Annotated in this window: 48 protein-coding genes, 2 pseudogenes and 1 CRISPR repeat array (1 of these 51 cut by a window edge); of the genes and pseudogenes, 44 read left to right on the forward strand and 6 right to left on the reverse strand. The window is 49.6% G+C overall.

Features of this window, described 5'->3' with window-relative positions; all coding sequences use genetic code 11:
- The 9 genes from U9M73_RS19125 to U9M73_RS19165 form a co-directional block, all read left to right on the forward strand.
- Window positions 1-1,004 carry the 3' portion of a sensor histidine kinase gene (locus U9M73_RS19125; RefSeq protein WP_323078582.1) on the forward strand. 457 nt of this gene lie to the left of the window's left edge, so 1,004 of the gene's 1,461 nt are visible here — the last part of the coding sequence; the start codon falls outside the window, past its left edge; it ends in the stop codon at window positions 1,002-1,004.
- Between the two features lie 389 nt (window positions 1,005-1,393).
- Entirely contained in the window at window positions 1,394-2,446 is a 1,053-nt protein-coding gene (locus tag U9M73_RS19130; protein ID WP_260071194.1) for a siderophore ABC transporter substrate-binding protein, read from the forward strand.
- Window positions 2,447-2,459: 13 nt separating this feature from the next.
- A complete protein-coding gene (locus tag U9M73_RS19135) occupies window positions 2,460-3,479 on the forward strand; it encodes an ABC transporter permease (RefSeq protein WP_009224926.1) in 1,020 nt (339 codons plus the stop codon).
- Window positions 3,479-4,543 (forward strand): iron chelate uptake ABC transporter family permease subunit, encoded by a 1,065-nt coding sequence (locus tag U9M73_RS19140; RefSeq protein ID WP_323078585.1) that lies wholly within the window; start codon window positions 3,479-3,481, stop codon window positions 4,541-4,543. The genes U9M73_RS19135 and U9M73_RS19140 overlap by 1 nt, the downstream gene beginning before the upstream one ends.
- A complete protein-coding gene (locus U9M73_RS19145) occupies window positions 4,540-5,292 on the forward strand; it encodes an iron ABC transporter ATP-binding protein (RefSeq protein ID WP_028538461.1) in 753 nt (250 codons plus the stop codon). Before U9M73_RS19140 ends, U9M73_RS19145 begins: the two co-directional genes overlap by 4 nt.
- 345 nt (window positions 5,293-5,637) lie before the next feature.
- Complete coding sequence (locus U9M73_RS19150; RefSeq protein WP_232282279.1) at window positions 5,638-5,763, forward strand: hypothetical protein; 126 nt, start codon at window positions 5,638-5,640, stop codon at window positions 5,761-5,763.
- Window positions 5,764-5,960: 197 nt separating this feature from the next.
- Window positions 5,961-7,115 (forward strand): DUF418 domain-containing protein, encoded by a 1,155-nt coding sequence (locus U9M73_RS19155; RefSeq protein WP_323078587.1) that lies wholly within the window; start codon window positions 5,961-5,963, stop codon window positions 7,113-7,115.
- Between the two features lie 27 nt (window positions 7,116-7,142).
- Complete coding sequence (locus U9M73_RS19160; RefSeq protein ID WP_009224922.1) at window positions 7,143-8,252, forward strand: sensor histidine kinase; 1,110 nt, start codon at window positions 7,143-7,145, stop codon at window positions 8,250-8,252.
- Between the two features lie 6 nt (window positions 8,253-8,258).
- Entirely contained in the window at window positions 8,259-8,864 is a 606-nt protein-coding gene (locus U9M73_RS19165) for a response regulator transcription factor (RefSeq protein ID WP_009224921.1), read from the forward strand.
- On the opposite strand, the gene U9M73_RS19170 is transcribed toward U9M73_RS19165, so the two are convergent.
- Window positions 8,861-9,679, reverse strand: a complete 819-nt coding sequence (locus tag U9M73_RS19170) for a WYL domain-containing protein (protein WP_323078588.1) — start codon at window positions 9,677-9,679, stop codon at window positions 8,861-8,863. The two genes, U9M73_RS19165 and U9M73_RS19170, sit on opposite strands and share 4 nt — an antisense overlap.
- A pseudogene (locus U9M73_RS19175) lies at window positions 9,666-9,953 on the reverse strand (WCX domain-containing protein); the annotation flags it as partial. The gene U9M73_RS19170 and the pseudogene U9M73_RS19175, both read right to left, overlap by 14 nt.
- Window positions 9,954-9,981: 28 nt before the next feature.
- Here U9M73_RS19175 and U9M73_RS19180 point away from each other — a divergent pair.
- From U9M73_RS19180 to U9M73_RS19205, 6 genes and pseudogenes are all read left to right on the forward strand, one after another.
- Window positions 9,982-10,488 (forward strand): annotated as a pseudogene (locus U9M73_RS19180) (slipin family protein); the annotation flags it as partial.
- A 190-nt stretch (window positions 10,489-10,678) separates the two neighbouring features.
- A complete protein-coding gene (locus U9M73_RS19185) occupies window positions 10,679-14,371 on the forward strand; it encodes a GH92 family glycosyl hydrolase (RefSeq protein WP_323078590.1) in 3,693 nt (1,230 codons plus the stop codon).
- An 86-nt stretch (window positions 14,372-14,457) separates the two neighbouring features.
- Window positions 14,458-15,600, forward strand: coding sequence for an enolase C-terminal domain-like protein (locus tag U9M73_RS19190; RefSeq protein ID WP_323078591.1), 1,143 nt, complete (start codon window positions 14,458-14,460; stop codon window positions 15,598-15,600).
- Between the two features lie 41 nt (window positions 15,601-15,641).
- Window positions 15,642-15,824 carry a hypothetical protein gene (locus U9M73_RS19195; protein WP_085169414.1) on the forward strand — a complete coding sequence of 61 codons (183 nt, stop codon included), beginning with the start codon at window positions 15,642-15,644 and terminating at the stop codon, window positions 15,822-15,824.
- Window positions 15,825-15,955: 131 nt separating this feature from the next.
- Complete coding sequence (locus tag U9M73_RS19200; protein WP_085169412.1) at window positions 15,956-16,750, forward strand: sensor domain-containing protein; 795 nt, start codon at window positions 15,956-15,958, stop codon at window positions 16,748-16,750.
- 247 nt (window positions 16,751-16,997) lie between these two features.
- Window positions 16,998-17,561, forward strand: a complete 564-nt coding sequence (locus tag U9M73_RS19205) for a tyrosine-type recombinase/integrase (protein WP_009224905.1) — start codon at window positions 16,998-17,000, stop codon at window positions 17,559-17,561.
- A gap of 93 nt (window positions 17,562-17,654) precedes the next feature.
- On the opposite strand, the gene U9M73_RS19210 is transcribed toward U9M73_RS19205, so the two are convergent.
- Window positions 17,655-18,341 (reverse strand): universal stress protein, encoded by a 687-nt coding sequence (locus tag U9M73_RS19210; protein WP_009224904.1) that lies wholly within the window; start codon window positions 18,339-18,341, stop codon window positions 17,655-17,657.
- Window positions 18,342-18,469: 128 nt separating this feature from the next.
- On the opposite strand from U9M73_RS19210, the gene U9M73_RS19215 reads away from it, so the two are divergent.
- From U9M73_RS19215 to U9M73_RS19295, 17 genes are all read left to right on the forward strand, one after another.
- A complete protein-coding gene (locus U9M73_RS19215) occupies window positions 18,470-20,881 on the forward strand; it encodes a Na+/H+ antiporter subunit A (RefSeq protein WP_323078594.1) in 2,412 nt (803 codons plus the stop codon).
- On the forward strand, window positions 20,868-21,290 hold the full coding sequence (locus U9M73_RS19220) for a Na(+)/H(+) antiporter subunit B (protein WP_323078596.1): 423 nt from the start codon (window positions 20,868-20,870) through the stop codon (window positions 21,288-21,290). Before U9M73_RS19215 ends, U9M73_RS19220 begins: the two co-directional genes overlap by 14 nt.
- A 2-nt stretch (window positions 21,291-21,292) precedes the next feature.
- Window positions 21,293-21,631: a Na(+)/H(+) antiporter subunit C gene (locus U9M73_RS19225; RefSeq protein WP_028538600.1), complete on the forward strand. Its 339-nt coding sequence runs from the start codon at window positions 21,293-21,295 to the stop codon at window positions 21,629-21,631.
- Entirely contained in the window at window positions 21,624-23,099 is a 1,476-nt protein-coding gene (locus U9M73_RS19230) for a Na+/H+ antiporter subunit D (protein ID WP_323078600.1), read from the forward strand. The genes U9M73_RS19225 and U9M73_RS19230 overlap by 8 nt, the downstream gene beginning before the upstream one ends.
- A gap of 13 nt (window positions 23,100-23,112) precedes the next feature.
- A complete protein-coding gene (locus U9M73_RS19235) occupies window positions 23,113-23,592 on the forward strand; it encodes a Na+/H+ antiporter subunit E (RefSeq protein WP_085169404.1) in 480 nt (159 codons plus the stop codon).
- Window positions 23,589-23,870 carry a Na(+)/H(+) antiporter subunit F1 gene (locus U9M73_RS19240; protein ID WP_323078603.1) on the forward strand — a complete coding sequence of 94 codons (282 nt, stop codon included), beginning with the start codon at window positions 23,589-23,591 and terminating at the stop codon, window positions 23,868-23,870. The genes U9M73_RS19235 and U9M73_RS19240 overlap by 4 nt, the downstream gene beginning before the upstream one ends.
- A complete protein-coding gene (gene mnhG / locus U9M73_RS19245; RefSeq protein WP_036625680.1) occupies window positions 23,854-24,267 on the forward strand; it encodes a monovalent cation/H(+) antiporter subunit G in 414 nt (137 codons plus the stop codon). Before U9M73_RS19240 ends, mnhG begins: the two co-directional genes overlap by 17 nt.
- Before the next feature lie 111 nt (window positions 24,268-24,378).
- Window positions 24,379-24,597: a hypothetical protein gene (locus tag U9M73_RS19250; protein WP_016313890.1), complete on the forward strand. Its 219-nt coding sequence runs from the start codon at window positions 24,379-24,381 to the stop codon at window positions 24,595-24,597.
- A gap of 125 nt (window positions 24,598-24,722) precedes the next feature.
- Complete coding sequence (locus U9M73_RS19255) at window positions 24,723-25,142, forward strand: HNH endonuclease (RefSeq protein ID WP_036699844.1); 420 nt, start codon at window positions 24,723-24,725, stop codon at window positions 25,140-25,142.
- Between the two features lie 242 nt (window positions 25,143-25,384).
- Window positions 25,385-25,948, forward strand: a complete 564-nt coding sequence (ahpC, locus tag U9M73_RS19260; protein WP_028538594.1) for an alkyl hydroperoxide reductase subunit C — start codon at window positions 25,385-25,387, stop codon at window positions 25,946-25,948.
- An 11-nt stretch (window positions 25,949-25,959) separates the two neighbouring features.
- Window positions 25,960-27,489: an alkyl hydroperoxide reductase subunit F gene (gene ahpF / locus U9M73_RS19265; protein WP_028538593.1), complete on the forward strand. Its 1,530-nt coding sequence runs from the start codon at window positions 25,960-25,962 to the stop codon at window positions 27,487-27,489.
- Window positions 27,490-27,659: 170 nt separating this feature from the next.
- Entirely contained in the window at window positions 27,660-28,604 is a 945-nt protein-coding gene (locus U9M73_RS19270; RefSeq protein ID WP_016313886.1) for an ABC transporter permease, read from the forward strand.
- Between the two features lie 12 nt (window positions 28,605-28,616).
- Window positions 28,617-29,546 (forward strand): carbohydrate ABC transporter permease, encoded by a 930-nt coding sequence (locus U9M73_RS19275; protein WP_016313885.1) that lies wholly within the window; start codon window positions 28,617-28,619, stop codon window positions 29,544-29,546.
- A gap of 61 nt (window positions 29,547-29,607) precedes the next feature.
- Entirely contained in the window at window positions 29,608-31,122 is a 1,515-nt protein-coding gene (locus tag U9M73_RS19280) for an ABC transporter substrate-binding protein (RefSeq protein WP_028538592.1), read from the forward strand.
- A gap of 134 nt (window positions 31,123-31,256) precedes the next feature.
- On the forward strand, window positions 31,257-32,984 hold the full coding sequence (locus tag U9M73_RS19285; RefSeq protein WP_085169396.1) for a sensor histidine kinase: 1,728 nt from the start codon (window positions 31,257-31,259) through the stop codon (window positions 32,982-32,984).
- 7 nt (window positions 32,985-32,991) lie between these two features.
- A complete protein-coding gene (locus U9M73_RS19290) occupies window positions 32,992-33,753 on the forward strand; it encodes a response regulator transcription factor (RefSeq protein ID WP_323078612.1) in 762 nt (253 codons plus the stop codon).
- Between the two features lie 27 nt (window positions 33,754-33,780).
- Complete coding sequence (locus U9M73_RS19295) at window positions 33,781-35,301, forward strand: ABC transporter substrate-binding protein (protein WP_260070126.1); 1,521 nt, start codon at window positions 33,781-33,783, stop codon at window positions 35,299-35,301.
- Window positions 35,302-35,354: 53 nt separating this feature from the next.
- Here the strand turns inward: U9M73_RS19295 and U9M73_RS19300 are convergent, their stop codons facing one another.
- Window positions 35,355-38,417, reverse strand: coding sequence for an endo-1,4-beta-xylanase (locus U9M73_RS19300; protein WP_323078615.1), 3,063 nt, complete (start codon window positions 38,415-38,417; stop codon window positions 35,355-35,357).
- A gap of 417 nt (window positions 38,418-38,834) precedes the next feature.
- Here U9M73_RS19300 and U9M73_RS19305 point away from each other — a divergent pair, with 417 nt between their 5' ends.
- The 5 genes from U9M73_RS19305 (at window position 38,835) to U9M73_RS19325 (ending at window position 44,559) form a co-directional block, all read left to right on the forward strand.
- On the forward strand, window positions 38,835-39,671 hold the full coding sequence (locus U9M73_RS19305) for a YitT family protein (RefSeq protein WP_323079168.1): 837 nt from the start codon (window positions 38,835-38,837) through the stop codon (window positions 39,669-39,671).
- A gap of 238 nt (window positions 39,672-39,909) precedes the next feature.
- On the forward strand, window positions 39,910-41,418 hold the full coding sequence (locus tag U9M73_RS19310) for a sugar ABC transporter ATP-binding protein (RefSeq protein ID WP_323078617.1): 1,509 nt from the start codon (window positions 39,910-39,912) through the stop codon (window positions 41,416-41,418).
- Complete coding sequence (locus U9M73_RS19315; protein WP_323078619.1) at window positions 41,419-42,438, forward strand: ABC transporter permease; 1,020 nt, start codon at window positions 41,419-41,421, stop codon at window positions 42,436-42,438. It begins immediately after the preceding gene.
- A 43-nt stretch (window positions 42,439-42,481) separates the two neighbouring features.
- Window positions 42,482-43,486 (forward strand): sugar ABC transporter substrate-binding protein, encoded by a 1,005-nt coding sequence (locus U9M73_RS19320; protein WP_323078621.1) that lies wholly within the window; start codon window positions 42,482-42,484, stop codon window positions 43,484-43,486.
- Between the two features lie 35 nt (window positions 43,487-43,521).
- Window positions 43,522-44,559, forward strand: a complete 1,038-nt coding sequence (locus U9M73_RS19325) for an NAD(P)-dependent alcohol dehydrogenase (protein WP_323078624.1) — start codon at window positions 43,522-43,524, stop codon at window positions 44,557-44,559.
- A gap of 85 nt (window positions 44,560-44,644) precedes the next feature.
- Here U9M73_RS19325 and U9M73_RS19330 read toward each other — a convergent pair whose 3' ends face one another.
- Both U9M73_RS19330 and U9M73_RS19335 read right to left on the reverse strand, forming a co-directional pair.
- Window positions 44,645-45,772 carry an ROK family transcriptional regulator gene (locus U9M73_RS19330; RefSeq protein ID WP_260070120.1) on the reverse strand — a complete coding sequence of 376 codons (1,128 nt, stop codon included), beginning with the start codon at window positions 45,770-45,772 and terminating at the stop codon, window positions 44,645-44,647.
- Window positions 45,773-45,923: 151 nt separating this feature from the next.
- Complete coding sequence (locus tag U9M73_RS19335) at window positions 45,924-46,073, reverse strand: hypothetical protein (protein WP_164744094.1); 150 nt, start codon at window positions 46,071-46,073, stop codon at window positions 45,924-45,926.
- A 559-nt stretch (window positions 46,074-46,632) separates the two neighbouring features.
- A CRISPR array of direct repeats spans window positions 46,633-48,808; the repeat unit is 32 nt; unit sequence GTCGCACTCTATATGAGTGCGTGGATTGAAAT.
- 490 nt (window positions 48,809-49,298) lie between these two features.
- Between U9M73_RS19335 and cas3 the strand changes: the two genes are divergently transcribed.
- The 7 genes from cas3 (at window position 49,299) to cas2 (ending at window position 57,603) form a co-directional block, all read left to right on the forward strand.
- Entirely contained in the window at window positions 49,299-51,716 is a 2,418-nt protein-coding gene (cas3, locus tag U9M73_RS19340) for a CRISPR-associated helicase Cas3' (protein ID WP_323078627.1), read from the forward strand.
- 465 nt (window positions 51,717-52,181) lie between these two features.
- Window positions 52,182-52,895 (forward strand): type I-C CRISPR-associated protein Cas5c, encoded by a 714-nt coding sequence (gene cas5c, locus U9M73_RS19345; protein WP_009223769.1) that lies wholly within the window; start codon window positions 52,182-52,184, stop codon window positions 52,893-52,895.
- Between the two features lies 1 nt (window position 52,896).
- Window positions 52,897-54,777 (forward strand): type I-C CRISPR-associated protein Cas8c/Csd1, encoded by a 1,881-nt coding sequence (cas8c, locus tag U9M73_RS19350; RefSeq protein WP_323078630.1) that lies wholly within the window; start codon window positions 52,897-52,899, stop codon window positions 54,775-54,777.
- The gene (cas7c, locus tag U9M73_RS19355) at window positions 54,774-55,625 is read left to right on the forward strand and encodes a type I-C CRISPR-associated protein Cas7/Csd2 (protein ID WP_009223771.1); all 852 of its coding nucleotides are present in this window, start codon (window positions 54,774-54,776) and stop codon (window positions 55,623-55,625) included. Before cas8c ends, cas7c begins: the two co-directional genes overlap by 4 nt.
- Window positions 55,615-56,274 (forward strand): CRISPR-associated protein Cas4, encoded by a 660-nt coding sequence (gene cas4, locus U9M73_RS19360; protein ID WP_323079169.1) that lies wholly within the window; start codon window positions 55,615-55,617, stop codon window positions 56,272-56,274. Before cas7c ends, cas4 begins: the two co-directional genes overlap by 11 nt.
- Window positions 56,271-57,302 carry a type I-C CRISPR-associated endonuclease Cas1c gene (gene cas1c / locus U9M73_RS19365; protein WP_009223773.1) on the forward strand — a complete coding sequence of 344 codons (1,032 nt, stop codon included), beginning with the start codon at window positions 56,271-56,273 and terminating at the stop codon, window positions 57,300-57,302. The genes cas4 and cas1c overlap by 4 nt, the downstream gene beginning before the upstream one ends.
- Window positions 57,303-57,312: 10 nt before the next feature.
- Complete coding sequence (gene cas2 / locus U9M73_RS19370) at window positions 57,313-57,603, forward strand: CRISPR-associated endonuclease Cas2 (protein ID WP_009223774.1); 291 nt, start codon at window positions 57,313-57,315, stop codon at window positions 57,601-57,603.
- Window positions 57,604-57,671: the final 68 nt, after the last annotated feature.

Here is a 57,671-nt window from a genome sequence, read left to right on the forward strand (position 1 = left end):
ACTATCAGAGGATCTTTTGGATCGCTTTGGCCGAGACGGGGGCGTTATTCGTCCTGCTATTTGGCATCAACGTCTATGTGTACAGCCGCTTGGCCGCAGTCAGGTTGACCAACCCGCTTGGCGCGATTGCCGCGGGTATCCGCAGCGTATCGAATGGGCGCTATCATGAGCGGCTTCACATCGAAGCGAATTACGAGCTTGCGCAAATTCAGGAGAGCTTCAACAAGATGGCGGAAAAGCTGGAGCAAGTCGAAGCGAACAATCGGCAGCTGGCAGAGAGCAAGCAGCGGATGCTCGTCCATATTTCGCACGATCTGAGAACGCCAATCACGACGATTCAGGGTTACGTGGAGGCGCTGCAGCATGGGGTCATCAAGGAGGAAGCCGCACGTCAGCGGACCCTCGGTCTTATCCACAGCAAAACGAAGCTGGTCGCTGAACTGATCGACGATGTATTCGAGTTGGCGAAGCTGGAGGTTCCCGACTATCCTGTCGTCAAGAAAGTTTGCGATCTTGCAGAGTTCACGCGCGAAATGGCCGTAGACTATTACGATATGTTCGAGGAAAAGGGGATGAGGTTCGAATTCGACATTCCTTCGGACGAGCTGCCCGTGCCGATCCATACGAAGTTGCTGTACCGGGCGGTCTCCAATCTGCTTGCGAACGCGCTGAAATACAATCCGCCGGTAACGCATGTGCGGCTGTCGCTCATCGACGGGCAGGACGCAGTGCGGATTGAGGTCGCCGATAATGGCGTTGGCATCCCCGCTGAATTGCGTGCCCGTGTCTTCGAGGCGTTCGTCCGCGGAGACGCCGCGCGCAAGAGCGATGGCGGCTCAGGGCTTGGCCTGACGATCGCCAAGCATATCGCAGAGAAGCATGGGGGCAGTCTCGCGCTCGACAGTGACGCAGGCTGGACGCGCTTTGTGCTGACCTTGCCGAAGACAGGGGAGATGGGCCCGGTCATGGAAGAGCCGCACGCGGTGAGCGAAGTCGGAGCTTAAATGCGTCACACGACAGCGAATTGTCGATTTGCCATACCGCAGTTCACCCCCATTCTGAAAGCCCAGTCCGTATCAAGACTGGGCTTTTTTCCTGTCTCCCCCTCCTCAACCAGACCTGTTTAACCTTGTGCGACCGCTGTATAGTTATCCCTTCTCTGGATCGTAGACTTTGATATTCTCTAATTTTAGATGCAAAAAAATTTGAATTTCTGTATTGATATTAATTTTTCATGATGCTACAATAACACTCAGTGATAATGATAATTATTATCAATGAATGATAACTTGCGATGTAAGGAAGTAAATTCATGCAGGATGGAACAAGGTACATACGGATTTAGTTAATCATTCTATTTATATAATTTTTATTTAAAGGAGAGGTCATACAAATGAAAAGATTCATAACGAGCATCTTGATGGTCATCTTGGTATTGGCGTTAGCCGCATGTTCCTCTAATACAAACACTGCGGGGGAAAGCAATACGAAAGCAAATAACAGCAACGCTTCCACTGCAACCGAAACGTCCGCTGAATCGACGGAAGCAGCAAAACCAACGACCGTTGAGTTTACAGATAGCCATGGTACGGTAACGGTTCCGGTTAATCCGAAGAGCGTCGTTGCTTTGGATAACAGAACGTTTGAAACCCTTGCGGATTGGGGGGTTAAGCTCGCGGCTGCACCTAAAGGGGTAATGCCTAAAGATTCCCCTTATGTTGCCGACGAATCGGTACAAGATATCGGTAACCACAGAGAGCCTAACCTGGAAGTCATCGCTGCGGTTAACCCAGATCTGGTGATTGTAGGTCAACGTTTCTCCGGCTACTACGAAGATATTAAGAAGCTTGTTCCGAATGCAGCCGTCATTGATGTAAACGTTGATGTATCCGGTGAAAATGGCACGCCAGGTGACAATCTGGTCAACGGCTTCAAAGAGATTACAACGAAGTTTGGTGAAATCTTCGATAAGAATGAAGAAGCAGCTCAACTGGTAGCCGAATTCGATCAAGCGCTGGCTGACGCGAAAGCAGCTTACAATGGAACAGACAAAGTCATGAGCGTCATTGTTTCTGGTGGTAACATTGGTTTCGCTGCTCCATCTACTGGCCGCGTATGGGGTCCGCTGTACGATATCTTCGGCTGGGTTCCAGCACTGGAGGTAGAGAACGCAACTACTGACCACCAAGGGGATGAAGTTTCTGTAGAAGCTATTGCGCAAAGCAATCCGGATTGGATGTTCGTACTTGATCGCGACGCTGCAACTTCCAGCGGAGAAGAGAGTGTTCCTGCTCAAGACGTAATCAACAATGCTCCGGCACTTCAAAATACAACAGCCGTATCTAAAGGACAAGTTTTGTATGCTCCTACGGACACCTACACAAATGAATCGATTCAAACGTTCATTGAAATCTTCCAAGAAATTGCGCAAACTCTAAAGAAGTAAAATAAAGGAGTACATGATTGTGCCCGAGAATGTTATCGCTGAGGTTGAGACTACTTCTCAACCTCAGCTTTCTAAGCGTAAAAAGATATGGACGTTTCCCTTCATACTTGCCATCCTCGGCGTTATTATTCTAGGTATCATCTCTCTGTTTACGGGGGTGTATGATATCTTTGGACAAGAAGACGGCTGGGATATGTTCTTCATCACTCGGATTCCAAGAACGGTGGCCTTAATGCTTACCGGGGCGGCGATGGCCATGACCGGGCTGATCATGCAGCTGATGACACAGAACAAAATGGTCGAGCCGACCACCATCGGAACAACGGAGTGGGCGGGTTTAGGTCTGCTTACGGTCTACTTGCTAATCCCCAGCCCTTCATTAGTAGTACGGATGACGGGTGCAATTATATTTTCATTCGTTGGAACGATGGTTTTCTTCTTCTTCCTAAGGAGTGTAAGACTTCGCTCTTCTCTGATCGTTCCGATCATTGGATTAATGCTTGGTGCCGTCATCTCGGCATTGTCCACTTTCTTGTCGCTCTTCTTTAACATGTCTCAAGTGATCGAAGGCTGGTTCATCGGTTCTTTCGCTCCAGTTCAAGCCGGAAGATATGAATATTTGTGGATTATTATCATTGTCACGTTCTTCATTTTTCTGTATGCCAATCGTCTAACGCTAGCTGGATTGGGAGAAGACGTAGCCACTGCTTTAGGTGTCAATTACAAACGGCTTATTCTATTAGCGAATTTACTCATTGCAGTTGCCGTAGGGATTGTCGCCTCGGTCATCGGCAATCTTCCTTTCTTAGGATTAATTGTCCCTAACATCATATCCATGGTTCGCGGAGATGATCTTCGAAGTAATCTCCCTTGGGTATGTGTCATGGGGATGGGGACGATCATGCTGTGTGATATCGTATCCAGGGTTATCATTATGCCATTCGAAGTGCCCGTCTCCTTAATTCTAGGTACCGTAGGAGCGGTCGTTTTCATCCTAATTTTGCTAAGACAACGAAAAAGCAGGAGGCTGTGATGAAGACATTAACAGTGGATTCTCAACTCAGCATAAACAGCGAATTAAACGCCAGCCCTCGTGCTAGATCTGCCAGCGCTTTTCGAACCAAGAAAGAAGCGAAACGCTACTGGATTTTATTAGTGTTGTTCATTGGTGTGGGTTTGCTTGCTGCACTTGGGTTGTTGCTTTATAACAATCCAGTACCGGTGGACTCTCCCTCTTTCGTTCCTGTTGTAAAGAGACGGCTCGTGGCCATTGTCGCTATGTTCATTGCTGCATTATGTCACAGCTTCTCAACCGTCGCGTTTCAGTCTGTAACGAATAACCGGATGATTACCCCTTCTCTGCTGGGTTACGAATCCCTTTATTCAGCGATCCAGACCGGTACGTTGTTCTTCTTCGGAGCGGGTGCGCTCGTCAGCTTCACGGGGCAGGGCGCTTTCTTCCTTCAGGTTTCGCTGATGGTTCTGTTGAGCTTAACCTTGTATGGATGGCTGCTGTCCGGGAAGTATGGCAATTTGCAGCTGATGCTTCTCATCGGCATCATTATTGGAGCAGGCCTGAATTCCGTTTCGGGCTTTATGAGACGAATGCTTGCCCCATCGGAGTTTGACCTGCTGCAGTCCAGGCTTATTGGCTCGGTCAATAATGCGGATTCTGAATATTTTCCTATCGTGATTCCGCTTGTTATCCTTACTGCCTTAGGTCTATTCTTCTTTTCTAGAAAGTTAAATGTCCTGGCGCTAGGAAAAGATGTGGCAACGACCTTCGGCTTGAATTATCAGGCGGGCATCATCTTTACGCTTGTCTTAGTCGCTGTCTTAATGGCTATTTCTACTTCATTGCTTGGTCCGCTGACCTTTTTTGGTTTTTTAGTGGCGATGCTGAGCTACCAAGCCGCACCAACGTATGATCACAGATACGTCTTTCCAATGGCTTTTGCCATCGGTTTTTGTATTTTAACGTCTGCTTATTTCTTGTTGTATCACGTCTTTCATGCACAAACCGTCGTAGGTGTCATTATTGAGTTATTTGGTGGACTTGCGTTTCTTATTGTAATCTTAAGGAAGAGGTCGCTATGATAAGTATTCAGAACGCTAGGAAATGGTACGGGGATGAAGTCAAAATCGGGCCCTTAAACATCGAAATTCCCAAAGCCGGGGTAACCTCCTTAATTGGCCCGAACGGTGCTGGAAAATCGACGACGCTTCTCATGATCGGCAGATTGCTGAACATGGATGAGGGTCAAGTTACCGTCGCCAATATGAACGTGACAACATCAAAATCCGATGATCTAGCAAAGATCCTCACGATCTTGCGCCAAGAGAATCATTTCGTTACTAGACTTACCGTCAGACAGCTCGTGGGGTTCGGTAGATTTCCCTATTCCAAGGGAAGATTAACCAAGGAAGATGAAGTCATCATTTCGAAGTATATTGATTTTCTTAAACTGACGGACCTCGAGCATCGGTTTTTGGATGAGCTTTCAGGCGGGCAGAGACAAAGAGCCTATGTAGCCATGGTGCTCTGCCAGGAAACCGAGTACGTGCTGTTAGATGAACCGCTCAACAACTTGGACATTGCCCGTTCGGTACAGATGATGGAGCATCTGAAGATCGCCGCGAATGAGTTTGGCCGAACCATTCTTACCGTCATGCATGACATCAACTTCGCCGCCAAGTATTCCGATCGCATCTGCGCGATGAAGAATGGACAAATTGCCGCATTCGGAACGGTTCAAGAGATTATGAAGCCTGAAATTTTGTCGGACATTTTCGAAACGAAAATTGAAATTATCGAAGGACCTTATGGTCCGATCGCAGTTTATTAGTGAGCGGGAGATCAGTTAAGAGCATAAAGCTGTACGAGGCGAGTTTCAGGTTGTCCTGGGCTCGCCTTTTTGGTGTCTTTTGAACCAAGGAGAGCCCCTTGATTGAGCTAAATTGGCATTGATTGAATCATTGCAGAAGGCGATTGATTATATGGAAGCTCACGTTCTTGATCCTGACCGATATCACGGTTGGTGATTATATTCGGCGGCGTCGGTTAACGCTGGCGGCACAAGAATTAATCAGCACAGACAGCATGGTGTTACTCCGAGTGAAGCCCGAAAAGGGATCGGAAAACTACAATCCAGGGACCTGTCCCAACCGCATTTGTAAATACCTACAGACAAATTTATTCGGAATGGCTGCCTTCAAATGGGTATGTGCCTGCTGAACTCCCGACTATTGAGGCTTATATCAGTCAAGATCTCTATAGTCCGAATTCCAAGAATGAAATCTGGCCTACCGTAAAGTGAAATTGTATTATCAGAAGGCTTGATTCAGATTCAACGGAGAATCAAGTACATTGGACGAGGCTGATCTGCAGCCTTGAGCCCTATAAAAGTGATCACATGACACTGTCATCCCAATCTCCTGACAACTGTGAATTCCGCCGCCCCGGTGTTCAAAGGTAGAATGAAGCTACCAAGAGAAACGAAAGGACGGGAAAGGGATGGAGAATCACGGCGGGAGAATACGCTTGCTCGATATTCTGAGAGGGTTCGCGGTGTTGGGGACGCTGGGGACGAATATCTGGATTTTCGCGCATTTGGGAGACGTTAATTATGTCTTTACTTTTTATCATGCGGCGTGGTGGTCGTCGCTTCAGGACTTCGTGCGAGTCTTCGTGTTGTTCTTGGTCAACGGCAAGCTGCTGGGCTTGTTGACGATCATGTTTGGCGTTGGGTTGGAGATGAAGTATCGCCAGGCCTTGAAGCGGGGGAACCCCTGGCCGGGAATGTACCTTTGGACGTCGTTTATCCTGATGGCGGAAGGCTTGCTGCATTTTACACTGGTGATGGAGTATGACATTCTGATGAGCTACGGGATCACGGCGATCATTGCCGCTTTTATCGTCAAAGGCGGGGATCGGGCGATTCGGCGGGCGATGTGGATCTTTGGCGGGGGGCATGGAGGAATCATGCTGCTGATCCTGGGCTTCGGGATCTATCTCGGACTCTCCGGGGCGCATATCTCCATGGGAGATATGCGTGCGACGACAGCGTTATATGGCGGCGGCAGCTGGGTTCAACAGGTACAGGATCGCCTAGCGAATTTCGTGGCGCTCCGTTTGGAAGCCGTGTTCGTGATTCCCATGAATTTGTTTCTGTTCTTGCTGGGCATTCGGATGATGCGGTCCGGGGTGTTTGCCCCCGATGAGCAGGGGCGGCGGCACCGAGGAAAGCTGTTGAAGCTGGGCTTGGCGATCGGGGTTCCGCTGAATTTGCTGATTTTTATCCCGGGCGGGTATCTGGATTTCCCTGTACGGTACTTATTTGCACCGATCCTCTCGCTGGGGTATCTTGCACTCATCGCGAAGCTGTTTGAACGATACGAAGGGCTGTGGCTGTGGAATCGGCTGGAGCATGTGGGGCGGATGTCCCTGAGCTGCTATGTCTTGCAAAATATCACCGCTTCCCTTATTTTTTATGGATGGGGTCTTGGCCTGGGAGGCAAGGTGGACGCATTTACCACGGTTCTCATCTGGCTGGCCATCTCCAGTTTCCAAATCGTATTTGCCTCGCTGTGGTCCAAGCGGTTCCGATTCGGGCCGCTGGAAGCGACGAGAAGGTGGATGACGAACCTCGCGGGCAAGCTGGCCGCTTGAGGATCAAGCATAAGGTGAGGATGCCCATTGTTACGGAAGCTGTATCCTGCGGACCAAATCGAGAAGTTTTTACTGCTGGACGTTATTATCATTGTATTTCTAATCTACCGGGTGCTGGTGCTGGACGTTCCCTATCCGATCCTCGTCAAAATAGGGTTTCTTCTCCTGTTCCTAGCCTCATACTATATTTGCCTATGGCAACGTCGGTGGCTGATGCTCCTGGGCAGCTGCGTTGGCTTCCTGTTGATTCTCGCGCTGAGCATCTATGAAGGGATGGGGGCTTTGCTGTATGGCTTCGTGTTTGCGGATTTTTTGGGAAGGGCGGATCGCAAGCGGGTCATCGGCATTGGTATGGTCGGCATTGCCGCGATGTTCATTCTGGCCGGTTGGATCCATGAAGGGGAGCCGGCGGGAGTCTTTCGGACGGTTTATTTTCCGGTGATGATTATTCAACTGGCGGTCCCTCCCATCCTTCAGGTTCGAGAGGGAAATAAGGCGCTGAAGGAGAAGCTCAATCTCGCGAATGCTCAGCTGGAACGATATATTCAAGAGGAGGAGCGAAACCGGATCGCCCGGGATCTTCATGACACGTTGGGGCAAACCTTGACGATGATTAAGATGAAAAGCGAGCTGACCATCCGGTTAGTGGATCAACACCCTGATCAAGCCAAGGAGGAGCTGCGAGATATCGTGAACACCTCCAGACACGCTTTAAAGCAGGTGCGGGAGCTGGTGACCGGAATGAAGTATGTTCCGCTGGAGAAGGAGATCGAGCTGGCGGGGGATCTTTTGCAAAAGGTGGGGATTCGGTTGCTTGTTTCAAATGAGACGCCGTTAACCCCTCTATCCCCGGTGGCGGAAACGATGCTAGCGTTATCCGTCCGAGAGGCGGTCACGAACATCATCAAGCATAGCGGGGCTAGCGAATGCATGATCACCCGATACGAGCGGGATCAGCGACTTTATCTTGAAGTGAGCGATAACGGGAATGGTCAGCTGGAGCCGGGAAAAGGTAACGGCGTGCAGTCATTCCAGGAGCGCATGGCGATGCTGCAAGGTGAAGTTGAAATGAAGCAGCGCCCGGAGCAAGGGATATCCATTACGTTTATTGTACCGCTCATGGGAAATAGGGGGTGAAGACGGATGATCCGAATTGTCATTGCCGAGGATCAACAAATGCTGCGCGGGGCTTTTAAATCGCTGTTGTCTTTTGAAGAGGATATGGAGGTTGTCGCCGAAGCGGAGGACGGAGAAGCCGCATGGGAGGCGATTGTGCGCCTGGAGCCTGACGTGTGCTTGCTGGATATTGAAATTCCGGTGCTGACGGGGTTGGAGGTTGCCGAGCGGCTTAAACGGTCCGGAAATCCGGGGAAAGTGATAATCGTGACCACCTTTGCCCGTCCGGGGTATTTACAGAAAGCGATGGATCTCAAGTTAGAGGGGTATCTGTTAAAAGATGAACCGATCGAGTTTCTGATCGATGCCATCCGGAGAGTCATGGCCGGAGAACGCGTGATCAGCAAGGACCTGGCGGAGGTACTGTTTCTGAAAGAGGACAATCCGCTGACCGAGCGGGAGACCGAGGTGCTGCGGTTATCGCACGCGGGACGTTCAACCCGGGAGATTGCGGAAACGTTGTTTTTGACGGAGGGAACGGTCCGAAACTACTTGTCCCTGGCGATTCAGAAGCTCGGAGTGGAGACTCGGCAGCAGGCCACTGAGCGGGCGAAGGAGCGAGGCTGGATTTAGACGAAGGTTGGGTACTTTCGGCAAAGTCCCGGTTTAATATATAGCTGAACCATTGGGATAGGGTGTGACTCATATCTATTTCCCTCGATGACCCGAACTCGCTTTCCTAGAAAACGAAGCTTTGAAAGCAAATACTCCAACTCGTCACTAGGCAAGCTAACCTTGATTCGGTAGGTGTCGTGCAATTCATCGTACTCTACTTTTTTCTCAAAGCTAGAGAAAGCATAAAGGATGCGGGACAATTCTTCGTTGTAGTTAGGGATAATTTCAATGACGGCTTCAGTCCTGCGGTTATCCAGTGTTTCCTCGATCTTCTTCCGGATCATCTCCACTTCTGCCGGCTCGATAGGTTCTTGCGTAACAGCGTGGATCTTCTTCAGCCGGGTGCTCATCACAGATTGATGCCTGATGTTATACCAGATCAGATACCATTCTCTCTTGACCATGGAATATTCCAGTTTATAAGGGAACCCCGAATAGTCGGTGTACACGCGTTCACCCTTGACTTCGTAAGTGATCCGGAAGCCCGATTGATTCATGATGAGTCGGCGTAGCAGCCGCAGGAGGGGGTGGTAGACCTGTTTTTCCTTGGCGCGGGCTTTTTCAATCAAATGATCGTCAATATCCATCACGGGATCCGGCTCTAGAACGGATCGCAGCTTGGTTAATGTAGCCGCAGTGAAGGCATCCGTTGCCGCGGGGTGATTGAGCATCGTCTTCAGCCATGCCCGTTCATGAGAAGTCACCGTGAACGTTCCTGAGTCCTCCAGCCGGGAGATGATCTGGTGGTTAAAGTTTTTCTCAAACAGATTCATAGTAAGACAGGATCTCCTTCCATTCGGCAATCATTTCACGACGAAGCGAAGCAGGTTCTATGACCTCACAGCTGGACCCGAAGCTTCGCAGCCACGGTTTGATTTCGGTTGTTCCGTTTACCGTAATTTCGTAAATAAAGGAATTCTCATCTTCAAACACGATTTGTCCCCACTGGCCTTGCAGCAGGACCCGTTCTTTCACGAAATTCGGTACTGAACCCTCCGGGTTATAAAATCGGGCACGTACTCTTACAGTTTGGCCAGTATCTATGAGTGGATCCGTATCGGTCATGGTGAAGCCGATTGATAGGAGACAGCAGCAAATGGATCTCCTTGGCCAAGAACTCATGACGGAAGACAAGGTCACACTGCGTCTAAACTTCGTTTGCCAATATCGAATTGTGAACCCTTTACGTAGCTTGGAGATAAAGTCGTTTGACGAGCAAATCTACATCCAGCTCCAGCTCATGCTGAGAGAATATGTAGGGACGCTTAGATTAGATGATCTCTTGAAACGGAAAGAGGATGTGGCAACATTCGTCCTGTCTCGGCTGCGCGAGAAGGGGGAAGAGTTCGGCGTTCAGTTCCTGAGTGCGGGGGTAAAGGATGTGATTTTACCAGGAGAAATGAAAGAGATTCTAAACACCGTCCTGTTGGCGGAGAAAAAAGCGCAAGCGAATCTGATCACCCGCCGGGAAGAGACAGCCTCGACCCGAAGCTTGCTTAACACCGCGAAGCTGATGGATGAGAATCAAACGTCGTACCGTCTGAAAGAGCTGGAATTCCTCGAGAAGATTTGTGAGAAAATCGATTCTTCAAGGGGATGTTCGGTTGAGCCGCAACGACCCTCCATATACAGTTTCAAAAGCGACTCCGACTAAAAAGGTCGCTTTTTTTATTTTTGAGAAAACTTCTATCACGTAAAAACTACTGTACTATATGTCATGATAAATATATTATATATAATTAAAACAGAACTATAATTTGGGAGGGATCAGCTTGAAGAACACAACCGCCCGTACTGATCGGGACTGGGCATCGTACGTCAATACGAATATCGGCACGTTGTCCTACAAAACGTGGTCCACGACTCCAACCGTGCAGCTTCCTCATGGGATGATGGAGATCGATCCGGTCACCACGCCGGGCATCGGAGACAAGTATTTGGCGGACAAAATCTTCGGATTTTCCTTCGGACCGGCCTCGGTGACGGTTTCCGGCAGCCCTTTGTCCGATCGTCGGGAGGAGCATGCTTCCACCTTCGATCATGATTTGGAGGAGACCCGGCCCTATAAGTATCGCGTCTTCCTGGAGGATCATGAGATCGATGCCGAGATGACGGCCGCTCAGCGCAGCGCTTATTTTCGTTTCCACTCCGCTAGGCCGGTTCATGTCATCATCGACGGCGGCGAGACGACGCAAATTCACAAGCACGATGGCCGCATAATCGAAGGGGAGCGCGTGAATAAAGGATATGTTTGCTATTTTAGCTTAGAAATGAAAGAGGCAACGTCGTCGTTTGGTGTGATCGAAAACAGCCCGAGAATCTATTTAACCTACGAGCCGCAGCAGAAGGAAGAAACGATAGAGTTCAAGGTAGGGATCTCTTACATCAGCTTGGAGCAAGCCCGGAAGAACCGACAGCAGGAGCTGCCGGATTGGGACTTCGAGGCCTCCGTTTCCCGAGCCCGCGACGCTTGGAACCGTGCGCTTTCGGCGATCGAGGTGGAAGGCGGGACGGAGGAAGAGCGGACGATTTTCTACACGGCGATGTACCGTACGCTGCAACGGATGCGGAACATTACGGAAGATGGCCAATATTACAGCGGCTTCGACGGAAAGGTCCACAAGACGGAAGGGCGGGATTTCTACACGCACGACCAGCTTTGGGATACGTATCGCTGTGCCCGACCTCTACAAAGCATTATCGAACCCCGCGTATTTGAAGATATGGTGTACTCGTTGGTCCGAATGTACGAACAAGGCGGGTTGCTGCCGAAATTCCCCCATCCGGGAGGAGATCATGCAGTGATGATCGGCCATCATGCCGCTTCGCTGATTGCCGATGCCTGTGCGAAAGGGCTGGATGATATCCATGTCGAGAAGGCTTTTGAAGGAATGCTGAAGGATGCGACGGAAATGTCCTTGATTCCCTGGCGGACGGTGCCAGCAACGGAATTGGATCGGGTGTACTACGAACAAGGCTGGTTTCCGGCCCTCCCTGTAAGGGAAGACGCGAAGGTAGCAGATCCGGACGAGTGGAGAAAAAAGCTCTGGGACCTCGTCATGGAGAAGATGCCCAATCAAATCACCTGGGTTCCTGAGGTTGGCGTTGACGAATGGGTGCCCGAGGTGGATCCTTGGCATCGCCGGCAATCCGTGTCCGTTACGCTGGAGCGAGCTTATGACGATTGGTGCGTCGCCCAAGTGGCCCGTAAGCTGGGGAGGGACGAGGAAGCCGAGTTTTTCCTTCAACGCGCGGGCAACTACCGCCATCTGTTCCGCCCTGACCTCGGGCTGATGGCGCCCAAGACAGCGGAAGGGGAATGGGTTGAACCGTTTGATCCGAAGCTGTCCGGCGGGTTTGCCGGGGAGGGGTATTTTGCCGAAGTGAACAGTTGGATCTATACCTTCCATGTACAGCACGATGTGGAGGGGTTAATCCGGCTGATGGGCGGGAGAGAGGCTTTCGTGCAGAAGCTCGACGCATTGTTTACGGAGCAATACACGATGGAGAAGCCGTGGTTTCTCGGGCAATTCCCCGATATGTCGGGACTGATCGGCATGTATGCCCATGGCAATGAACCTAGCTTTCATATCCCGTACCTGTACAATTATGCGGGAGCTCCTTGGAAAACCCAGCGGCGCGTACGCGACATCCAACACCTGATGTATAACGACGGACCGGCAGGCCTGTGCGGAGACGATGACATTGGTTCGCTGTCGTCCTGGTATGTTTTCAGTGCGATGGGCTTCTATCCGGTGTGCCCGGGACGGCCTGTCTATGATATCGGCAGCCCGATCTTCGAGAAGACGACTCTGCATGTCGGGGAAGGCCGGACGTTTGTCATTGAAGCGCGTAATGTCTCAAAAGCGAACAAGTACATCCAATCCGCCGTTTTGAACGGGCAGCCGTATTCACGGCCTTGGCTCAGCCATCAGGATCTGATGAGCGGAGGGCGACTTGTGCTGGAGATGGGGCCGCGACCCAACAAGGCATGGGGAAGCTCGCCAGAGGATGCGCCGTCTTCGATGACTTCTTTAGGATCCCTGCCCTGTGAAACGGAGGAATGCGGCATGACCTTAGGCAAGCCCATTTACCATTTTACCCCGCCGGCCAATTGGATGAATGATCCGAACGGACTGATCTATCACGAGGGTGAATATCATTTGTTCTATCAATACAACCCGTATGGGGATCGGTGGGGAACCATTCACTGGGGGCACGCGGTGAGTACGGATCTGGTGCATTGGCAGCATCTGCCGATCGCGCTGGCGCCGTCCGCCGAGCTTGGCGAAGTGCACTGCTACTCCGGCTGTGCGGTGATTGATGACCAGGGCGTGCCAACCCTGTTCTACACCAGCATTGGTGAGGGCGAACGAAATGCCGAGACCGGCGCGGAGCAATGGATGGCCACCAGCCCGGATGGACTGCGGACGTGGGTGAAGTCCGACGCGAATCCGGTGCTGACCCAGGAGATGCATGGAGAGGATTTGGCGGTGCGGGATTGGCGGGACCCGTATGTGTGGAAAGAGGGGAACCGGTGGCTGATGGTACTGGGAGGGAGCCTGCAAGGCAAAGGCTGTGCGTTACTGTACGAATCGGCGAACTTACAGGATTGGACGTTTCGGCATCTCCTTCATACGGGGGAGGAAAGCCTTTGGGAATGCCCAAACGCCTTCCGTCTGCAAGACAAAGCGGTTCTGATTTACTCGCCTAGCGACAAGGTGAAATATCTTGTAGGTTCCATGGGAGACGATCTGCGATTTGTGAAGGAACAGGAGGGCTTAGTAGACCATGGCGGCTGGGAAGGGTATTATGCGCCGCAATCGATGTTGGCGCCGGACGGCCGTCGCATCCTGTGGGGCTGGCTCCCCGACAACGCCCGCGGGGAGATGAAGGAAATCCAGGGATGGTCGGGGGTGCAGTCGATCCCAAGAACCGTGGAGCTCCATCCAGACACGAACACCCTGATTTTTAAGCCGGTCGTGGAGCTTCAGGTGTTGAGAGAAACCCCCTACGAACTGCCGAAGACGGTCTGGTCGCCGGGCCACCATGAGCTAGGGATCCAAGGAAAAGCTGCCGAGATTATCGCTGAGTTTGAGCTAACCGGTTCGGAGACGTCGTTTGGATTCGAGGTCTTCCGTTCCCCGGACGGGGAGGAACAAACCACCCTTAAGTTCGACGTTTCCGGGGGACAGATCGTATTGGATCGCTCTCGATCGAGCCAAGCGGCGGGCGTCCACTCCTGGGAGCTCGTGGCCCCTTACGAAATGCAGCAACATAAACAGCTCCGAGTTCACCTGTTCCTCGACCACTCCATTGTGGAAGTGTTCGTGAATGACGAGCTTTGCTTGACGGGCCGAGTGTACCCTCTTCGAGAGGACAGCGACTCGATCCGACTGTTTATCCAAGGGTCAAGCGTTACGATGAAGTCCCTTTTCGCGTGGAATTTACGTAGCATTTGGTGAAGTCGGTTCAGCAAAAGAATTGAGAGCGGTTTCAGCTGAATTCTGAGTTTGATTCTACTAAGAAGAAGAGAAAGGGGTTGAATAGGATGAACCTATTTACCTATTTAGATGAAAGTTGGCGAATCCAGCGCATCGAACAAGTGCATATGAAGGGGAAACGCCGCCGGTTGGCTGGCTGCAATGCACGGCTAGGGGTACACGGCAAAGAAGTAAGCTTTCCTTTAGTTCGCATCACCATCGGGGGCATATCCGGCTTCGGCTGGTCAAGGATTACCCGTGAACAGGCAGCCTCTCTTATTGGGACTCCGGTCAGAGAGATTTTCTCCGAGGAGCAGTGGATTCAAGACCGCTTTCTACATCTGCAATTCCCGCTCTTCGATTGGTTGGGCAAGGTCAGAAGTCAACCCGTTTATGAACTATTAACAGGCAAAAAGGCTGCATCTCCGTTGGAGGTGCCCTGTTACGATACGTCCTTATATTTTGACGATTTGCATTTGAGCTCCGAGAGCGATGCGGTACGTCTGCTGCAAGAAGAAGCGATGCAAGGTTACAATGAAGGCTTCCGCGCTTTCAAAATTAAGGTAGGACGCGGAGCGATGCATATGGATTTAGTGGACGGAACCAAACGCGACATCGCGATTGTTAACGGGATCCGGGAGGCAGTCGGCCCCGAATGCAAGCTCATGATTGACGCCAATAATGGCTACAACTTGAACTTGACCAAGCATGTGCTAAAAGAGACGGCATCGTCCAATTTGTCGTGGATTGAAGAGGCGTTTCATGAGGACGATTGTCTGTATCGCAACCTGAAGGAATGGATGAGCGAACAGAAGCTGAATGTGCTCATTACGGATGGCGAAGGTCACGCTGCAAAGCCCATCGTGGAATGGGCCGAGCAAGGGTTGATTGACGCGATTCAGTATGACTTACTGGATTACGGCATTGTGAATTGGATGAAGCTCGGGGAGCGGCTGGCCCGAAGCGGGGTTCACGCTGCACCGCACCATTACGGCGTATTCTATGGCAATTATGCTTCCGCTCAGGCTTACCCTGCGATTCCAGGGTTTATGTCTGTCGAGTGGGATGAGACCCATATCCCCGGCATCGATACGTCGGGTTACTCGATTCACGACGGCATCGTAGCCCTTCCCTCGACCCCAGGGTTTGGTTTACACCTTGACGATACCTATTATGAGGGGGAAGTTCGGGAAAGCGGCTGGACGGTATAAGCTCACCAGATGGCAAACCATCGGTCAGGAAATCCTGGCCGATGGTTCTTTTTTGCACTCCGCTTGGTACCGAATTGGCCGAAATGCATCGGGTATTTCACCAAGCGCAAGAGAAACGAGGGATTGAGCTGTTCAAGAGTTACGATACGGCGTCCTTGGAGATCGTTGCCGATTTTCTGGAGAAGCTGGCCAGCTTGGTGGCGGAGCCGCCGAAACCAGAGTAATCACTGGGCTCGTCCTAGCCTAAAGTCTAGTTTCAAACACCACCTAAGACGGTTATGTCACGCCAGTAGGGTAGTTATAATGAACTTATAAATTTTGTGCGTGACTGAAGCAGTCAAAGGAGTGTTTGAACGTGAAAGCAGTTGAAGCGACGAATGTGGCGAAAGCGGGGAAGGTGAATTGGGCGCTGTTTAATCCCAAAACCTATGCAACGATTCTTTATTTGCTGTTAGCCCTCCCGTTAGGGATCATCTATTTTACGGTGGCGATCACCGGGCTTACCCTCTCCATTGCGTTGACTCCGGTATTTGTCGGAATCCCGATGTTTTTTGGAATGGCCAAGCTGTTGAACGGAATTGTAAGCTTTGAGCAAGGTTTGATTCGGCATATTTTAGGGTTGCCAGTTCCGCCTGCAGCGGCTCTAAACCATCCATCGGCAGAAGTCGGGTCCAATTGGTTCATGCGCATGGTCAAAGGGTTTGACGGGGGACTGTTCATCCGCAACTTGATGCTGGTCTTGCTTCGCTTTGTCACCGGCATCGTATTCTTTGCGGTAATGATCGTCGCTCTTGCCCTGGGCATTGGCTTTATAGCGCTTCCTGTGGTGCATATCGTTCTGATGAATGAATATAAGCTGGATATTTTAGAAAATAACCTGTTTACCTACTTCCATATCAACTGGACCTATAATCAACAATACCTGTTTTACGTGGGCGTGGGGCTCTTCCTGTTCTGGGTTGCGCTTCGCATCGTGAATGGGCTCATGCAGGTTCAGCGCAGAATCATGTATGTGGACGAAGCCTATTTGCAGCCGACATCAGAGCCTGCTCCAGCCGCAGCACCACACCAATTCCATGCGCCGGTTCTGCCGCAATTTGAGGATGATCTACACGAGCATCCTACGACTGAGAAAGTGTGGCTTGCTTAAGAGGTTGAGTAGGTACTGAATAAATTAAACATATTATTAATAGCGACAAAACGATGAAGAGAAAATGGATAGGGCTCCGGGTTTCGCCGGATGGAATGGATTCTAATTTGGAATAGACGTCTTCGTTTAGCAGATACTGCTGATAACGGAGGCGTCTTTTCTTGTGAAACGATGCCAGCCATTTATTGCGATGTTACTTAATATATGTTAGAATGAATTTATGTAACATTATGCGGAGGGATTCTCTGTGGAGTTTGTTAATCCGATTCGAGACCTTGAAACCATTCAGGCGATGAAGGAGGAGTTGCGTAAACATTCGGTTCGAGACTTATTACTTTTCGTGCTGGGGATTAATACCGGCATTAGTTTAATTGATTTACTAAGTCTTACTGTCGAGGATGTGTGGGACGGCGAGAAACCGAAGCAGTTCCTATACGTGAAGAATGAACGAACAGGGGAAGACCAGGCGCATTATCTCAACTGCAATATCGGGGAAATCTTGAAGGAGTATTTGAGCATGATCGATTGGCAACCAGGGGACTACTTGTTCAAGTCCAAGAAGGATTGCCGGCCGATTACCCGCCAGCAGGCCTATCGCATTATTAATCGTTCGGCCAGAGAGGTTGGTATTTCGGAGAAGATCGGAACGCATACGTTGCGCAAGACCTTCGGTTACCATGCCTACTATAAAGGGGTTGCCATCTCGATCATTAAATCGATCTTGCATCATCACTCTACCGCCGAAACCTTAAAGTATTTAGGGATTGATAAAAATGAAAGGTTGCCGATCAAGGTGGACGTCAATTTGTAAATTTCCTATTTAGCACATGACAAACAAAAAAACTCTCCACATGAAGCATGCGGAGAGTCTGTTCATCCCATCATTCGTTGATATTCACATTTCCTATGATTCTTCAGCGGCTACCCGATTCATCGCGGTTTGAATGTCCACATTTCTGAGTTCGGTGACGATTCCGTCCTTAACAAGGACCTGAAGCGTTTCAGCGTCCTTCATAAAGCGGAAAATGCCATTATCGAAATCCGTATTGGCTTCTTTGAAGAAGATCCCTTCATATTCGGCATCCTTGAGGTGGTTAAAGCTTAAGGTATAATGATCACCGTCCTTGATCAAGTAAGCACGAACTCCCTTTTCGTAAATCCCTTCCTCGTCAGGAATATAACGGGCAACTGAAATAAGATGCAGGTCCACAAAGGGGATCTCCCGGATCAAGGCATTGATAATGGACCCTTTCGTCATTTGCTCCCAACGGCTCTGGGCCGTCTGTCCAAGGATGATTTGAGTAATGTTCTTCTCCCTAGCGACTTCAGCAATGACCTTATAAACAGGGCGGCTTTCATTGTCCTTCATAATAAATTGTGCTGTCGGGTGGGAATTGGCATACTCTTTCCACTGTTCGATATGAAATACTTTATCTGCATCCAATTCGTCGAAAGGTTTGGGATCCACAGTCAGTATATACAGCGGGGCCTTCATCAAGTTAGCGATTTTGCAACCGCGTTTGATTAGTCGTTCCCCGTTCGGACCATAATAAACGCAAACCAGAACACTTTCATTGCATGGATTATCCATTTTACATTATTCACCTCAAAGGATAATAATAGAGCACTTAAATAAACTACGTACGACTATAATTGATGTTTTATCTCCAGTCAAATCGTGTTATCGACAGAATGATTCTCAAGTAAGGAGGATTGCGCTTGGTTACATTCTATACCTTCATTTTTCTTCCGTTGTTAAGTGCTATACTCGTACCATTTCTGTATAAGTACTTGAATCGTCAAGTCCATACAGGATGGTTTGTGCTAATTATACCCCTATCCATCTTCGTCTATTTATTACAATATATACCCGATGTTGCGGGCGGGAAAACCTATGTCTATACGCTGCCGTGGATTCCGACGCTAGATATCCAGTTGACCTCTTATGTGGATGGACTGGGTCTCTTATTCGGGCTTCTGATTTCGGGTGTGGGGTCCCTGGTGATCCTTTATTCCGTCTTCTACATGTCCAAGGAGCGGGAGGCTCTCCATAACTTCTATATCTATTTGCTCATGTTCATGGGTGCGATGCTAGGCGTCGTATTTTCTGATCATCTCCTGGTCTTCTACGGCTTCTGGGAGTTAACCAGCGTGTCTTCGTTTTTATTGATCTCTTATTGGTTTGAGCGGCGAAGCTCCCGGCAAGGCGCGTTAAAGGCAATGCTGATTACTGTGTTTGGCGGATTTGCCATGTTAGCTGGATTTATTATGTTGATCATTATGGCGGATACCTATAGCATTCGAGAATTGATTACGAATGTGGGCATTATTCAAAATCACGTGTTGTTTATCCCGGCGATGCTATGCGTGTTAATGGGTGCATTTACGAAATCGGCACAGTTCCCCTTTAGCATTTGGCTGCCGGATGCGATGGAAGCACCAACCCCGGTCAGCAGCTACCTCCATTCCGCAACGATGGTGAAAGCTGGCATTTACTTGGTGGCGCGAATGACGCCGATCTTTGGCGGCAGTTCGGTTTGGTTCTGGCTGGTCGCCGGTGTGGGGCTGATTACATTGCTTTACGGTTCCTTGAGTGCGCTCAGACAGACAGATCTAAAAGCGCTCTTAGCTTATTCTACGATCAGTCAATTAGGATTGATCATGTGTTTGCTTGGCATCGGCTCGCTGGCGGTTTATTTTGGGCCCGGTGAGAGCGGCACAGTCTTTACGGTAGCGACCTTCGCCGCCCTGTTTCATCTATTTAACCACTCCACGTTTAAAGGCAGCTTGTTTATGGTCGTGGGAATTATTGACCATGAGACAGGTCGGCGGGATATTCGCTATTTGGGCGGTTTACTGCAGGTGATGCCGGTGACGTTTACGGTCGCCTTGGTTGGCGGTTTATCGATGGCCGGGTTGCCGCCGTTTAACGGCTTTTTGAGTAAAGAGATGTTTTTTGCTGCGGTCAATGAAGTTACCCAAGCGGGAATCTTCGGGCTCAGCAACATCGGCTTCATCTTCCCGCTCCTGGCTTGGGTAGCGAGCATATTCACCTTTGTGTATTGCATGCTCTTTATCTTCAAAACCTTCGGAGGCAGCTTCCGCCCGGAAAGATTGATGAAAGAAGTGCATGAAGCCCCTCTGGGGATGTTGATCTCCCCTATCGTTTTGGGTGTGCTCGTGATTCTCATTTTCTTCTTCCCGAATGTACTTGGGAAATATATTCTAACTCCCGCTTTGAACGCGGTTTTGCCGATGATGTCCGTGACTGCCTATGATCTCAAAATCAGCGCGTGGCATGGCCCGAACCTCGAATTGCTGATGACCGTGGGCGTCATCCTCTTTGGGTTATTGCTCTTTCGGACAGCGAAGCGATGGGTTCCGGCGATTCGGAGCTTTCCGCAGAGGCTGACGCTAAATCACTGGTTTAATCAAGGGCTGGATGGAACCGAGAAGCTCTCGCGATCGCTGACTAATCGATATATGACAGGTTCGCTGAGACATTACCTCATCTACACTTTTTCATTCTTTGTGATTGTGCTGATGGCTTCACTGTTAGGGTTCCATGGCCTGCAACTCGATTTCTCGAAGGACGCTCCTATCGGGATCTTCGAAGCTGGACTGGTGGTTGCGATGATCATCGCTGCCTTTGTCGTCTTGTTCGCCCCGAATCGTATCGTCGCCATTGTGGCTTTGGGGGCGATAGGTTATATGATTTCGATGTTCTTCGTCATCTTCAGGGCTCCTGATTTGGCATTAACGCAAATGGTGGTGGAGACGGTGACAACGGTCCTGTTCTTGCTGTGCTTCTACCATTTACCGAAGCTGAAGAAGAGCATCGAACGCCTATCGTTTAAGCTGACGAATCTGATCATTTCCATGGCGATGGGATTAACGGTAAGTCTCTTGGCTTTAGCTGCGAACGGACATAAGCTGTTCGAGCCAATCACCTCGTTTTTCGAAAATGCCTATGAGCTGGCCGGGGCCAAAAATATCGTCAACGCCATCCTCGTGGATTTCCGCGGCTTTGACACCATGCTGGAGATATCCGTGCTGACGATCGCCGGGCTGGGCGTCTATCTCTTGGTTCATCAGCGTTCCAAAAGGAGGGAACCCAATGAAACCGAATGATGTGATTTTAAAAAGCGTCACCCGCGTGGCGGCCGTCATTATCTTAACCTTTTCGATTTACCTGTTCATGAACGGCCATCATCATCCGGGCGGCGGATTTATCGGCGGGCTGAGCACGGCATCGGCCATTGTTCTCCTGTACTTGTCCTATGGGATCGAGAAGGTGAGAGAGAACATCCGCATGGATTTTAAGAAGCTCGCGGCGATTGGGGTGCTGATCGCCGTGGTCACCGGCATGGCCGGGGTGATCTTCGGCGAGCCGTTTCTAACTCAAACCTTCGGCCACGTCGAATTGCCGATATTCGGGGATACTGAGCTGGCCTCCGCGCTGATTTTTGATACGGGGGTTGCCCTCGCGGTCATAGGGACGGCGGTAAATATCATTCTAAGCATAAGTGAGGATCGATAAATATGGAGACACTCATCGTCATACTCGTCGGGATACTCGTATCGATCGGCACCTATTTGATCTTATCCAAGCAATTGCTTCGCATTGTGTTGGGAACGTCGATTGTGAGCCATGCGGTAAATTTATTGCTGCTTACCTCCGGCGGGCTGAAGCGGGGGAGCGCCCCCCTGTTGGGCGAGAAGGAAGCCGGTTTTACAGATGCGATGCCTCAAGCTTTGATCTTGACGGCCATCGTCATTAACTTTGCCGTGACGGCACTAGTTTTAGTTTTATGTTATCGGGCCTATCAACATTTCGGGACAGATGACATGGAGCGATTAAGGGGACATGAGCATGAATAACTGGTTGATTGGTCCGGTGATTATTCCCCTGATCATGGGGATGCTTCTCATTGTTTTTCAAAAAAACCTCCGGCTTCAGCGGATCCTTGGCTTGCTTGCTCTGTTGGCGACGTGTGCGGTATCCATCCTGCTCATTCACCAGATCCAGACGGGTGGGATTCAGACGCTGCAGCTCGGCGGTTGGGATGCCCCTTACGGCATTAGCTTCGTTGGCGATATGTTTAGCGCGCTACTGCTGCTTGCCACCTCGGTGGTTTCGATCGGGTGTTTGCTGTATGCCTTCCCGTCGATCGGGCGGAAACAGGAGAAGCTCTATTTTTATCCGTTGTTTTTGTTCTTGATCGTCGGCGTGAACGGGTCTTTTCTGACAGGGGACTTATTTAATTTATATGTCTTCTTCGAAGTATTTCTGGTCGCGTCGTATGTGTTGATCACGATGGGGGGAGCACGGCGGCAGTTTCGTGAAGCGCTAAAATATATTTTCACGAACATTATCGCTTCGGCGTTCTTCCTAATGGGGGTTGCCTACTTATATTCGATGACAGGCACGTTAAACCTCGCCCACTTGTCGATCCGGATCGCTGAGGCTGGTCAGGACGGGTTGATTACCACCGTAGCCTTGCTGTTCCTGATCGTGTTCGCCTTAAAGGCTGGGTTGTTGCTCTTCTTCTGGTTGCCAGGTTCCTATAGCGTACCGCCTACCGCCATTGCGGCCATCTTTGCGGCGCTACTCACCAAGGTGGGGATTTATGCCATCTTTCGGATGTTTACGCTCATCTTCTATCATGAGCCGCAGATCACTCATTTGACCATAGGAATCTTGGCGGCGGTAACGATGATTCTTGGAGGGCTTGGGGCAGTAGGCTTCGGGGATTTGAAGCAAATCCTCACCTACAATGTGATTATCAGCGTTGGGTTTATCCTGCTTGGTCTGGTCTCGATGACAGAGGAAGGCATGATGGGCTCTATCTACTATTTGATGCACGATATTCTGATCAAGGCCTTGATCTTTCTCATCGGCGGGACAGTGGTCTATCTGACGGGAACCAGCAGGTTGCAAAACATCAGTGGTCTGATTCGACTTCACCCGCAATTAGGCTGGATGTTTCTGATCGCCGCATTATCGATGGTGGGCATTCCCCCGCTCAGCGGCTTCCTCGGCAAAGTGTTTACGATACAAGGAACCTTCGAGTCTGGGGATTATTGGCTAGGGGGCATCGGTCTCGCCGCCAGTATGTTGATTCTATATTCCATGATCAAATTGTTCATGAACGTCTTCTGGGGGGAGACCATTCTGTGCGTCGATGATGAGAAGGGAACGACCAAGGGACTTCTGCTTCCAATCGCGCTGTTGACCGCTTCCAGCCTGGCTTTAGGGATTGGTGCTGAAGGGGTGGCGGGGTATGTGACCCAGGCGGCACAGGAATTGCTTGATCCAAATCGATATATCCATGCTGTGATGGATTAAAGGGGGGACAGCCATGCCCATTCAGGTGCTGCTTAACATCTTTATTGCTTATCTGTGGATGTTTCTGCAGGATGAAACGAGCATTATCAACTTTATTGGCGGTTACATCGCCGGGTTGTTTATCCTATTTTGCATCCGCCGCTTCTTTAATAAGCCGTTCTACCTCTTTACATTGGCAGCGGTAGGCAAGCTATTTGTGATCTTCATTTATGAACTGGTGATCTCGTCGATGATGGTGATGAAGCACGTGCTCCGTCCCAAAGTCGATGTGAAGCCGGGGATCTTTAAGGTGGAGACGGATTTGGAAGGGGATTTGGAAGTGACCCTGTTGTCCTTGCTGATCTGTCTGACACCGGGCTCCGTTGTGATGGAGATTACCCCGGATGCGAAGACACTATACATTCACGGACTGAATATGCCAGAGTCCAAAGAGTCGGTACTGAAGTCCAAATCCGTGTTCGAGAAAGCGATAAAGGATGTGACCCGGAAATGATTTTTCAGACGATCTTGATCATCGCGTTATGTCTGTTACTGGCGGCGATCTTAGCTAACTTGTACCGCGTCGTCAAAGGTCCGTCCAGTGTGGATCGGATCATGGCGCTGGATTCCATCAGCATCAATTTAATTGCGAGTATCGCGGTATTCTCGGTATTGCTGCGTACGCATGCGTTCTTTGATCTTATCTTGCTGATTGGGATTTTATCCTTCATCGGAACGGTGGCGTTTGCCCGGTTTATGGAAAGGGGTGCGGTCATTGAGCGGAAGCGGTGAAGTTGTAGGGGCGATTCTGATCCTCGCGGGGGCTGTCTTCAGCTTGATTAGCGCGATTGGCAATTTGCGTTTACCGGATGTGTACACAAGGTCTCATGCTGCATCGAAAAGTTCTACATTGGGTGTGCTGTGCGCTATGGTTGGCACTTTGCTGTATTTTATCATCGCCGAAGGCTATTTCAGTATTCGCCTGATCTTGGGGATCTTCTTCGTCTTTCTGACGGCTCCGGTGGCCGCCCATGTCATCAGCCGTGCCGCCTATCGTCACTGCGTGCCGTTAGCGGAGGAAACTGCCCAGGATGAGCTTCGAGAATACTACCAGCAGGATGAGAATTTCGAGGGGGAAGATCAGGTAGAGCCGGTGGAGCAAGAGACGGTGCTTCAAAGTACCTCCTAAGCCGATATTCGCCCATGTGAGGATTGTCATAGATGACAGTCGTTAAAATTTTAGATAATAATGAAGCGGCACAGGCCGCAGGAATCACATTGGTAAAAAGGGGCAAGTAGTATGGCTGTTCATCGGGGACCCGTAGATCAAGACGTGGTCATTGAGAAGGTTCGGAGTTTATTTACATGCCGGGTGTTGTGGAGCGAAGGGCGTCCCTGCCTGGAGTACGACAGCCGGGAAGAGCTCGATCGGATCTCTGAATACGTCAGAACGAATTTTGGGATGGAGCTGCTTGATGTTTTCTTTACGGCAGTCGAGAGCTTGCCGGATGATGATTAATGGAATAATCGCTTTGTAGTTAGCACCCTTAGGGGTGCTTTTTTTCTATATGGAACGAAGTTCCAAGGGGATGAGGGAATGTCTGGCCCTGTCGGAGAGACCCTATCGTTAAGGAGGAGCTGGTGATGATTACGGTACTGAATACAGATGGTCGGGAATTAACCCCTTGTACCCTGGACCGAGCTTGGCGGGAGGTGAATCGATCGCGTGCCGTTTGGATTAATGAGCAGACCATTCAGTTGTTATACAACCCTTTTCTGTTCCGGAAATATCGGAAGATCGCCTTAAAAAGAGACCGTTACACGTGCCTATGGTGCGGACAGCCTGCAACAACGGTGGATCATCTGATCCCCTCCAGCAAGGGCGGTTCGGATCTGCCGCGCAACCTTATTGCCTCCTGCGGCGAGTGCAACTCAAGACGGGGGAATCGCCCGGCGTGGGAGTATTTTAGAGAGAAGATGGGTTCCATTCCCCGTCCCCTCAAGCTTGGTTTTCATATTTTGATAGCTTTAGGCTGCTCAAAGATCAAACCAAGATCTCATTAAATAATTCTATAACCGGAAAGAAAGGATTTCCCGGCCTTTGGGTGGAAATCAGTAGTGTACGATCAAAACGATTGGCGCTAGGGGAGCGAACGCGCCTGTCGGCCTGGGGTTAGATTCGGCTATTCCGGGTATATTAATTATGAAGACTTGATGAACTGAATTGACAGTGAGAATCATTAGCATATAATAATTAATATAAATAACCAGAAGAAAACAATAAAGATAAAAGGAGAGTTCAAATCATGTCGTTGATTGGAAAAGAAGTATTGCCTTTTAAAGCGCAAGCCTATCACAACGGGAAATTCATCGAGGTTTCCAACGAAGATTTCAAGGGAAAATGGAGCGTTGTTTGCTTCTATCCAGCGGACTTCACTTTCGTATGCCCAACTGAGCTGGAAGACTTGCAAGATCACTACGCTACTCTGAAGGAGCTTGGCGTTGAAGTATATTCCGTTTCCACGGACTCCCATTTCGTGCACAAAGCATGGCATGACAGCTCCGAAGCGATCGGCAAGGTTACTTACATTATGATTGGTGACCCAACTCACACAATTTCCCGTAACTTCGATGTATTGATCGAAGAAGAAGGCGTAGCTGACCGCGCTACCTTTATTATCGACCCGAACGGCGTGATCCAAGCGATTGAAATTACCGCTGGTGGTATCGGACGTGACGCAAGCACGCTGATCGACAAGATCAAAGCTGCTCAATACGTTCACAACCATCCAGGTGAAGTGTGCCCTGCGAAATGGAAAGAGGGCGCCGCTACTTTGAAACCAAGCCTTGACTTGGTAGGCAAAATCTAAGGAGACCCACTATGAAACTGGATGCAGACATTAAACAACAATTAGAGCAATATCTTCAGCTTTTGGAAGGGAATGTTCTGCTGAAAGTCAGTGCCGGAACCGATGCGGTTTCGAACGAGATGCTGGACCTCGTGAACGAGTTGTCCACCATGTCGGATAAAATTACCGTCGAGCAAACGAGTTTACCCAGAACCCCAAGCTTCAGCGTAAATCGCGTGGGGGAAGACACCGGCATCACCTTTGCCGGTGTTCCTCTGGGCCATGAGTTTACTTCCCTGGTACTGGCTTTGTTGCAAGTCAGCGGAAGACCACCTAAGGTGGAGCAAAATATCATTGATCAAATCAAAGCGATTAAAGGTGAATACCGCTTTGAAACATATGTGAGCTTGTCCTGCCACAACTGCCCGGACGTCGTTCAGGCGTTGAACCTGATGAGCGTGCTCAATCCTGGTATTTCCCATACCATGATCGACGGCGCGGCTTATAAAGATGAAGTTGAGAGCAAAGAGATTATGGCAGTGCCTACGGTATTCTTGAACGGCGAGTTGTTTGGCAATGGCCGGATGTCCGTTGAGGATATTTTAGCGAAATTGGGCGCTTCGGACACATCTGCGTTTGAAGGTAAAGAACCTTTCGACGTGCTTGTGATCGGGGGCGGACCTGCGGGCTCTAGCGCAGCGATTTATGCTGCACGCAAAGGCATTCGTACCGGGATCGTGGCAGAACGCTTCGGCGGCCAAGTCAACGACACCTTGGGAATCGAGAACTTGATCGGTACGAAATATACCGAAGGTCCGAAGCTCGCAGCAAGCTTGGAAGAACATGCGAAGGAATATGACATCGACATCATGACGTCGCAAAGGGCGAAGAGTCTTCGCAAGAACGACTTGGTTGAAGTGGAATTGGAGAACGGTGCTGTGCTGAAGAGCAAGACCGTGATCATCTCCACAGGGGCCCGTTGGCGCAACATGAATGTACCGGGCGAAGCGGAATTCAAGAACAAAGGCGTGGCTTATTGCCCGCACTGTGATGGTCCGCTGTTCGCAGGCAAACGTGTGGCTGTTGTTGGCGGAGGGAACTCCGGCGTTGAAGCAGCCATCGACCTGGCGGGCATCGCCTCGCATGTAACCGTGCTTGAATACATGTCTGAGCTGAAAGCAGACTCGGTACTGCAGGATCGTCTGAATAGCTTGCCAAATGCGACTGTGATCAAGAACGCACAAGTGAAGGAAGTCACAGGCGACAGCAAGGTGAACGGACTGACCTATATCGACCGGGAAAGCGGTGAAGAGAAGCATCTGGAGCTGGAAGGCGTATTCGTTCAAATCGGTCTCGTACCGAACACCGAATGGCTGGAAGGCACACTGGAACGCACCCGGATGGGCGAGATCATCGTCGACAACCGCGGAGCTACAACCATTCCTGGCGTATTTGCCGCCGGCGACTGCACGAATACGGCTTACAAGCAGATCATCATTTCCATGGGATCTGGCGCGACGGCAGCATTAGGTGCCTTCGATTACCTGATTCGCAATCAATAAAATATGGCGTTATCGATAAAGCCCGCTCATTGAGCGGGCCTTTTTGGTGTGTAAACCTAACGTTTTTTGACTATAGTCTCAAGTTTGTTGTCTAGATGAAAGCGCTATCTCTCCAATAAAATGAGGGTATCCAGAACAAAACAAGCTGAAGTGGAAAGAGGTGACCGCATATGGACTCGAAGCTAAATGGAAAGCGCTTACGGACGCGTTGGCGCAAGCAAGACACGGAGCTGACCTTGTTGGCTTTGCCAACCACAATCTGGTACATCTTGTTCAGCTTCCTGCCGATGTTCGGGATCATCATTGCTTTTAAGAACTTCAAAATCACCGGCGGTTTTCTGAGCAACGTATTCAAGAGCCCATGGGCAGGTCTCAAGAACTTTGAGTTCCTATTCAAGTCCAACGATGCCTGGATCATTATCCGTAACACGATCGGCTACAACATTATTTTTATCGTTCTTGGAATTGTGATCCCTGTAGCCTTGGCGTTAATGATCGGGATGCTTCACAACCGCAAGGCAGGCAAGGCGTATCAAACGATGATGTTCCTGCCGTACTTTCTCTCCTGGGTTGTCGTCTCGGCTGTGGGCTGGGCGTTCTTGAGCTTCGATAAAGGGATTTTGAATCAAATGCTGGCTGGTTGGGGAGTAGATCCCATCAACTGGTATATGGAACCGCAATATTGGCCTTACTTCTTGATTTTTATGAATGTGTGGAAGGGACTTGGCTACGGCATGGTTGTGTATTTGGCGACCATCGCGGGTATCGATAAAACTTACTACGAAGCGGCCGTCATCGACGGCGCCACCCTTTGGCAGCAGACCCGGTTCATTACGCTTCCCCTGATGAAGCTGGTCATCGTCATGATGTTCATCCTGGCGGTGGGACGCATCTTCTATACCGATTTCGGGCTGTTCTTCCAGGTGCCGCGGGATTCCAACTCCCTGTTTAATGTGACCACAACCATTGATGTTATGGTTTACAAGCAGTTGAAAACCGCAACGGTGGGGATGGCCTCGGCAGCAGCCTTCGTACAGTCGGTTCTGGGCTGTCTGATGATTCTGGCCGCGAACTGGACGGTTCGCAAAATCGATCCTGACAGCGCGATGATTTAAGGAGGTGCAGATATGGCAGCAAGAACGGTGTATGAAAACGGCCTGGACCGATTTAATCGTCCAAGTAAAGGGGTGAACGTGCTCCTTCATCTCCTTTTCTTCTTCCTGGCTTTGATTTGCGTCGTGCCGATGCTGGTGGTGTTGTCGATCTCGCTGTCCAGTGAGCAATCGATCCGGGAGAATGGGTATCACCTGATCCCAACGGCGTTCTCGGGAGAGGCTTACGGGTATATCGCCAAGCAAGGAACGGTCATTTTGCAGGCGTTAGGGATCTCGGTCTTCGTTACGATCGTCGGAACGGTGCTGGGCATTCTGCTCACCACCTCAATGGGGTACGTTCTGTCCCGGCCGAACTATAAGCTGAAGGGGTTCCTGACTTGGGTCGTTTTTATTCCGATGGTGTTTAACGGCGGTTTGGTCTCCAGCTACTATATCAATGCGAATATGCTGGGTTTGAAAGATACGGTATGGGCGTTGATTCTGCCTCTGGCGGTCTCCTCGTTTAATGTCATCATCTGTAAAACGTTCTTCAAAAGCACGATTCCGGATGGGTTAATTGAATCCGCGGAAATCGACGGGGCCGGCCAACTCCGGATCTTCTTCTCGATCATCCTGCCGATCTCGTTGCCGGTGATCGCTACGATTGGTTTGTTCCTGTGCTTTGGTTACTGGAATGACTGGTTCCAATCGATGTTGTATATCAACAATCAGGACCTGTATTCCTTGCAGGCGCTGCTGAATAACTTGATGAGCAACGTTGACGCGCTGGCTCGAAATGCCTCGAGCCTGGGGATCAGCTACGCCGAGCTGGTGGCCACGATGCCTAAGGAATCGGCCCGGATGGCGGTGGCTATCGTCATCGTGCTTCCTGTTGCCTTTGCGTATCCGTTCTTCCAACGCTATTTCATTTCCGGGTTGACGGTAGGTGCGGTCAAAGGCTAATGCGAAATAAGCTGAGCTTGTCTCAGTTTATGAAATATATATTCAAAGGGAGGATATATCTATGAAAAGGTCTTTGAAGCTCATCTCTACTCTATGTGCTGTGATGCTTTTCTTGTCCGTTCTTGCGGCTTGCGGCGGCGGTTCAAACTCCAATTCTTCGTCGTCCAGCAATACGCCATCGGACACTTCTTCCAACACCTCTACAGATAACTCGACAACAACAGGTTCTGGGGAAATCCCGACCTTGGTGTGGTGGACGATTGGCGGACAAATTCCGGATAACTTCGAGAAAGCCGTCGAAGCGATGAATGAATACACTGCAGAGAAAATTGGCGTTAAAGTAGATATCAAGGTAGCCAGCTGGGGCGAGTGGGACACCAAAATCAATACGATTGTAAATACGGGTGAACCTTTCGACATTCTGTTTACCAACGTCTCCAAATACAATCAGCAAGTGACGATGGGCGCATTGGCGGACATCACCGAGCTGGTGCAAAGTGAGACGCCGGAGCTGTACAACTTCATTCCAGAGAAAGTATGGGATGGGACGAAGGTTGACGGCAAAATCTATGCTGTGCCAACCTATAAGGATTCTTCGATGACCCAATACTGGGTGTTCGACCACAAATATGTTGATAAATACGGCATCGACTTAAGCAACATCAAGACGTTGAAGGATCTGGATAAACCGTTCCACGATATGAAAGCAGGCGAAGGCAAGAGCTTCTATCCGTTGCCACTGACGCAAGGCGATGGGTTTAACGGATTCTTCAATCGGTATGACGATCTTGCACTGGGCTTCCCTCCGGTTGGCGTGAAGGTAGACGACGCTTCCCGTCAAGTCGTTTCCGTGCTGGAACAGCAAGATATCATGGATGAACTGAAGATTTTGCACCAATGGTACAAAGATGGCATTATCAATCCAGATGCTCCAACCAAGCCTGAAGCCGACAAAGGCCGTCCATTCTTCAGTGCACAAGGCTTCCCAGGCGCGGATATCACTTGGCAAATTAACGAAGGCGTCGAAAAGTACGATATGACGCAAGTTTATGGTCCGCTCTATACGACGGCTACGATTCAAGGTTCCCTCAACGGAATCTCGGCGAACTCGAAGTATAAGAAGGAAGCACTGAAATACCTGGAGCTGGTGAATACGGATCCGAAGCTGCGTAACATGCTGGCCTTTGGTGAAGAAGGCGTGGACTATGTGAAAGTAGATGGCGAGAAAGTGGTTGAACGGATTTCCGATACTTGGCCGCTGGCCGCTTATACGCAAGGCACATTCTTCAACATGGCAACAACCAAAGGGGCTCCAGAAGATCAATGGCAACAAGTTCAAAAGCTGAACGAACAAGCAACAGCTTCGGCCTTGCTGGGCTTCTCGCTCGACACAACGAATCTGCAAACGGAAGTGGCGAACGTAAAAGCAACATGGGATAAATACCGTTACGAGTTGCTGACGGGCGCATCCGATCCGGAGAAGATGGTACCGAAGATTGTTGAAGAACTTAAGAAAGCCGGGATGGATACGATCATGAAGGCAGCTCAAGAGCAAATCGATGCCTTCTTTCAATAAGAAATAAAGCCCGAGTAAGTGAGCCCGGACGGAGGAGGATTCCCCGTTCGGGCTTTCCCATATGATGATATAATGGGAATGAATGAGGGCAATGGAATCAGCGCCGCAAGACTAACGGTGAAGGAGGCGCGGGAGTGGGTTCCTTTTGGCAGATTAAAATCTATCGCAACAAATTCATTGCCTATACGGTGTTTGTCGTAGCCATCGGTCTCGTGCTGGGCCTTATGACCTGCGCGGTGCTCATCTATCAGTGGATCGAGGGGGCTCGTAACGAGGCGGTCAGCGCCTTCGGCCGGGTCGAGAGCGAACTGCAGTATGATACCGATCGTATTGAGGCTTATATGCAGCGGATCTATTCCAATGACCGCTTGATGACGGATGTCCGATATTTCTTGGGAAACACGGCGGAAGGGTATCTGACGAGCAGACTGGAATACAGCTTGTATAATGAGCCGTTGGTTTCCTTCCCTGAAGATATGAGGGCCTTCTTATACAGCTCGATGAAGGGGGATCTCACGCAAGTCAGTTTGCATACCGAGAACGGGGCCAACCTCGTGCGGTTTAGCAACAGCGGCAATGTCAGCTTTCGGTTTGGCGTTCCGAATACGGATGAGATTTTTCGCGAGAAATTGGAGAAAGGATTTGTGTACCGGAAGAAGCTGTCCGATCCAAACCAAATCTCTCGTCAGATTGGGGAATTTCGCTTCCTGATTGGCAGCGAACCGTTATTCCGAAAGATTCTTGGCTATAAATTGGATATCGCCGCTGCCGTCAGTGGTACGGGTGAAGTGTACATGATCACCGGGATGGATCACGGAACGCAGGAGATGATTCTGCGCGCCGCTGAAGAGACCCGCAACAGCGGATTTTCTTCCCTTGGCGGATTAAAAAATGTCTTCTTCATGAACTTCCATTCCACGAAGTTTGATTACCGTTTGATCATGCTTGTGGACTTGTCCCATCTGATGCGTGAGAAAGCGGGCATACTAGCCACCATCGTTGGCAGTGTCTTGCTGGCCATGATCAGCGTTCTGATGCTCATCAGCTACAACATGCGAGATGACGCCAGATTTTTGAAGCATATTATCAATTCCATTAAACGGGTCAAAACGGCCGATTTCACACCGAATTCCCCTGCCCGATATCGCCGTAACGAGTACGGGATGATTGCCCGGGAATTGGACGATATGGTTCATGAGCTGGACAAACATATCCGTACGGAATATTTGCTAAAGCTCAAGCAGCAGGAAACCGAGATGAAAGCGCTTCAGCATCAGATCAACCCGCATTTTCTCTATAATACGCTGGAGTCGATTCGATCTACCGCGTTGTTGCACAAGGACGTGGATACTGCGGATGCGATCGCGACCCTAGGCTCCTTGTACCGCGATATCGTCCACAAAGATAATATTATTACGATCGGCGAAGAACTGGAGCTGCTGCAGAAATTTTTAAGCATCATGGAGCTCAAATATCCGGGAAGATTCTATTATCAAATTGATGTGGAAGAGCCGCTGCTTGCCATATCCACGGTGAAATTTTGGATGCAACCGCTGGCTGAGAACTTCTTCGTGCATGGCTTTAATCCGAGCAGTGAATTTAATTTGCTCGTCGTGAATGGCTGGGAGGAGGAAGGGCGCTTCGTTCTCGAATTTGTGGATAATGGCAAAAGTATACCTGAAGCGCGCTTGGAGGAAGTGAGACGATGTCTTTACAGCAGAGAGGATGCCCCCGTTCGGAGCATTGGGCTAAGGAATGTGTATACTCGGCTGAGCTTTTTCTATGGGGACGCTTTTCGGATGGAAATTGAGAATAATGAGGAAGCAGGAGTCAAAATTACCGTAATCATCTCAAAGGGGTGACTGCAGGATGTACAAACTTCTGATCGTAGATGATGAACCGCAGATTCTGGAGGGGATGAAGCGAACCCTGAATTGGGAAGAGTACGGCTTCCACCTGATCGAGACGTGTGAAACGAGGGAAGATGCGATCGCTAAATCTGTGGAGATTATACCGGACATCGCTATCTTCGACGTACGTATCGGCCCGGATCTCGGTTATGAGATTATCCAAAAGCTCAATGAGCTGCGTCTTCCAACCCAATATATCATTATGAGCGGGTACAGCGAGTTTGAATATGCCCAAGCGGCGATCCGTTGCGGCGTGAAGGACTATCTGCTCAAGCCCGTCGATCGTTCCAAGCTGCAGACGGTGATTGAGAAGATCATTGTGGAGGACCTGAACGGGGCATTGGACGGGGTCCACAAGAAAGACCTGAACACGGATCCGATCCTGGGGATTCCTTACGAGGAGCTGTCCAAGCTGACCAACCGCATTTTGTTGATGGTGAAGGCGGAATACGCCCAGAACATTACACTGAAGTCGGTGGCCGAGCGTTTTCGCATGAACAGCACGTACCTGGGACAGCTGTTTCTAAAGGAAACGCACATGAAATTTTCAGAGTATTTGATGGCTTACCGGATGCTGCAAGCGAAGGAACGGATCCTGACCACCAACGAGAAAATCTCCAGCATTGCGCATCGTGTTGGGTATCCGAATTTGAATTATTTTTATACCCAGTTTCAAGGATATTTTGGCATGTCCCCTTCAGATCTGCGGAAAAAAAGCTAGGCTCCTCGTAGCGGAAAGGAGGATGTTATGCAGCAGCCCTCTTGGTTCAGTCGCCTGACCCTATGCGCGGTGGTCGCCGGCTTGTTGGCCTTGTTTGCCGTCGGCTGTTCCCTTTTCTCGGATAAAGGGGATACGGCGCCCCATAAGGACATGGTCAATCTGGTTTACTATACGATTGGAGAGCCGGATCCGGATCTGGAGAAGGTGAATGACAAAATCAATGAAGTGTTGGCGAAGAAAATCGGCATCACGATCACCTATATCAAGGTCGGATGGCAGGAATACGAAAACCGCCTGAACACGATGGTATCGGCAGGGACTCCCTTCGACATCGCCTATGCCCCTGAATTCACGACTTATGTCAAACGCGGGGCCTGGCTGCGGCTGGATGACTATCTGTCCAGTACGGGCAAGGATATGTATGATGTGATCGACCCGATCTTTTGGGAAGGGGTGCGCATGGACGACGGGGGGATTTACGGGGTGCCGACCAACAAGGAACTCGCGGTGCGCCAACAGTGGATGTATCCGGAAGAGCTGGTCCGCAAGTATAACATCGATATTACGAAGTACAACACGTTGGAATCTCTGGAGCCGTTGCTGCAGATGATTCAGCAGAAGGAACCCGAGTATTTGCCGATGGAGCTGGATAAGGACTCCCATAACTTCTTCGCTTTATATGGGTATGAGTACGTCATTGACAAGGAGCTCCCGTTGATGGTGCGGTCCTTAGACCCAAACCCTCAAGTCGTGAACATCTTTGAAACGGCGGAAGCCCGTCAGGTGATGGATACGCTGCGACGTTATTATCAGGCTGGCTACATCAACGAGGATGCGGCCTTGCGGGAGAGCCAGGAGCTGGAGCGCGGGAAGAAGGTGTTCTGGAAAGCGTCGAGCGGCGGCCCTTTGTCCGAGCATAGCTGGAGCAAGGATCGCGGGTACAAAGTGGTGGCGCATCCCGTAACGACGGAGGTCGTGACGACCGAAGACGTGCGGGGAGGCGTTATGGCGGTGAGCGCGGATACGAAATACCCGGTTGAATGTATTAAGTTCCTGAATTTGCTGAACACCGATTCTGAGGTGCGGAACCTGTTTAACTATGGGATCGAAGGCGTGCATTACACCCTAGACAAGAACGGTCAAATCGTGCTGATTCCCCGGAAGGATGCCGACGGCAACCCGATCCCGGGCGCTTTGCCGGGGTATACGGGCGTGACATATACGCAAGGCAACTGGTTCATTCTTAAGACGCGAGGCGGAGAAGACCCGGAGCCGTTAAACAAATGGGAGGAGTTCCGCGCTTCGAACGCCCGGGCCGTGAAATCAAGCACGTTGGGGTTTACGCCGGATTTATCGATGATGCCGATCCAGATCCAGAACATCAAGATGGTGTGGCAAAAATACTATCCGAGCCTCATGACCGGCAGCGTGGACGTGGACACCGAGCTGCCGAAGTTTAACGAGGAGCTGAAGCAGGCGGGGCTGGACGAGGTCCGGGCCGAGGTGCAGAAGCAGCTGGACGCCTGGCGGGCTTCGAATCAGCGGTGAGTCTGAAAAACGGCGGTGCAAGGAGTTGGAATCCTGCACCGCCGTTTTTGGTGTTATTTTTTCCCCTTCGGGACTTTGACTGTGGTTTGGGCCGTCGTCTTGTTGCCAGCCTTGTCGGTTGCTTCGTAGGTGATGGTGTAGATTCTTCCGTTCCCTTTGCCCGAACGCTCGGCTCGAAGCAAGAACTCTTGATCCGCTGTCCCGTAGTCTGCGCCTTGGATGTCGTTTGCTGTATCGCCGTCGCCCAGCCCGTTATCGCTCTCGTTGCTGGTGATGGATACCAGCTTGATCGTATCGATGCCGGAACCTTTGTCGCTGGCTTTCCAGGTGACCTTGATCGGAACTAGCTTGTGATTTGGCGTGGAAAGGACGGACGGGCTAACGGTCAGCTTCAAGACCGGCGGCGTCGTATCGACAGGGCCTTTGCCCGTCAGCGTCAGCACGCCGAAGACGGAGGGGTCCTGATACCCGTTGCCGGTGGCGTCGTTCCAGGCGGCTACACTTTGGCGCGCGCCGTCTTTGGCATCGTTGATCTGCGCGTCGAAGCCGATTTTTACATCGTTTGCCGGGGTGATGGTTTTCAGCGGGATCTTCATTTCCACCGTATAGTTCGTTCCGTTGACCCGGACTGCCGATACGAAGCCTTCAGCGATGGACGCCGGATTAAAGCTGGTCTCATTCGCGTAGTTCACGCGGTATTGTCCATCATCGGATTGGTAGAACGAGGTTTTGGCGTTATTTTCGTCCAGGAACACCTCGACGGAGTCCTGCTCCCATGGGTTGGGGCTGTTCTTATCCAGCTGCGCATCGCTCACTTGGATCAGGACGTACAGGTTGTGATCGTCCCAGAGCGCTTTGGCCGTACCGGTTGCGCCTTGCCAAGCCGTCTGGTACCGATCGATCGGCATCGCCGGCGCTTGGTTCCAAACCGCGTCCACGGCTCCGTCTACGGCAGGCGTACCATAGAGGGCGGTAGACTGGTTTGCCTCCGACACATCCGGCTGGTGCTCTTCGATGAATTTGGCGGGATCAATCACGCCGTAATAAGCCGGTTTGGCTTGCAGATTCTTGTCGAACAGCAACGGGCTGGTCGAGGAGCGCCAGCTTGTGCCGTCATCCAGACCCCAGAAGGTCACGCGCGTTATGTGATCCGCATGGGCCTTGAAAATCTGCATCAACTGCGCGTACAAATACCCCTGTGCATTAGCCAGCTTCTCGGACAGCTCGTAGTTGCTGCCGGCTTGGATGTCCAGCTCGGTGATGCTGATTTCCACACCCAAGGAGATAAAGCGTTCCAGGGAGAGCCGCACATTCTCCGGATTCGTGTTAACGTTATAGTGACCCTGCATGCCGATGCCATCGATGAGGAGTTTACCGGGATGCGTCAGCGCATATTTGTCGTTTAGTGCTTTGACCATGTGATAGATGGCCTGGGCTTTGTTTTGGTTGTCCTCGTTGTAATCATTGTAATACAGCTTGATATCCCATTCCGGATGGCGGTCGAGCACTTCTCTAGCCGCGAGGAACGCCTGCTCAACATAATCGGCGCCGATCGCGGTTTTCCATGGGGTTTCCCGCAAGGAGGCTTGCCAATCCGTCGGGTTCCCCGGGTTATCGTTCATTGCTTCATTCACGACGTCCCAGGAGATGACCCGGTCGCCGAAATGCTCCATGACGGTTTGAATATGGGTGCGCAGGTTGGCCAAGGCTTCTTCCCGGCTTAAGGGCACCGTGTTGCCTTGCGCATCCGTCGTGGTGTTCATCCAGGCGGGCGACTGCTGATGCCATACCAATACATGGCCATGCATCTGCATGCCTTCGGCAAGAACTTGATCAACCATGGCGTCAGCCGCGGTAAAGGTGAAATTGCCTTTCGTCGGCTGCAGGCCATCGGGCTTCATCGCATTGCCGGCCGTGGCGACGTTGTGGTGCATGTTAAGCAGCTCCAGCCGCACGCCTTCCAAATCCTCCGCCGAGATGGCGCTGCCGATCAAGAAGTCGTCTTGGTAAGCCGTTTTGATCGGGACTAGATCCTTCTGGATCGCAATCGGACCGGATCCGGTGCGTTCGAAGGTGACGTCGTCAATGTAAAAAGAAGCGGTCGCATTATTTGAACTCTCGACATAGATCGTTAAATATTCGCCGCCCACGCTGTTATAACGGTAGGTTCCTTCAAACAGAACCCAATCGTCCCCGGTGCTGAGGGTCTTGGGGGAAAGAACCACGTAATTCGCACTGCTGCCATCACCGATTTGCGTGGACAGCTGGATTTGCGAGCTAGCGGGATCGATCAGCTTCACCCATGCCGAGATTTTGTATTCGGCGCCTTGGTCCACGTATTTCTCGACGCGCAGCGTCGGCCCGTGCCAGGTATTGGTACGGCCCTCTACCTTCAGCGCATAGGCGCCGCCCGGCGTATGATTCGCTTCGTTCGTCACGGTCAGCGTTTCGGTACCCGCCCGGCCCGTGAAGCCGCCGGTGGTCCGATCTTCAAAGGTGATCGTGGAGAAAGGCAAGGCCGGATCTCTTGGCGGTTGTTCGCCGCCGCCGGAGCCGTCTTTTTCCGTGATGCGAATGTCTCCGATGTAATAAGGAACCGCAGCGCCAGCTGCGTTGGAGTTAATGCGCAGCGCCTTGTCCACGCTCGTATCCACGGTGAATTCCTTCGTCAGCGTCACCGCTTGCCCCGCGACATAGTCGGTCTCGGCATAATTGCCATAGCTGTCCACGGTTTGAAGCGCGGCTTTCGCGCCGGCTGGCAAACTAACGTTAGCGTCTACAAAAATCGTAACGTGCGCCGTATAGATCTTGCCGTTCGTGAGGCCAATGTCGCTAAACCGGAAATCGGCGGCGTCCCAGTTGTTGACCCGGTTGCTAACATAAAGGGCACCTCCGTCCTCGTTGCCGTTAAACACCTTGCCGGATACCTTTGTCAGGGTCGCGCCCCCCGATTGAACCGCTTTGCCAATTCCACTCGCGAAGTCCTCATGATACACCGTCACCGTGCCGTCCGAAGCCGAGGTTTCGGCCTTCGTGACCTTGGCCGGCCATCCTGCAGGCAGCAGTAAAACAGCGGCGATCAGCAGCATGAAGATACGTTTCATCGTTTGATTCATTGACTCACTCCCCTTTGTCTTGGAATAGTTTTGTTAAGCGCTTTCATTTTTTATTGGAAGGCTCCTCCTTTCCTGCCACAAATCATACCATCCCGCCGGCAGCCTCGGCTTTCTCGAAATTAAAGGGGATATCGTACTTTTTTTATATAAATTGGATTGACATGGCCGCAATAAGCCGAGCGAGCTCTAGGATGGGTGTCTTTTTCATTTCAATGCTGGCCTATTTTCCCCTGACGTTTATGGCTTGTGGGTGTAGCAGAGGGGGAACTTCCAAGCGGCCGCACAGGAGGCATTCACGCGAGCGGACTAGAGAAATAAAGTGTTAAAGTCATCTTGACTTTCGAAATCCGAATCGCTACGATGTTCTGGTTGTTATGGCAGAAACATGGTGGAGAGAGGTTTAAAGTTAGGATGAAGATGAAGAAGTATATCGCGGATATCGCGGTTTTAATTGTTGGGGCTTTTTTATTTGCGTTGGCCGTCAATTTGTTTATTATTCCGAACGACTTCGGTGAGGGAGGCGTTACGGGGGTCACGATCATTTTGTACTACCTGTTCCAGTGGTCGCCGTCGCTGGTGAATATCGTGATCAACGGGGTGCTGCTGATTGTCGGGTACAAATTTCTGGATCGGCGGACGACGATCTATACGATCATTGCGGTTGCGTTCAACTCGTTGTTCCTGCATTTGACGGAGAACTGGCGCATCGATTCGCACGAGCCAACCATCAATGCAGTGTTCGCCGGCGTGATCGTGGGAGTTGGCATCGGTCTGATCGTACGGGTCGGCGGGACAACGGCGGGAACCGTCATTCTGGCTCGGATCGCCAATAAATATCTGGATTGGAATATCAGTTACGCGCTGTTGTTTTTTGACCTGATCGTGGCGTTCTCTTCTTATTTCATCATTGGCGCGGAAAAGCTGATGCTGACGATCGTTATCTTATATGTAGGCACGAAGGTGATGGACTTCATGATCGAAGGTCTCAATCCCAAGAAAGCCGTCACCATCATTTCCGAGAAGCAGAATGACATCGCCGAAATGGTCATCACCGAAATGGACCGCGGCGTAACCGTCCTGTCGGGTCATGGCTACTATACGAAGAACCCGAAGGAGGTCCTTTATATTGTTATCAGCAAGCAAGAGGTATCCACCTTGAAAAAAATCGTCCGCTCCATCGACCCCTCCGCATTCCTGACAATCCACGACGTGCGGGATGTGTTTGGGGAGGGATTTTTGGATATATCGAAGTGAGGTAACCATAGTTAGAAATTTGTAGAAGATGAAATATCCCCCTAAAATTAACCATCAGGGTAATCTCTCTGATGGTTTTTTTCTTAAAACACCATTTTGATGTATTGACAACCAATAGATTATCAATATACTTTTATTAAAAGCATTTAAAAAAGTATTATCTAAAATGAAGTTCAAAAGAAATAGGGATAGCGTACGTGGAGAAACCGCAGAACATGAAGAAGCAGGGAGGGAGAGTATGGGAGAACCCATTAAGCTTAGGGTATCTCAAATTGAAAAGTCATTTCCCGGGGTCAAAGCGCTGAATAAGATCGATTTTTCCGTCAAGAAGGGGACGGTGCATGTCCTTTGCGGCGAGAACGGAGCGGGGAAATCCACTTTAATGAAGATCATCAACGGTGTGTACCAGCCGGATGCGGGTGAGATTTATCTGGATGGGAAGCTTGTGAAAATTGGCAGTCCGCTGCAAGCGCGCCAACTAGGGATATCGATGATCTTCCAGGAGTTGAATTATGTGGCGGAGATGTCCGTGGAGGAAAATCTATTCCTGGGAAGGCTGCCGGTCAATCGATGGGGGAAGGTCAACTGGAAAGAAGTGACCCGGCAAACCCTGCAATTACTGCAAGCGGAGCAGCTGCCGTACGACCCGAAAACGCTGCTTAAGGACTTGACGGTCTCGGACATTCAGATGCTAGAAATTATGAAAGCGGTATCAAATCAAGCGGAGCTCATCATTATGGACGAACCGACGTCGGCCATCACGCAAAAGGAGGTCGACCGGCTGTTTGCTAAGATTCGTGAGCTCAAAGCCAGAGGCGTTAGCATCATTTACATCTCGCATAAGCTGGACGAGATTTTTCAGATTGCTGATGAAATCACCGTGTTCCGAGACGGGACTGTAGTGGATAGCAGACCCAAGGAGGAGCTGGATATTGAGACCGTGATCAGCTTGATGGTCGGACGTCAGCTGAAGGATACGTACCCGAAGGTGAAGGCGGAGATCGGGGAGGAAATTCTCCGAGTCGATGGACTATCTCGTAAGGGGGTATTTCGCGATGTAAGCTTCTCCGCACGGAGAGGCGAAATCATTGGTTTCGCGGGGCTGATGGGAGCGGGACGGACAGAGGTGATGCGATCCCTGTTTGGTCTTGATCCGTTAACCTCCGGCACGATCCGGATTAAGGATGAGGGTGTGATCAAGCCCACTGTGCAAGGCAGTTTAGAGAAAGGGATGGTCATGCTTTCGGAGGATCGGCGGAGGTACGGGATTATTCCTGTTCGTTCCGTACGGGAGAATACCACGCTGTCCGTATTGGGGCAGGTGTTTTACGGGTTACGGCACCGTCCGAAGAGAGAGCAGGAGCTGGTCAAGGGGATGTTCGACAAGATGAGAGTGAAAACCCCCTCTTTGGAAACGCCTATTGCGTCACTCAGCGGCGGGAATCAACAGAAGGTACTGCTTAGCAGGTGGATGCTGCTCCAACCGGATATCCTGATCCTGGACGAACCAACCCGGGGGATCGATGTCGGGGCGAAATACGAAATTTACAAGCTGATCGGTGAACTGGCCGAACAGGGCAAAGCGATTCTTATGGTTTCCTCCGAGCTGCCGGAGTTGATCGGGATGTGCGACCGAATTTATGTGATGGCACAAGGTCAGGTGACGGGGGAGCTCGGCCGCGAGGATTTTTCCCAGGAGACCATTATGAGATATGCAACTGGAATGATGACCAGCGAGGTGAAATAGATGGATGCCACTCTTCATATCTGGCAATTAATCAAGCGGAAATACAGTATCTACCTGGTGCTGCTCGTGCTGTTTCTGATCTGTACGTTCGCGAATCCAAACTTTCTCTCCGTTACGAACTTAACGAACGTATCAACTCAGTTGGCGGTGACGACAATTCTTGCATTTGGTGCCACGATCCTGATCATCTGCGGTATGTTGGACCTGTCCGCGGGTTCTGTACTGGCATTATCCGGGGTCTTCGCTGTATCTGCTTATAAGTCGACCGGTTCGATGCTCTTGGCCGTGTTTGTAGGCATATTGACCGGCGTCGTATGTAACGTAATCAACGCAGTGATGATCAGCACGTTCAAGGCGCCGCCGTTTATCGCAACTTTGGCGATGATGGCCATGGCTCGCGGTGTCGCCCTTCACTATACGAAAGGTCAAAATATTCTCCAGCTGGGAGACTTCGTCGTCCTTGGGCAAGGGAAGCTGCTGGGAATCCCGATTCCGGTGATATTTCTAGCCGCAATTGGCGTGCTGACCTGGTATTTGCTCAGCCATACTCGATTTGGTCGATCCGTATACGCTGTGGGAGGCAATGAGGAGGCGGCGGTTGCCTCCGGGATTAACGTACACAAGATCAAATACACCGCCTTTATCATCAATGGCATTTTTGTCGGAATAGCTGGGGTGCTGTTCATGGCAAGGGTGAACGCAGGATTGCCCAATGGCGCAGTCAACTATGAATTTACGGCTCTGACCGCCGCTATTATCGGGGGCACCAGCTTCTCGGGAGGCGTTGGTACAGCTGGGGGAACCCTGGTAGGGGCTTTTATTGTAGGTTTCCTGGACAACATCATGAACCTCAGCGGTGTAAATTCCTACATGCAGCAAATTATTCGTGGAGCGATCATTGCCTTAGCTGTTATTTATGATATCCAAACGAAGAAACGGAAAACAAGAAGTCTGCTTGGCCGCGTAGAGGACAATCGCCAGGCGATCCGGCAGAAGCAATCGAAGAACACTTCAGTTTAAGAAACCAAGGAATTCAAATTTAAGGATAAAGGATGGATGCAATGTGAGAAAAATTAGATTTTCCACGGGAATGATCTGTTTATTTGCTCTGATCTTAGCTGCCTGCAGCTCGAACAATGGGGCAGCTCCATCTCCATCCAACGCTTCCTCCAGCGGCGAGGCATCCGGTAAAACTTACAAGGTTGCCTATATTGCCCGGGCACAATCCGATTCGTTCGCAGCGTGGCTGGCGAATGCGGTCAAGGAGGAGGCTGAGAAATATGAAGATATCAAGCTGGATGTCTTCGACGGCGAGGCGAATGACGAGAAAGAGAATTCGTTAATCGAAAATGCGATTACGAACAAATACGACCTGGTGATCGTTCAGCCCAACAATGGTGAGGCCCAGCAGCCTTATGTCGAGAAGGTGGTGCAGGCCGGGATCTTTGCGATTACGACAAATGCCCGGATTTCGGGGATCGAAGGGGCTTCATCGGTAGATGCCCAGCCTTATGAGCAAGCGGCCGTTAATGCCCGGGTTGCCGTTGAACAGGTGCCGCAGAACGCCAAAGTCGTTGTCCTTCAAGGTCCATCTGGCAATTTCCATGCCGATGAGCGTCGCAAAAGCTGGCAGGCAGAGTTCTTCGATAAACGCCCCGATGTGCAGATTGTCGGTGAGCAGATCGCGAACTGGAACAAGGACGAGGCCATGCGGTACATGGAGGACTGGGTGCAGGCTAACGACAAGATCGATGCCGTCATCTCGATGAATGACAATATGGCTGCCGGAGCCATCGAAGTGGTGAAGGATAACCCGAAATACAAAGATATGTTGGTTTACGGTGTGGACGGGACGGCTGAGGCAGTGCTTTTGATCAAAGAGGGGAAAATGACTTCCACAACGCTGCAAAACGCATTTGAGCTTGCGGAGAAGCTGCTCGATACGAGCCATAAGTTACTAACCGGTGAAGAGAAGCAAATCGATACGGATATCGGCAATCCGCTGATTAACAAAGAGAATGTCGACGAGTACATTGAGCTGCTGAAGAAGGCCGGCGCAATTCAATGATGGAATACTCTATAACTTATTAGGAGGAGAAAACCATGCTGAACAGAGTAGCCTACATGACAGGACTTCGAGATATGGAGCTTCGAACGAGAGATATCCCTGTACCGCAAGATCATGAGGTGCTTGTTAAACTGGAATACGTGGGGATTTGCGGCTCCGATGTCCACTATTATGAAAGCGGACGGATCGGCAGCTTCGTGGTTGAGGGGGATTTCATCCTCGGCCATGAATGTGCGGGGACGATCACAGAGGTCGGATCGGCGGTCCGGCATTTGAAGGTAGGCGACCGGGTTGCCCTGGAGCCGGGGCTCACCTGCGGACAATGCGAGTTCTGCAAATCCGGCCGTTACAACCTGTGTCCGGATGTACGCTTCCTGGCCACCCCGCCGATTCACGGGTGCCTGACCGACTATATCGCTTATCCAGCTGATATGGCTTTCAAGCTTCCGGAGCAGGTCAGCACACGCGAAGGTGCGCTTGTAGAACCGTTAGCTGTAGGATTACACGCAGCCAGCCAAGGACATGTAAAGCTAGGGGACCGCGTCGTGATCTTGGGTGCCGGCGCTATCGGTCTCATGACGCTGCTGGCCTGTCGTGCCTACGGAGCCTTGGAGACGATTGTGGTTGATGTGATCGAGAATCGGCTGGAATTTGCCAAGAAGTTGGGCGCTACACGGGTCGTCCAGGCAAGACAGGAGGATGTCGCTACCGTCGTCGCGGCATGCACGGACGGACAGGGCGTGGATGTTGTGATCGAAACGGCGGGAAGCGAGATAACGATGAAGCAGACACCGTACCTCGTCAAACGGGGAGGATCAATTGTGCTTGTAGGGTTCCCGCCGAAGGATATTATCGAATATGACTTCATGCAGATCCTGTTGAAGGAAGCCCGGATTGAATCGGTGTTCCGTTACCGCAACTTGTTCCCTCCAGCCATTGGAGCGCTGGCGGACGGGCGGATTGATGTGAAGCCGATGATTACCCACGAATTTGCATTTGAAGACAGCAAGCAGGCGTTTGACTTCGTCATCGAGAACAAGAATGAGGTCGTGAAGGCATTGATAAAATTATAGCTTTTTATGGTAAAAGAGGCGGACGCTTCCCTAGTATTGGGAAAGAGTCCGCCTTTTCGTTGTGCTGCGGCCCACGAGGGGCCTATCAAATCTCCTCGATAAATTTCTTCACCAGCTGCAGGGCAGCGCCTACGGCCGTTGCCTCCAGTTTATATTTGCAGCATTGCAAATAGGTGCCATCCGGCTCAAACGTATTCCTGCGGGCCAGGAGCTCCTGAAGCTGGCCGAGGTGCTCGTCCATATAGGCCCCCACATAGCCCCCGACAATAACGTTGCAGTCATACAGCATTCTTAAATTATTTATCGTGATAGCCAAATAAGAGAGATATTCCTCCCAAAGGGCTTGTTGCACGGGGGCTTTCTCCCGGAGTAAACGGAAAAACTCTGCCATATTTCCGTTTGTGCTATCCGACAGAATCTTTGCGGAGCAATAGGCATCTACACAGCCGCGCTGCCCGCAGTAGCAGGTTCGACCGTCCGGCACGATCGTCATATGCCCGAATTCGCTGCTTCGTTGATTCTGCCCGGCATAGGTGCTTTGACCGATAATGACTGAACCGCCGACACTGTTATTAAGGGACAAATAGACAACGTCTTCGACGCCATCCTCGTTCCAGAATTCGGCCATCCCTGCGGCATTGGCGTCGTTGATCAAAACGCATGGATAAGGAATAAACTCTTCAAAGCTGCGGACGCTGCCTCCTTGAAAGTCGATCACAGAGGCGTATTGAACCGTCTCATTGCCATGAGATAAAATAGCTGGCAGCGCAATGCCAACGCCAAGCAGCTTCTCTCGGTCGGCTCCGGATTCGTCCAGGAATCGCTCCACGTGTTGGCCAATTCCTTCGAAATAGACCCGCTGGTTCACAAACGGATACGTGTGGCGCACGTGGTGAATCACGTTCCCGCCAAGGTCGATCAAAACGATGCCGATGTGATTGCGCGTCACGTCTAGTCCTAGAGCATACTTGGCCAGGGGATTATAGGAGATCGCCTTGGCCTTTCGGCCGCCCGTCGATTCGAAAAGCCCGGTTTCGATGACGAGGTCCCGCTCCTGAAGTTCCTTCAGGTTCTGCGTCACGGTTGGCAGCGAGAGCTTCAAGGTATGCGCAATTTCCTGGATAGATATCGGATCATGTCGGTATAAGAACTGGTAGATAATTTTGCGATTGATCTTCTTGACCTCAATGCTGTTAGCGCGGGGAGTCTTCATAACGAGCAGGTTCACCAACTTTAATAAATGTCTTTTATTAATTACTTTATATTATACGGAACCGCCCAATCTTGCAAACCAATAAAGTCATAGTAGTAACAAAACAACCAGCCCTATCAGTGAAGGACTGGTTGTTTCTTTTATGCTGGGGTTACCCATACACTCGAATCTCAATTACTTCAGAAAACTGCGACCCGTTCGTCTCCTCAACGACCAGCTGGAGGGCTTTGACCGGGACGGCGGTATCCACAGACGGTGTACTCGCTTGCGCCGGCGGTTTGTCAATCCAGCCATGCGGCATGCCTCCTGTGAGATCGCAGGTGATCTTTTCCCCAAATTATTGCATAGGAAAAAAATCCACAGAGGCGTTGCCCCAAATTGCGTGGATTTGTTGCAAAAGGGCGGTGTTGGGGAAGGGGGGTGTAGATTTGTTCTATTGATATTGCAGGTCTTTGTTTAGTCTAGTCGCCGCCTTGACTCAAACATGATAAACGACAGATTAACAGACAGGGTTTCATGCTATAATTCACTTATGAATAGGGCCACCCAAAAGTAATGTGAATCTACCTGATGGAAGCTGCCGTATGGGATGTTACAGAAGAGGGGCATTTCACTGGTAATGTGCAGTTCAAAATGAAATAGTAGGAGATTCGTGGTGAAAAATTTTTTTATGCATTTCGTCATGAATGTGATTAACTTGGTGCGAATCTGAAGTGAACATGATTTTCCTAGGAGGTTCGCACCACAAATTTCTTTTTATTTTTCCATTTTTACCATTAAATTTAAATGAACCGGCCTATTTTCGTGCATTATTTTCATAAATTGTTAATTCATAGTTAAAAAATATGCGTGAAATCGCAGTCGCACTCTATATGAGTGCGTGGATTGAAATAATCCCGATCAGCGCGTTGTTGAAGTAGCGACCCAGAGTCGCACTCTATATGAGTGCGTGGATTGAAATTTTGCTCCATATGGCACCTACCCTTTCAGCACTGTCGCACTCTATATGAGTGCGTGGATTGAAATAGACCGGGAATCCACGAAAGCATGCGAATTGTTGTCGCACTCTATATGAGTGCGTGGATTGAAATCGTCATTACATAACTTGTATTACCGACATTGCAACGTCGCACTCTATATGAGTGCGTGGATTGAAATCGCTGTTTGACGATTTGGTGCAGCTCAGCCAACGTCGCACTCTATATGAGTGCGTGGATTGAAATCTCGATCTCGCGTAAGTGTTTGAGTTGGAGAGGGGTGTCGCACTCTATATGAGTGCGTGGATTGAAATCAAGCGACCGTATTAAATTGGTTCAGCGGGTCAGCCGGTCGCACTCTATATGAGTGCGTGGATTGAAATAGATACGGTGTGGGAGAATATCAAGCAGGACGAACGTCGCACTCTATATGAGTGCGTGGATTGAAATAACATGACACAGCCGTATGGTGTGGGGTGTATTGTCGCACTCTATATGAGTGCGTGGATTGAAATGATTTGGAACACGGTATTGAAAATGGCCAAGAAGCGTCGCACTCTATATGAGTGCGTGGATTGAAATAGGGTTAGCGGTAAATCGATCTGGAAGGCCAGGTCAGTCGCACTCTATATGAGTGCGTGGATTGAAATACAGATTTTTATGGGGGACTTTGCTAAACGCCGCGTCGCACTCTATATGAGTGCGTGGATTGAAATTGCGATCTTCCACGGTGTCATATGCCGGATCGATTGTCGCACTCTATATGAGTGCGTGGATTGAAATTTTTGTCATCCACGACACGTTCCCGCTATATGACGTCGCACTCTATATGAGTGCGTGGATTGAAATGGCAACTCCCGCAGCACCCCGTAATCCATGAGCGCAGTCGCACTCTATATGAGTGCGTGGATTGAAATAATCATCACTTTAGGTACGACAATGCCGGTAACGGCGTCGCACTCTATATGAGTGCGTGGATTGAAATGACCCCGGGCGATGATGATGCAAATTTTACATCAAAGTCGCACTCTATATGAGTGCGTGGATTGAAATTCAAAAGAGTGTACAAGCAGAACGGAAATATCATCGTCGCACTCTATATGAGTGCGTGGATTGAAATTCATATCGCTTTTGATGCTTACCCCGTTTGAGGGGTCGCACTCTATATGAGTGCGTGGATTGAAATCCCAGCTGCTTCAAGCACTCATTACGCCCGCCCGCGTCGCACTCTATATGAGTGCGTGGATTGAAATGTGGTACGTAACAAAGACATAATCATTGCGGCGACAGCGTCGCACTCTATATGAGTGCGTGGATTGAAATCGTTTGTGGGCGGTAGTAAGCGTGGGACAAGGAAATAGTCGCACTCTATATGAGTGCGTGGATTGAAATGAAATTATAGATTGGGCAGAAAAAATGAGCAACGGTCGCACTCTATATGAGTGCGTGGATTGAAATGGCCAAGTCGGCCGCGGTCAATACGATTAACGTGCGTCGCACTCTATATGAGTGCGTGGATTGAAATTGAATGAAAGTATCGGAATCGAAGTGATTGCAGGTAGTCGCACTCTATATGAGTGCGTGGATTGAAATTCAAGATAGCGGTAATTGATGATGGCGAAGGTCTGGTCGCACTCTATATGAGTGCGTGGATTGAAATCGCACATCACGTTGATCAAGGATGTTTCCGGATGGTCGTCGCACTCTATATGAGTGCGTGGATTGAAATACTGAAATAGGCTGGATAGTTAGAGAAGAACGAAAGTCGCACTCTATATGAGTGCGTGGATTGAAATGGCATTGTCAATGAAGATCGGTGCCGTGAATCCGTGTCGCACTCTATATGAGTGCGTGGATTGAAATCATATCATCAAGGAAACCGAAGATCAAATTTAGAGTCGCACTCTATAAGAGTGCGTGGATTGAAATCTGCAAAAATGTGATGAAAAATAAAATAGGCCTCTGTCGCACTCTATATGAGTGCGTGGATTGAAATGACGAGTGGAGCAAGTCGCAGGTGAATCCACGTCGCACTCTATAAGAGTGCGTGGATTGAAAGTGCATCAGGATCCTGAATCAATGCCCAGCACGCCGCCGTATTCCTTGTGAGTGCATAAATTGAAATTTGCTCAAGTATTACGGATCTGCCGACAACGGGCAGCGTCGCACTCTATATGAGTGCGTGGAATTGAAATGGGGTGAGCGTTAGATCGACGGTCTTGCACTCCTTGTCGGCACTCTATATGGTGTGGAGGTCACCTTTTTCGTCAAACAGACAGTAAGAAAAGAGGTATATTAAGCAAAATCGATTCCCGGTATCCACCGGAGAGCGGTCACCAAGCTTTCCCTAATCCCAGCTTGTCCTTCATGGAATACGAACATTCCTCCCCGAGACAAACAGCTTCTTTCTTATTCTCCACATTCTATCAATTCAACTTCTCCTTTATTTGTAATCATAGTACTTTTTGCCCGAATATTGGTGAAATATGACAATCAATGCGGTAAAATAGAACTAGATTGTATATGATCATGTGCGAGGAGATGTGCTTGTGTTTATTGCTCATGTACGAGAACGTGATAAAGAAATCCAACCGTTAAAAGCACACTTACTTGGAGTGCAACGACTGGCGGAACAATTCGGAGCAAAGTTGGGTCTGAAACATGTCGCAGGGTTAGCCGGTTTGCTTCACGATCTGGGGAAATATAGCGATAAGTTCCAAGAATATATAGACGTCGTTGCCTTTCACCCTGAATGGCCTCAACCGAAGCGCGGTGAGGTTGATCACTCTACAGCTGGAGGCAGATTACTGTTTTCGCTGCTCCATCATAAAGAAAGTACCTTCCTAGAGAAGCTATTAGCTGAAATCGTCGGCAATGCTATCATATCTCATCACTCTAACCTCCAAGACTATCTCTCACCTGAAATCAAATCTGACTACTTAAGAAGAGTACATGATACGGACCTTCCTGAATACGATTTGGCTGTTGAACGTTTTTTTCAGGACACGATGTCCGAGGAAGAGCTTATTCGTTATATTCAAGCTGCCGTAAATGAACTGGAACAATTTTGGGATCGCACGCCTGCACAAAGTTTCTTTGTTACAAAGTATATTTTCAGCTGTTTAATTGATGCGGATCGGACCGACACACGTTGTTTTGAAGAACAGGTTGAGGTAGCGGAGTCCAACCAGCATCTTCAATTATTTGAAACCTACTATCGTCGTTTAATGAATCATCTGACTAAATTAAAAGATAAAAGTAATGCAAGCGAACCGATCAACGTGCTAAGAGCCCAAATGTCGGAACAGTGCGATGTATTCGCTGCTGAACGTCCGTCCGGCATTTATACGTTATCTATCCCCACGGGTGGAGGCAAGACACTGGCTAGTCTGCGATATGCTCTTCGACATGCCTGCAAGTACGAGAAACAGAGGATCATTTATGTCGTACCATTTACGACAATCATCGAACAAAACGCGGATGAGGTCAGAAAAATTCTGCAGGACAACGAACATATTTTAGAACACCACTCCAATGTTATCGAGGAAGAACAGAAAGATATGGAGGATGGTGATGAAGCAGATGACGGGCTCATTACAGACAAAGAGAAACTCCGGCTTGCTCGCGACAACTGGGATAGCCCGATCATTTTTACGACCCTTGTCCAATTTCTCAATGTCTTTTATGCCAAAGGCAACCGCAATACTCGTCGTTTGCATAATTTGAGTCATTCGGTGATTGTGTTTGATGAAGTACAGAAGGTTCCCATTCATTGCATATCCCTGTTTAATGAGGCGTTGAATTTCTTGAAACAAGATGCCCATTGCAGCATCCTCCTTTGCACGGCGACTCAACCTACTCTGGAGAATGTGAAGCATAGCCTCTTGAAGGAGCGGGATGGGGAGATTGTGTCGAATCTTACTGAAGTTGCGAAGGCGTTTAAGCGAGTTGAACTTATTGACCGAACGGAAGAACCTATGACGAATGAGACGTTAGCCGATTGGGTGAAGTCGGAAATCAACGGATGGGGCAGCACACTTATCATTCTGAATACCAAAAAGGTGGTCAAGGATCTATATGAAAAGCTAAAGGATGCCGCTATGCCTGTCTATCATCTCAGCACGTCCATGTGTGCGGCACACCGAAAAGATCAGCTCAAAGAAATCCGAGATATGCTGGATCAGCAAGTCCCTTTCATCTGTGTGACTACACAATTGATAGAAGCTGGGGTTGACGTCAGCTTTAAATGTGTGATTCGTTCTCTGGCCGGGCTGGACTCGATTGCCCAGGCAGCTGGACGATGCAACCGGCATGGAGAAGATGAATCGCAGAATGTATACATTATTAACCATGCGGAGGAAGCCGTCTCGAAGCTGAAGGAGATTAAAGTCGGAAAGGAGATGTCCAGCCACGTACTAGCGCGGTTTAAGAAGAAAGCGGATCAATATGAAGGAAACTTGCTTTTGCCAAAGGCGATGAGTGAGTATTTCCGCTATTACTACAATCGAATGGAGGCCAATTTAAACTATTACGTTAAGAAATTAGATAAAGAGATGACCAAGCTCCTGATGTCGCTCTCCCAGGAAAATGATTATGTGACTCACTACCGAAAGAAACATGGGACAAGCTTTCCATTAATTTTAAATGGCAGCTACAAAACAGCAGCAGAGCATTTTCGGGTCATTGATCAAAAAACGACTTCCGTCCTCGTGCCTTATGGAGGAGGCAAAGAACTGATTGCTCAATTGAACAGCGGAGCTTGGCTTGAAGATGTAACCAAATTTTTGAAACAAGCGCAGCAGTTTACGGTGAACCTGTACTCGCAAGAGATGGAGCAATTAAAACGGGATAATGCCATTGTAATGCACTTGGACGGCATGATTTATGAATTGAAAGAGAATTGGTACAGCGATGAGTACGGTGTGGATTTGAAGGGGGAGGGGGGAATGGACTTTATAGGTTGGTAAGTCCATCCCTAAACAGGCTTCTGACATACTTCATTATTATTTCAATCCACGCATTCGTCTAGGATGCGACTCTAGTCTAATCAAATGTTGAACCTCAGTAGGATTAATTTCATAAGGACTTGATTAATGTATATAACTAAGGACCTTTTATAAGAACAATTTTATAAGCTTCATGTAATTTTGCACTTTCTTCTGGAATGATTCATATAGTGATTAAGGATTAAGACTTAATTTCAATAAAGAAGTATGTCAATCCGTGGTTGTTATAAAGATCCTAGGAGGTGAATGTAAATGTATTCTTACCAAACTAAGTCGATGAGTGAGAAAGTCGAGTTGGTCTATGCTGAGATTTTAAAGCAAATTGTTGAAGTAATTAAAAAAGAACTAGCTAGATAATGAAAGTTGCAGCCTGAGAGGAATAAAAATCTTTATCAGGCTGCTCCTGTAAAGGAGGTGATTTAAACCATGAGAAACGAAGTCCAGTTCGAAGTTTTCGGCGACTACGCTTTATTCACCGATCCGTTAACCAAAATAGGCGGTGAGAAGCTGTCCTATAGTGTCCCTACCTATCAAGCGATCAAGGGAATCCTCGAATCCGTTTACTGGAAGCCGACGATCATGTACATCATCGACGAGTTGCGTGTCATGAAGCCGATCCAAATGGAATCGAAGGGAGTGCGCCCGATTGACTATGGGGGCGGGAACACGCTGGCTAATTATACGTATCTGAAGGATGTTCATTACCAAGTAAAGGCCCACTTTGTCTTTAACGAACATCGGCCGGATCTCGCCTTCGACCGTAATGAAGGGAAGCATTACAGCATCCTTCAACGTTCGTTGAAAGCGGGTGGGCGCAGGGATATTTTCCTGGGTACTCGAGAGTGTCAGGGGTATGTGCAGCCTTGTGAATTTGGCAGTGGAGCAGGTTATTACGATACGGATGAAAGAACGCATTATTTAGGAACGATGGTTCACGGGTTCAATTATCCCGATGAAACGGGGAGGAATGAGCTTTCGGTAAGGCTATGGTCTGTTGAGATGAATAAAGGGTATATCCGTTTTCCAAAGCCAGAGGAGTGCTCCATTGTCCGTTCAGTCAGAGAAATGGAGCCTAAATCGTTCCATTCGGATAGCATAGAGTCTGCGGAACAACTGCTCCGTAATTTAGGAGGTGAATGAGATGAGTTGGCTGCTCCACCTGTATGAAACGTATGAGGCTAATCTGGATCAAGTCGGGAAAACGGTAAAAAAACGCGACCGAGAATACACCCTGCTGCCGGTTTCACATACAACCCAGAATGCTCACATTGAAGTTACGATCGATGAAGACGGGGACTTTCTTGAAGCCAGAGTGTTGGAGAAGGAGAGCACCTTAATTCCCTGTACAGAGGAATCAGCCAGTCGGTCAGGCTCTAAGGTCGCACCTTACCCGTTACACGATAAGCTTAGTTATGTCGCTGGCGACTTCGTGAAGTATGGCGGGCAGATCAAAAATCCGGATGAAGTACCTTTTGACAAGTACATCCGCAACTTGGAGGAATGGGCCAATTCGCCCTATGCCACAGAGAAATTGAAATGTATTTATACGTATTTGCGCAAGGGGCGGTTAATCGAGGACCTGGTCGCCGCCAAAATCATCAGGCTTGATGAGAACCAGCATCTGATCGAGAAATGGGATGAGAAATATACGGCTAAGTTCGGGGAAAAGCCGCCCATTTTCTCAAGCGGGGCTGCGGAGACATCCAGTGCTTTTATCAGATTTAATGTGCTCTCCCCTGATTCACCCGAAGAAGTATGGAAAGATCAGGCGATGTTTGATTCATTTATTGCCTTTTATAATCAGAAGCTGGGAGAAACGGACGTTTGTTTCGTTACAGGAGAAATGCGTCCGAGTACGGAACGGCATGCGAACAAAATTCGTCATGCAGCTGATAAAGCCAAGTTAATTTCTGCGAATGACAATTCGGGCTTCACCTTTAGAGGACGCTTCAAAACAAGCAAGGAAGCGGTATCCATCAGTTATGAGGTATCGCAGAAAGCGCACAATGCCTTGAAGTGGTTGATTCACCGTCAGGGGAAAACGATGGATGAACGCGTCTTTCTAGTGTGGGGCAACGATAACGATCCCGTTCCGAATACCGATGAGGATATTGTGGACATGATGCGTCATTCGGGCCGGGAAATCGAAAGAGAACCGGATACGGACAAGCCTTATGCTGATCAGGTTAGACGGGCAATCGACGGGTTTCGGAATGATCTGACGTATCAAGCAGAGGTGAATATTCTCGTTCTGGACTCGGCAACGACCGGCCGGATGGCGGTGCTTTACTATCGTCATCTGAATAAGGAGCTGTATTTGAATCGTCTGGAAGAGTGGCATAACTCTTGTGCCTGGGAGCACCGCTACCGCAAGGAAGAAGAGCAGCTTATCACTTTTTATGGAGCGCCGGCAACGAAGGATATTGCATTTGCTGCTTATGGTCCCAGAGCAAGTGAGAAGATCATCAAAGGGACGATGGAACGGATGATTCCTTGTATTGTCGATAGACGTGCAGTCCCTAGAGATATTGTCAGAAGCGCCTTCCACCGGGCTTCCAATCCAGTATCAATGGAACGTTGGGATTGGGAGAAGACGTTAAGCATCGCATGCGCATTGATTCGAAAAATGCTGTTGGAAAAAGGGGAGGAATGGAACGTGCCGCTGAACACCGAATCCAGGGAACGGAGTTATCTGTTTGGCCGATTGTTGGCTGTGGCGGATGTGCTTGAACGAGGAGCACTTGGCAAAGACGAGACAAGGTCTACCAATGCGATTCGTTATATGAACTCGTATGCCCAGAATCCGGGTCGAACCTGGAAGACAATTCAGGCCAGCCTTCAGCCTTATCAAGCCAAGCTGGGAACGAAAGCGACCTATTTATCCAGGATGATTGATGAAATCGCCGATCAATTTGAGGAAGGAGATTTCAATAATGCTCCTTTAACAGAGCAATATTTGCTTGGATTCTACAGTCAACGCCGTGAACTTTATAAGAAAAAAGAGGAGGATACAAACGAATGAGCACGCTTGATCATAAAATCGATTTTGCTGTGATTTTGTCTGTGACAAAAGCCAATCCAAACGGGGACCCTCTGAATGGTAACCGACCACGCCAAAATTACGACGGCCACGGAGAAATCTCCGATGTGGCTATTAAGCGTAAAATCCGCAATCGCTTGCTGGATATGGGAGAAAAGATTTTTGTTCAGTCGGATGACAGAAAAGTGGATGATTTCAAAAGTTTGCGTGAACGTGCGGATGCCCATCCGGAGCTGGCAAAGATGCTGAAAAGTAAAAATGCATCGGCCGACGAGTTTGCCAAGCTGGCTTGCCAGGAGTGGATCGATGTACGCAGTTTTGGACAAGTTTTCGCTTTTAAAGGTTCCGAGCTGTCTGTAGGCGTTCGCGGTCCTGTTTCCATTCATACCGCTACAAGTATTGATCCGATTGACATTGTCAGCACCCAGATTACCAAAAGCGTTAACTCCGTAACAGGGGACAAACGCAGCTCCGATACGATGGGAATGAAGCATCGTGTAGATTTTGGCGTGTATCTGTTCAAGGGCAGCATTAATACGCAACTTGCGGAGAAGACAGGTTTTACCGAAGAAGATGCAGAGAAGATTAAGCAGGCGCTGATCACGCTTTTTGAAAATGACAGTTCTTCTGCCCGGCCGGACGGCAGTATGGAAGTCCATAAGGTATATTGGTGGAATCATTCCTCCAAGCTGGGGCAATATTCTTCGGCCAAAGTGCACCGGTCTTTAAAAGTATACTCTACAACTCCTGAACCCAAACGATTTGAGGATTATACGATTGAACTTGAGGAACTCGATGGCTTGAATGTCGAGGTTATTAATGGTCGTTAATGATGAGGATTGCTATTTGATGTTGTCAGGGCTCCAGCATTTCCAATTTTGTAAACGTCAGTGGGCCCTGATTCATATCGAACAACAGTGGGATGAAAATGTCAGAACCATCGAAGGGCAGCATTTACATCAAAAGGCGGATCAGCCGTTTATCCGGGAAAAGCGTGGAGACAAGTTAATCGTTCGCGCGATGCCGATTCAGTCAACGGAACTGCAATTAAGCGGAATCTGTGATGTTGTCGAATTTGTTCAAGACCCTGAAGGGGTTGAAGTGGCGGGAGCGGAAGGCACTTATAAAGTCTATCCTGTCGAGTATAAGCGGGGGAAGCCGAAGAAAGGTGATGAAGACATCATCCAGCTCGCAGCCCAAGCGATGTGCCTGGAAGAGATGATGCTATGCCGTGTGGACACAGGGTACATATTCTACAACGAAATCAAGCATCGTGTTGAAGTGCTGATTCATGACAGGCTGCGGGATCAAGTAAGACAAATGGCTGCAGAAATGCATCATTATTACGATAAACGCCATACGCCGAAGGTAAAGACGGGACCTTTTTGCAAAAATTGTTCGCTGCAGCATACCTGTGTGCCCCATTTAATGCACAAACGCTCGGTCCAAAGCTACATCGAAGGGAGGCTGAGTGATTGAAGAAGCTGTTAAATACGTTATATGTTACTCAGCCGGATACGTACTTGGCGCTTGATGGTGATAATGTGTTATTACTTAAAGGCGATGAAAAGATTGGCCGTTTGCCGCTTCATAATCTGGAAGCGATCGTGAGCTTTGGCTACACGGGGGCGAGTCCTGCATTAATGGGGTATTGTGCGGATCGGAATATTTCGATCACCTTTTTGACACAAAACGGAAGATTTCTGGCAAGAGTCATTGGGGAAAGCCGGGGAAATGTCATTTTGAGAAAAACGCAGTACCGGATTTCGGATCATGAAGAGGGATCTGCAAAAATCGCACGAAACTTCATTACAGGGAAGATTTATAACCACAAGTGGATCCTCGAACGGATGACGAGAGATTATCCGCTTCGCATTGATGTTGAACAATTCAAGTCCATATCAGGCCAGCTTTCGGATATTTTGCGTGAAGTCCGTGACAGTAATAACCTGGAAAGCTTGCGGGGTTGGGAAGGCCAAGCCGCGGTTCTCTATAACCAGGTGTTTGATCAGATGATTTTGCAGCAGAAGGAGAGCTTCTTTTTTCACGGGAGATCCAGAAGGCCCCCAAAGGACAACGTAAATGCCATGCTGTCGTTCGCTTACACTCTCTTGGCTAGAGATACGGCTGCGGCATTGGAAACTGTGGGACTCGATGCTTATGTCGGCTTTTTGCACCAGGACCGTCCTGGCCGAGCCTCCCTGGCTTTGGATCTGATGGAAGAGCTGCGAGGAATTTATGCCGATCGGTTTGTCCTTTCGCTGATTAATCGGAAAGAAGTGACAACAACTGATTTTGTTACAAAAGAAAACGGGGCTGTGCTGATGACGGACGAGGCTCGCAAAAAGTTTTTGAAAGCATGGCAAACCAAGAAGCAAGAGAGGATTACCCACCCTTTCTTGGATGAAAAAATCTCCTGGGGGCTGGTTCCTTACGCTCAGGCCTTATTATTGGCACGTTTCTTGCGCGGTGATTTAGATGAGTATCCGCCATTTTTATGGAAGTAGGTGACTCGGGATGCTTGTACTCATTACTTATGATGTTCAAACCTCAGGCGTGGGAGGAGCTGCGAGGCTCCGTAGAGTGGCTAAGGCATGTCAGAACTACGGACAACGGGTACAGAATTCCGTGTTTGAATGTAACGTCGATGCATCCCAGTTCACCGCTCTGAAACTGGAGTTATCCCAACTCATTGATCATGAAAAAGACAGCCTGCGATTTTATCGGCTGGGCAATAACTACAAAACCAAAGTCGAGCATATTGGCGCAAAGCCGTCGATCGATTTAGAGGACCCGCTCATCTTTTAACGGTGCGAACCCCAAGCGCACATAAAATCCCTATGAGGTTCGCACCCCGCGCTATTACTGGGGTTGTT

The organism is Paenibacillus phoenicis (assembly GCF_034718895.1).
In the GTDB taxonomy this organism is placed as follows: Bacteria; Bacillota; Bacilli; order Paenibacillales; family Paenibacillaceae; genus Fontibacillus; species Fontibacillus phoenicis.

What these genes read in the sequence shown, in the direction of transcription:
- U9M73_RS19130 (WP_260071194.1), top strand. Translation starts at nt 1,394, where the DNA reads ATGAAAAGATTCATAACGAGCATCTTGATGGTCATCTTGGTATTGGCG.
- U9M73_RS19135 (WP_009224926.1), top strand. Translation starts at nt 2,460, where the DNA reads ATGATTGTGCCCGAGAATGTTATCGCTGAGGTTGAGACTACTTCTCAA.
- U9M73_RS19140 (WP_323078585.1), top strand. Translation starts at nt 3,479, where the DNA reads ATGAAGACATTAACAGTGGATTCTCAACTCAGCATAAACAGCGAATTA.
- U9M73_RS19145 (WP_028538461.1), top strand. Translation starts at nt 4,540, where the DNA reads ATGATAAGTATTCAGAACGCTAGGAAATGGTACGGGGATGAAGTCAAA.
- U9M73_RS19155 (WP_323078587.1), top strand. Translation starts at nt 5,961, where the DNA reads ATGGAGAATCACGGCGGGAGAATACGCTTGCTCGATATTCTGAGAGGG.
- U9M73_RS19165 (WP_009224921.1), top strand. Translation starts at nt 8,259, where the DNA reads ATGATCCGAATTGTCATTGCCGAGGATCAACAAATGCTGCGCGGGGCT.
- U9M73_RS19170 (WP_323078588.1), bottom strand. Translation starts at nt 9,679, where the DNA reads ATGAATCTGTTTGAGAAAAACTTTAACCACCAGATCATCTCCCGGCTG.
- U9M73_RS19190 (WP_323078591.1), top strand. Translation starts at nt 14,458, where the DNA reads ATGAACCTATTTACCTATTTAGATGAAAGTTGGCGAATCCAGCGCATC.
- U9M73_RS19195 (WP_085169414.1), top strand. Translation starts at nt 15,642, where the DNA reads ATGGTTCTTTTTTGCACTCCGCTTGGTACCGAATTGGCCGAAATGCAT.
- U9M73_RS19210 (WP_009224904.1), bottom strand. Translation starts at nt 18,341, where the DNA reads ATGGATAATCCATGCAATGAAAGTGTTCTGGTTTGCGTTTATTATGGT.
- U9M73_RS19220 (WP_323078596.1), top strand. Translation starts at nt 20,868, where the DNA reads ATGAAACCGAATGATGTGATTTTAAAAAGCGTCACCCGCGTGGCGGCC.
- U9M73_RS19225 (WP_028538600.1), top strand. Translation starts at nt 21,293, where the DNA reads ATGGAGACACTCATCGTCATACTCGTCGGGATACTCGTATCGATCGGC.
- U9M73_RS19230 (WP_323078600.1), top strand. Translation starts at nt 21,624, where the DNA reads ATGAATAACTGGTTGATTGGTCCGGTGATTATTCCCCTGATCATGGGG.
- U9M73_RS19235 (WP_085169404.1), top strand. Translation starts at nt 23,113, where the DNA reads ATGCCCATTCAGGTGCTGCTTAACATCTTTATTGCTTATCTGTGGATG.
- U9M73_RS19240 (WP_323078603.1), top strand. Translation starts at nt 23,589, where the DNA reads ATGATTTTTCAGACGATCTTGATCATCGCGTTATGTCTGTTACTGGCG.
- U9M73_RS19250 (WP_016313890.1), top strand. Translation starts at nt 24,379, where the DNA reads ATGGCTGTTCATCGGGGACCCGTAGATCAAGACGTGGTCATTGAGAAG.
- U9M73_RS19255 (WP_036699844.1), top strand. Translation starts at nt 24,723, where the DNA reads ATGATTACGGTACTGAATACAGATGGTCGGGAATTAACCCCTTGTACC.
- ahpC (WP_028538594.1), top strand. Translation starts at nt 25,385, where the DNA reads ATGTCGTTGATTGGAAAAGAAGTATTGCCTTTTAAAGCGCAAGCCTAT.
- ahpF (WP_028538593.1), top strand. Translation starts at nt 25,960, where the DNA reads ATGAAACTGGATGCAGACATTAAACAACAATTAGAGCAATATCTTCAG.
- U9M73_RS19270 (WP_016313886.1), top strand. Translation starts at nt 27,660, where the DNA reads ATGGACTCGAAGCTAAATGGAAAGCGCTTACGGACGCGTTGGCGCAAG.
- U9M73_RS19275 (WP_016313885.1), top strand. Translation starts at nt 28,617, where the DNA reads ATGGCAGCAAGAACGGTGTATGAAAACGGCCTGGACCGATTTAATCGT.
- U9M73_RS19280 (WP_028538592.1), top strand. Translation starts at nt 29,608, where the DNA reads ATGAAAAGGTCTTTGAAGCTCATCTCTACTCTATGTGCTGTGATGCTT.
- U9M73_RS19290 (WP_323078612.1), top strand. Translation starts at nt 32,992, where the DNA reads ATGTACAAACTTCTGATCGTAGATGATGAACCGCAGATTCTGGAGGGG.
- U9M73_RS19295 (WP_260070126.1), top strand. Translation starts at nt 33,781, where the DNA reads ATGCAGCAGCCCTCTTGGTTCAGTCGCCTGACCCTATGCGCGGTGGTC.
- U9M73_RS19300 (WP_323078615.1), bottom strand. Translation starts at nt 38,417, where the DNA reads ATGAATCAAACGATGAAACGTATCTTCATGCTGCTGATCGCCGCTGTT.
- U9M73_RS19305 (WP_323079168.1), top strand. Translation starts at nt 38,835, where the DNA reads ATGAAGAAGTATATCGCGGATATCGCGGTTTTAATTGTTGGGGCTTTT.
- U9M73_RS19310 (WP_323078617.1), top strand. Translation starts at nt 39,910, where the DNA reads ATGGGAGAACCCATTAAGCTTAGGGTATCTCAAATTGAAAAGTCATTT.
- U9M73_RS19315 (WP_323078619.1), top strand. Translation starts at nt 41,419, where the DNA reads ATGGATGCCACTCTTCATATCTGGCAATTAATCAAGCGGAAATACAGT.
- U9M73_RS19325 (WP_323078624.1), top strand. Translation starts at nt 43,522, where the DNA reads ATGCTGAACAGAGTAGCCTACATGACAGGACTTCGAGATATGGAGCTT.
- U9M73_RS19330 (WP_260070120.1), bottom strand. Translation starts at nt 45,772, where the DNA reads ATGAAGACTCCCCGCGCTAACAGCATTGAGGTCAAGAAGATCAATCGC.
- U9M73_RS19335 (WP_164744094.1), bottom strand. Translation starts at nt 46,073, where the DNA reads ATGCCGCATGGCTGGATTGACAAACCGCCGGCGCAAGCGAGTACACCG.
- cas5c (WP_009223769.1), top strand. Translation starts at nt 52,182, where the DNA reads ATGAGAAACGAAGTCCAGTTCGAAGTTTTCGGCGACTACGCTTTATTC.
- cas8c (WP_323078630.1), top strand. Translation starts at nt 52,897, where the DNA reads ATGAGTTGGCTGCTCCACCTGTATGAAACGTATGAGGCTAATCTGGAT.
- cas7c (WP_009223771.1), top strand. Translation starts at nt 54,774, where the DNA reads ATGAGCACGCTTGATCATAAAATCGATTTTGCTGTGATTTTGTCTGTG.
- cas4 (WP_323079169.1), top strand. Translation starts at nt 55,615, where the DNA reads ATGGTCGTTAATGATGAGGATTGCTATTTGATGTTGTCAGGGCTCCAG.
- cas2 (WP_009223774.1), top strand. Translation starts at nt 57,313, where the DNA reads ATGCTTGTACTCATTACTTATGATGTTCAAACCTCAGGCGTGGGAGGA.